This window comes from Pantoea sp. JGM49 (genome assembly GCF_018257655.1).
Lineage (GTDB): Bacteria > Pseudomonadota > Gammaproteobacteria > Enterobacterales > Enterobacteriaceae > Pantoea > Pantoea communis.
In genome coordinates this window covers 585,791-637,418 of the sequence record NZ_JAERJM010000002.1, presented here as the reverse complement: position 1 = coordinate 637,418, position 51,628 = coordinate 585,791, and the positions used below count along the sequence as shown (strand labels likewise).

51 protein-coding genes and 1 pseudogene (1 of these 52 only partly in view) are annotated in these 51,628 nt (G+C 51.4%); 20 read left to right on the top strand and 32 right to left on the bottom strand.

Annotation, left to right across the window (positions count from 1 at the left end; translation table 11 throughout):
* Positions 1-76: 76 nt before the first annotated feature.
* Positions 77-697, top strand: a pseudogene (locus tag JK231_RS06085) (phage portal protein); the annotation flags it as partial.
* 23 nt (positions 698-720) lie between these two features.
* Here JK231_RS06085 and JK231_RS06080 read toward each other — a convergent pair.
* The 15 genes from JK231_RS06080 to JK231_RS06010 form a co-directional block, all read right to left on the bottom strand.
* Complete coding sequence (locus tag JK231_RS06080; RefSeq protein WP_211728194.1) at positions 721-1,590, bottom strand: hypothetical protein; 870 nt, start codon at positions 1,588-1,590, stop codon at positions 721-723.
* Positions 1,591-1,607: 17 nt separating this feature from the next.
* Entirely contained in the window at positions 1,608-2,267 is a 660-nt protein-coding gene (locus tag JK231_RS06075; protein WP_211728193.1) for a hypothetical protein, read from the bottom strand.
* Positions 2,268-2,285: 18 nt separating this feature from the next.
* Positions 2,286-3,068 (bottom strand): TIGR04255 family protein, encoded by a 783-nt coding sequence (locus JK231_RS06070; protein ID WP_211728192.1) that lies wholly within the window; start codon positions 3,066-3,068, stop codon positions 2,286-2,288.
* Positions 3,069-3,706: 638 nt separating this feature from the next.
* Positions 3,707-3,964, bottom strand: a complete 258-nt coding sequence (locus JK231_RS06065) for a hypothetical protein (RefSeq protein ID WP_211728191.1) — start codon at positions 3,962-3,964, stop codon at positions 3,707-3,709.
* 76 nt (positions 3,965-4,040) lie between these two features.
* Positions 4,041-4,274 carry a DinI-like family protein gene (locus JK231_RS06060; protein ID WP_211728190.1) on the bottom strand — a complete coding sequence of 78 codons (234 nt, stop codon included), beginning with the start codon at positions 4,272-4,274 and terminating at the stop codon, positions 4,041-4,043.
* Positions 4,275-4,283: 9 nt separating this feature from the next.
* A complete protein-coding gene (locus JK231_RS06055; RefSeq protein WP_211728189.1) occupies positions 4,284-4,445 on the bottom strand; it encodes a hypothetical protein in 162 nt (53 codons plus the stop codon).
* A gap of 223 nt (positions 4,446-4,668) precedes the next feature.
* On the bottom strand, positions 4,669-6,939 hold the full coding sequence (locus JK231_RS06050) for a replication endonuclease (RefSeq protein WP_349291515.1): 2,271 nt from the start codon (positions 6,937-6,939) through the stop codon (positions 4,669-4,671).
* Positions 6,921-7,181 (bottom strand): DUF3850 domain-containing protein, encoded by a 261-nt coding sequence (locus JK231_RS06045; protein ID WP_211728188.1) that lies wholly within the window; start codon positions 7,179-7,181, stop codon positions 6,921-6,923. The genes JK231_RS06050 and JK231_RS06045 overlap by 19 nt, the downstream gene beginning before the upstream one ends.
* Positions 7,178-7,996 carry a DNA adenine methylase gene (locus tag JK231_RS06040; RefSeq protein ID WP_211728187.1) on the bottom strand — a complete coding sequence of 273 codons (819 nt, stop codon included), beginning with the start codon at positions 7,994-7,996 and terminating at the stop codon, positions 7,178-7,180. The genes JK231_RS06045 and JK231_RS06040 overlap by 4 nt, the downstream gene beginning before the upstream one ends.
* Entirely contained in the window at positions 7,989-8,231 is a 243-nt protein-coding gene (locus JK231_RS06035; RefSeq protein WP_211728186.1) for a TraR/DksA family transcriptional regulator, read from the bottom strand. Before JK231_RS06035 ends, JK231_RS06040 begins: the two co-directional genes overlap by 8 nt.
* Positions 8,231-8,461 carry a DUF2732 family protein gene (locus JK231_RS06030; RefSeq protein ID WP_211728185.1) on the bottom strand — a complete coding sequence of 77 codons (231 nt, stop codon included), beginning with the start codon at positions 8,459-8,461 and terminating at the stop codon, positions 8,231-8,233. The genes JK231_RS06035 and JK231_RS06030 overlap by 1 nt, the downstream gene beginning before the upstream one ends.
* A 69-nt stretch (positions 8,462-8,530) precedes the next feature.
* Positions 8,531-8,869: a DUF5347 family protein gene (locus JK231_RS06025; protein ID WP_211728184.1), complete on the bottom strand. Its 339-nt coding sequence runs from the start codon at positions 8,867-8,869 to the stop codon at positions 8,531-8,533.
* Entirely contained in the window at positions 8,833-9,009 is a 177-nt protein-coding gene (locus JK231_RS06020) for a phage filamentation protein Fil family protein (protein ID WP_211728207.1), read from the bottom strand. The genes JK231_RS06025 and JK231_RS06020 overlap by 37 nt, the downstream gene beginning before the upstream one ends.
* A gap of 10 nt (positions 9,010-9,019) precedes the next feature.
* Positions 9,020-9,529, bottom strand: coding sequence for a phage regulatory CII family protein (locus JK231_RS06015; protein ID WP_211728183.1), 510 nt, complete (start codon positions 9,527-9,529; stop codon positions 9,020-9,022).
* Between the two features lie 33 nt (positions 9,530-9,562).
* Positions 9,563-9,940, bottom strand: a complete 378-nt coding sequence (locus tag JK231_RS06010) for a Cro/Cl family transcriptional regulator (RefSeq protein ID WP_211728182.1) — start codon at positions 9,938-9,940, stop codon at positions 9,563-9,565.
* 115 nt (positions 9,941-10,055) lie between these two features.
* On the opposite strand from JK231_RS06010, the gene JK231_RS06005 reads away from it, so the two are divergent.
* From JK231_RS06005 to yccS, 5 genes are all read left to right on the top strand, one after another.
* Positions 10,056-10,901: a phage repressor protein CI gene (locus tag JK231_RS06005; RefSeq protein ID WP_211728181.1), complete on the top strand. Its 846-nt coding sequence runs from the start codon at positions 10,056-10,058 to the stop codon at positions 10,899-10,901.
* 8 nt (positions 10,902-10,909) lie between these two features.
* Complete coding sequence (locus tag JK231_RS06000; protein ID WP_211728180.1) at positions 10,910-11,251, top strand: DUF2511 domain-containing protein; 342 nt, start codon at positions 10,910-10,912, stop codon at positions 11,249-11,251.
* Between the two features lie 19 nt (positions 11,252-11,270).
* Positions 11,271-12,320: a site-specific integrase gene (locus JK231_RS05995; RefSeq protein ID WP_211728179.1), complete on the top strand. Its 1,050-nt coding sequence runs from the start codon at positions 11,271-11,273 to the stop codon at positions 12,318-12,320.
* Between the two features lie 134 nt (positions 12,321-12,454).
* Positions 12,455-12,898 carry a YccF domain-containing protein gene (locus JK231_RS05990; RefSeq protein ID WP_034820431.1) on the top strand — a complete coding sequence of 148 codons (444 nt, stop codon included), beginning with the start codon at positions 12,455-12,457 and terminating at the stop codon, positions 12,896-12,898.
* A 12-nt stretch (positions 12,899-12,910) separates the two neighbouring features.
* Positions 12,911-15,049, top strand: a complete 2,139-nt coding sequence (yccS, locus tag JK231_RS05985; RefSeq protein ID WP_160832541.1) for a YccS family putative transporter — start codon at positions 12,911-12,913, stop codon at positions 15,047-15,049.
* A 1-nt stretch (position 15,050) separates the two neighbouring features.
* On the opposite strand, the gene JK231_RS05980 is transcribed toward yccS, so the two are convergent.
* Positions 15,051-15,674 carry a TfoX/Sxy family DNA transformation protein gene (locus JK231_RS05980; protein ID WP_097119299.1) on the bottom strand — a complete coding sequence of 208 codons (624 nt, stop codon included), beginning with the start codon at positions 15,672-15,674 and terminating at the stop codon, positions 15,051-15,053.
* Between the two features lie 221 nt (positions 15,675-15,895).
* Here JK231_RS05980 and sulA point away from each other — a divergent pair, with 221 nt between their 5' ends.
* Positions 15,896-16,387, top strand: a complete 492-nt coding sequence (sulA, locus tag JK231_RS05975) for an SOS-induced cell division inhibitor SulA (RefSeq protein WP_097119300.1) — start codon at positions 15,896-15,898, stop codon at positions 16,385-16,387.
* 349 nt (positions 16,388-16,736) lie between these two features.
* On the top strand, positions 16,737-17,810 hold the full coding sequence (gene ompA / locus JK231_RS05970) for a porin OmpA (RefSeq protein ID WP_160832450.1): 1,074 nt from the start codon (positions 16,737-16,739) through the stop codon (positions 17,808-17,810).
* A gap of 91 nt (positions 17,811-17,901) precedes the next feature.
* Here ompA and matP read toward each other — a convergent pair whose 3' ends face one another.
* Positions 17,902-18,369 (bottom strand): macrodomain Ter protein MatP, encoded by a 468-nt coding sequence (matP, locus tag JK231_RS05965; RefSeq protein ID WP_141399037.1) that lies wholly within the window; start codon positions 18,367-18,369, stop codon positions 17,902-17,904.
* A 53-nt stretch (positions 18,370-18,422) separates the two neighbouring features.
* On the opposite strand from matP, the gene JK231_RS05960 reads away from it, so the two are divergent.
* Both JK231_RS05960 and fabA read left to right on the top strand, forming a co-directional pair.
* Positions 18,423-20,285, top strand: a complete 1,863-nt coding sequence (locus JK231_RS05960) for a Lon protease family protein (protein WP_211728178.1) — start codon at positions 18,423-18,425, stop codon at positions 20,283-20,285.
* A 67-nt stretch (positions 20,286-20,352) separates the two neighbouring features.
* Positions 20,353-20,871: a bifunctional 3-hydroxydecanoyl-ACP dehydratase/trans-2-decenoyl-ACP isomerase gene (gene fabA, locus JK231_RS05955; protein ID WP_034820448.1), complete on the top strand. Its 519-nt coding sequence runs from the start codon at positions 20,353-20,355 to the stop codon at positions 20,869-20,871.
* 66 nt (positions 20,872-20,937) lie between these two features.
* Here fabA and rmf read toward each other — a convergent pair whose 3' ends face one another.
* The 6 genes from rmf to rlmKL all read right to left on the bottom strand — a co-directional run bounded on the left by rmf (position 20,938) and on the right by rlmKL (position 28,889).
* Entirely contained in the window at positions 20,938-21,105 is a 168-nt protein-coding gene (gene rmf / locus JK231_RS05950) for a ribosome modulation factor (protein WP_007887362.1), read from the bottom strand.
* Positions 21,106-21,374: 269 nt separating this feature from the next.
* Positions 21,375-21,941, bottom strand: coding sequence for a membrane integrity-associated transporter subunit PqiC (gene pqiC, locus JK231_RS05945; RefSeq protein WP_034820450.1), 567 nt, complete (start codon positions 21,939-21,941; stop codon positions 21,375-21,377).
* The gene (gene pqiB, locus JK231_RS05940) at positions 21,938-23,581 is read right to left on the bottom strand and encodes an intermembrane transport protein PqiB (protein WP_211728177.1); all 1,644 of its coding nucleotides are present in this window, start codon (positions 23,579-23,581) and stop codon (positions 21,938-21,940) included. The genes pqiC and pqiB overlap by 4 nt, the downstream gene beginning before the upstream one ends.
* Positions 23,553-24,836 carry a membrane integrity-associated transporter subunit PqiA gene (gene pqiA / locus JK231_RS05935; protein ID WP_034820456.1) on the bottom strand — a complete coding sequence of 428 codons (1,284 nt, stop codon included), beginning with the start codon at positions 24,834-24,836 and terminating at the stop codon, positions 23,553-23,555. The genes pqiB and pqiA overlap by 29 nt, the downstream gene beginning before the upstream one ends.
* A gap of 16 nt (positions 24,837-24,852) precedes the next feature.
* Positions 24,853-26,766 carry an ABC transporter ATP-binding protein gene (locus JK231_RS05930; protein ID WP_034820460.1) on the bottom strand — a complete coding sequence of 638 codons (1,914 nt, stop codon included), beginning with the start codon at positions 26,764-26,766 and terminating at the stop codon, positions 24,853-24,855.
* A gap of 5 nt (positions 26,767-26,771) precedes the next feature.
* Positions 26,772-28,889 (bottom strand): bifunctional 23S rRNA (guanine(2069)-N(7))-methyltransferase RlmK/23S rRNA (guanine(2445)-N(2))-methyltransferase RlmL, encoded by a 2,118-nt coding sequence (gene rlmKL, locus JK231_RS05925; RefSeq protein WP_211728176.1) that lies wholly within the window; start codon positions 28,887-28,889, stop codon positions 26,772-26,774.
* Positions 28,890-28,986: 97 nt separating this feature from the next.
* Between rlmKL and JK231_RS05920 the strand changes: the two genes are divergently transcribed.
* Entirely contained in the window at positions 28,987-30,096 is a 1,110-nt protein-coding gene (locus JK231_RS05920; protein ID WP_058959667.1) for a YcbX family protein, read from the top strand.
* A gap of 4 nt (positions 30,097-30,100) precedes the next feature.
* On the opposite strand, the gene JK231_RS05915 is transcribed toward JK231_RS05920, so the two are convergent.
* The 5 genes from JK231_RS05915 to JK231_RS05895 all read right to left on the bottom strand — a co-directional run bounded on the left by JK231_RS05915 (position 30,101) and on the right by JK231_RS05895 (position 35,344).
* On the bottom strand, positions 30,101-30,643 hold the full coding sequence (locus tag JK231_RS05915; protein WP_211728175.1) for a cell division protein ZapC: 543 nt from the start codon (positions 30,641-30,643) through the stop codon (positions 30,101-30,103).
* 149 nt (positions 30,644-30,792) lie between these two features.
* The gene (gene pyrD / locus JK231_RS05910; protein ID WP_034820474.1) at positions 30,793-31,803 is read right to left on the bottom strand and encodes a quinone-dependent dihydroorotate dehydrogenase; all 1,011 of its coding nucleotides are present in this window, start codon (positions 31,801-31,803) and stop codon (positions 30,793-30,795) included.
* A gap of 117 nt (positions 31,804-31,920) precedes the next feature.
* Positions 31,921-32,922, bottom strand: coding sequence for a glycosyltransferase (locus JK231_RS05905; protein WP_249221621.1), 1,002 nt, complete (start codon positions 32,920-32,922; stop codon positions 31,921-31,923).
* Between the two features lie 2 nt (positions 32,923-32,924).
* Positions 32,925-34,442 carry an oligosaccharide flippase family protein gene (locus tag JK231_RS05900; protein WP_211728173.1) on the bottom strand — a complete coding sequence of 506 codons (1,518 nt, stop codon included), beginning with the start codon at positions 34,440-34,442 and terminating at the stop codon, positions 32,925-32,927.
* Positions 34,443-34,537: 95 nt separating this feature from the next.
* Positions 34,538-35,344 (bottom strand): hypothetical protein, encoded by an 807-nt coding sequence (locus JK231_RS05895; RefSeq protein ID WP_211728172.1) that lies wholly within the window; start codon positions 35,342-35,344, stop codon positions 34,538-34,540.
* 744 nt (positions 35,345-36,088) lie between these two features.
* On the opposite strand from JK231_RS05895, the gene ssuE reads away from it, so the two are divergent.
* From ssuE to ssuB, 5 genes are read left to right on the top strand one after another with little or no spacing between them, the layout of a single operon-like run.
* On the top strand, positions 36,089-36,640 hold the full coding sequence (gene ssuE / locus JK231_RS05890) for an NADPH-dependent FMN reductase (protein WP_097119308.1): 552 nt from the start codon (positions 36,089-36,091) through the stop codon (positions 36,638-36,640).
* Positions 36,641-36,650: 10 nt separating this feature from the next.
* Complete coding sequence (locus JK231_RS05885) at positions 36,651-37,610, top strand: sulfonate ABC transporter substrate-binding protein (RefSeq protein WP_211728171.1); 960 nt, start codon at positions 36,651-36,653, stop codon at positions 37,608-37,610.
* A gap of 11 nt (positions 37,611-37,621) precedes the next feature.
* Entirely contained in the window at positions 37,622-38,767 is a 1,146-nt protein-coding gene (gene ssuD / locus JK231_RS05880; protein WP_211728170.1) for an FMNH2-dependent alkanesulfonate monooxygenase, read from the top strand.
* A gap of 10 nt (positions 38,768-38,777) precedes the next feature.
* Positions 38,778-39,566 carry an aliphatic sulfonate ABC transporter permease SsuC gene (gene ssuC / locus JK231_RS05875; RefSeq protein WP_034820490.1) on the top strand — a complete coding sequence of 263 codons (789 nt, stop codon included), beginning with the start codon at positions 38,778-38,780 and terminating at the stop codon, positions 39,564-39,566.
* Positions 39,563-40,354: an aliphatic sulfonates ABC transporter ATP-binding protein gene (gene ssuB, locus JK231_RS05870; RefSeq protein WP_058959672.1), complete on the top strand. Its 792-nt coding sequence runs from the start codon at positions 39,563-39,565 to the stop codon at positions 40,352-40,354. The genes ssuC and ssuB overlap by 4 nt, the downstream gene beginning before the upstream one ends.
* A gap of 101 nt (positions 40,355-40,455) precedes the next feature.
* On the opposite strand, the gene pepN is transcribed toward ssuB, so the two are convergent.
* Positions 40,456-43,071 (bottom strand): aminopeptidase N, encoded by a 2,616-nt coding sequence (gene pepN, locus JK231_RS05865; RefSeq protein WP_211728169.1) that lies wholly within the window; start codon positions 43,069-43,071, stop codon positions 40,456-40,458.
* Positions 43,072-43,300: 229 nt separating this feature from the next.
* Here pepN and pncB point away from each other — a divergent pair, with 229 nt between their 5' ends.
* The 4 genes from pncB to JK231_RS05845 all read left to right on the top strand — a co-directional run bounded on the left by pncB (position 43,301) and on the right by JK231_RS05845 (position 48,859).
* Positions 43,301-44,521, top strand: a complete 1,221-nt coding sequence (gene pncB, locus JK231_RS05860; protein ID WP_249221620.1) for a nicotinate phosphoribosyltransferase — start codon at positions 43,301-43,303, stop codon at positions 44,519-44,521.
* 149 nt (positions 44,522-44,670) lie between these two features.
* Positions 44,671-46,071, top strand: coding sequence for an asparagine--tRNA ligase (gene asnS / locus JK231_RS05855; RefSeq protein ID WP_160832437.1), 1,401 nt, complete (start codon positions 44,671-44,673; stop codon positions 46,069-46,071).
* Between the two features lie 300 nt (positions 46,072-46,371).
* On the top strand, positions 46,372-47,469 hold the full coding sequence (gene ompF / locus JK231_RS05850) for a porin OmpF (RefSeq protein ID WP_283094309.1): 1,098 nt from the start codon (positions 46,372-46,374) through the stop codon (positions 47,467-47,469).
* A 199-nt stretch (positions 47,470-47,668) separates the two neighbouring features.
* A complete protein-coding gene (locus JK231_RS05845; protein WP_034820516.1) occupies positions 47,669-48,859 on the top strand; it encodes an amino acid aminotransferase in 1,191 nt (396 codons plus the stop codon).
* Between the two features lie 42 nt (positions 48,860-48,901).
* Here the strand turns inward: JK231_RS05845 and JK231_RS05840 are convergent, their stop codons facing one another.
* The 3 genes from JK231_RS05840 to ldtD form a co-directional block, all read right to left on the bottom strand.
* Positions 48,902-49,531 (bottom strand): MBL fold metallo-hydrolase, encoded by a 630-nt coding sequence (locus JK231_RS05840; protein WP_097119313.1) that lies wholly within the window; start codon positions 49,529-49,531, stop codon positions 48,902-48,904.
* A 36-nt stretch (positions 49,532-49,567) separates the two neighbouring features.
* Entirely contained in the window at positions 49,568-50,119 is a 552-nt protein-coding gene (locus tag JK231_RS05835) for a YcbK family protein (RefSeq protein WP_034820522.1), read from the bottom strand.
* Positions 50,120-50,307: 188 nt separating this feature from the next.
* Positions 50,308-51,628 carry the 3' portion of a L,D-transpeptidase gene (gene ldtD, locus JK231_RS05830; protein WP_058961772.1) on the bottom strand. The gene runs 494 nt beyond the window's last position, so only the last 1,321 of its 1,815 coding nucleotides appear in the window; its start codon lies off the right edge, out of view; its stop codon occupies positions 50,308-50,310.

Genomic DNA, 51,628 nt, shown 5'->3' with positions numbered 1-51,628 from the left:
TTCATGGGGACGTCCTCATGTGACTTATGAAGACATTACTAACATCGCGGTGTATTAATCAACGGGGAGCAGGTCACGTGGCGTGCAGGATGGCGTTTACTGGTTTGTGAATGAATGGAAAGAGGCGCATCAGTTTGAGGCGGATCAGGTGTTCCACCTTATCGAACCGGATATTAATCAGGAGCTTTACGGCCTGCCGGAATATCTGAGCGCGCTTAACTCCGCCTGGCTGAATGAAGCGGCTACGCTGTTCCGCCGCAAGTATTACCAGAACGGTGCGCACGCGGGTTACATCCTGTATATGACCGACGCGGCGCAGAGCAGCAGTGATATCGACCGGATGCGTCAGGCGATGCGCGACACGAAAGGGATCGGCAACTTCCGCAACCTGTTCATGTACGCACCCAACGGCAAGCCGGACGGCATCAAGATTCTGCCGCTCAGCGAAGTGGCGACGAAAGACGATTTCTTCAACATCAAGAAAGCCAGCCGAGACGACTTGTTAAGTGCGCACCGCGTGCCACCTCAGATGATGGGCATCATCCCCGACAACACTAGCGGATTTGGTGATGCGGTAAAGGCGTCTCAGGTATTTGTACGTAATGAATTAACCCCTCTTCAAGAGAGGTTTAAAGAAATAAATAATTGGTTAGAAATTGAAGTAATAAAATTTAAAGAATACAGCCTTAGTGATTAAGTGAAAGAAGTCCATATAAGGCTTTATGCTGTATGTATACTAAATTCAGGTGGAGTTTCCGCTTCATCTGAAGAACTGTAACTAAAATATTCTAAAACCCACCGCTTATACACTCTTTCATCCCGCTTGGTGAAGTCGTTTTCGGAAATCCAATCTATTTCTTTTACGTTTATATTTTCTATATTGGATAATGTTGCGCCCAATCGCTCTCGCAACTCAGGGCCGCCATCTCGCTGAAATTTGCGATACTCTGCAGTGCTCATTTCTGCAGGAAGGCAGAAATACACCCACACATCGTAGGCCTTGTCGGCAGGTAACTCTGCAAATGGTTCGATTCTGATATAAACTCCAGAACACTGTTCAAATGAATCAGTTTTCCAAAGCTTCCTCAGTTGCTTATCCTTAGTACTAACTCTGCTATTCCAATTATCTGGAAAAGTAGGTGTACGGAACCTTTCCGAAACCCAGTTAAGCATTCTGTCTAAACCATAGTCAGGCCAAAGCATATTTTTTATTGGTTCATATGTAAACATCAACTCCCTTTCTAACGTCACAAGGTTTGATGCAATTACTTCAAAAAGCTTATCCTCACCCCCTACTGTAATCGGAAAGTGATATCTCCTAGGATTTTTAGCAAAGAGAAAGTCTTTCTGTTGTGTATCGCTTTGCCAACAAACCATGGCATACACCCATGGTTCCGTTTTAAAGCAACGATTTACTAACGCGCAATCATTTAAAATGGGGAAGAGATAGACATCCTCCCCACTTTTAACTTTGTCTTGGGCTATAGATGGCAACTGCTCAAAAAAACAGGTATTTTCTTCAACTTTGATAAAGGCACCTCGTGCCCAACCATCTTTGAGCCACCCATCTCTGACTTGTTCTGTAACCATTGCTAATAGCCCTTTTCTTATACTGAATGCTTCAGTCTTTTGTATAAGCCATCAATTTCAATATAATGCTCGTCATATAGACCCATTAATGATTCAAATGAAACGTTCGCATCATTAAAAGCATTAAGGAATGCGGAGTCACTGTGCTTTCCAAATGTCAATTTAGAAAGAAACATCGCATGTTCCTTATCCATGCCCTCATAGAACTTTTGAAGCAGCATTAACCTTTCAACGACTTTATTTTGAATCTTAGTTTCAGGGTTTTTTTCCCAGTTATATAAAGTCTTTCTCTCAACTTGTAAAATAGCAGCCCATTGTGCAGTCTTGAACCCAAACTGCTCTTTAAGGAAATTGCTTAATTGAGGAGATGCAGTTTTGTTTTCATTTACTTCACCTTGAGCATTTAAAATAATCGAACGAGCGTTCACGGAAGATTCAGTAACCTTTACGCTAACACTATGTTGATTAGTAGTCAGACCGCCAGTTGAAAACAGCAAAGTTGCAATCAAAGCAATTTTCGCAAATTTCGCCCCAAGCCAAGAAGTGCTCGTGGTATTGCTTGCGGGCATAACGTATCCGCCTGCACTGCTCTGAGCCGTATTCACTCTCCGTGATTCAGTATTTGCATATCCTTGTGGTGTAGCATAACCAGCTTGACCATAAGTTATGTATGACATTTTGACCTCCGTTTCTCTTTACTCTGCCGGCTTAGCATAAACAATCTGAGCATATGCTTCATTAGCCAGCTTCCTCAAAGCACTATATTTATTAGAAATATCTTCCACTGAAAAATCGTTCAACTTATCCGGTTCGCCATAAAAACTGTCAATATCTAAATGAGCCCATACTCCGTCATGAACCTCACCAACTTTCAAACCCAAATCATTAGGTAAATCTGCAAACTCCGCTGGAATCTTAGGGCCTCCAATAGAAACGCCGGAGTTTATCATCACGTTGTTTGATTCACTCACGTAATGAGCTGATAGATTTGAACCTGCTTTGAGTACACCTTCCAAATCCAAATCTGGCTGAACAAACTCTTTTTTTCTAAAAACTTTATTAAAATCATGAGATTCGTCGTGTGGAAATTTATTTATAAACCTAAATCCAACAAACGATGAATGATAAAGTTCAAATTCCTTTTCAACGATATTTAAAATATTACTCATCCTTTCACTGAAGTTTTCAAAGCCTGCATAAGATTTCGTATGCAACATCAGAAAACTATGCGAAATTCTGATACCCCAATCACGGTTAGGTGAGCATATGTTAATAATCTTTTCAGTGGATTGCTGAACTTGCTTATCGCCTGAGTTTACAATATCAAACTGAAAAGTAGTAAACGTGTTATTGGTGTTTACTATAGGATATTCTTTACGCAAAGCTTCTTGGACAGCGTCGGCACGTTCTTTGAACCTGCTTTCGGTGATACGGCCGAACTGTACCTTAGCAAGCACGTAAACCAAATTTTCGTTCATGTTAGCTCCTAAGCGGCAACGTAGTTTGTTCTAGTTATTATGGTAGATGATTTTTACACACTTCTGAGTTCGCCGCATCAAAAATTACACACTTTTATGTATTAGGCATCACTTTTTTTAGGGCGTAAATCTTCCTCCTCATCCCTCAGCGCGCAATGCTATCCCCGCCACGCCTACCCGCTTCGTAGCTCGATTTTAATGCACCTGCAAGATCCTAAAAAAAACGAGGCCAGCACTGGCACCCCGGTTGTTTTTAATCGCATGGGCTGCCCGGGCTATCAGCCCCTGCCTGCTGGTCTTGCCAAAAGGGAAAGCGCTACGCCCTCCCAAACGCCCGTGACTTTGCCCCCTGATTGAACCCCGCCAAACGCTCTCAGATGCGTTTTGCAGGGTTTTCCCGTTTCGATTCCTCGTGTTCACTGTCGTGACGTGTGCCCGCCACCGTCTGGCTGGCGCAGCCTGCGCATACATGTTTGCACCCCTCGCGCGCAATGCTATCCCCGCCACGCCTGCCCGCTTCGTAGGTCGCTTTTAATGCACTTGCACGATCCAAAAAAAACGAGGCCTGCTGCGGCCTCGTCGGATGTTTTTATCTGTGTGTACTGCATGCGAAAACATGCGTCTTATGCATGCATGGCTCATTCCAGCCTGAAATCTTCCACTGTGTCGGGTTTAACCGTTGTCAGTGTTTCCTGTTCACTCATGAATTTCATCCCCTGAACAATTGAAACAGGGTGCGGAATTTCCAGCATGAAAACGAAATCGAATGTCTTGCCTAACCAGTATCCGCCGCCGTTCTCTTTCGCCCGTTGAAAGAAAACCCATTCACCTGGTTTGTAGAAAGTGAGCGTTTCGCCCCTATAGATAATCTGGAATTTGTCTGGTGACTTTGCCATAACCTAACGCCTCGCGGTGCTCGTTGTTCAACCCTGCCGCCGCCAAAATCAAGCTTTTGCCGTCAGCAGCGTTTACTCAGTGCATCCAGCTATCGTCTTCCCAAACGTTTTGCAGCAGATCATTGAGGCGGCGCTTGTCTTCGTCCAGGCTGAAACCCAGCATTTCAATATTGGTATAACTTCCCTGCCTGACCCGCACGATTGTTTCAGGAAACAGCGCGCATACCCGCTTGCTGACTTCCTCATGAAAAGCATTCATAACCGACTGGCTTATTTTTTGATTCTTATCGAGCATGATTTCAATTCGCACGGGTTAACCTCATTCTGCAGCGTAAAAGATATCGTCATCAGAATCCTGATGAGTCTCTGAGTTTGCCAATTCAGCAATAATGGTAAGTGCCAGTTTCAGGTCAGACGGCTTGCAGTTAGCGATCAAAGACACTTCCGCAATGAACTGCATGCACGCCATTTTCTTATGCATCTGGCTTGATTCCTGAGCCGTCATTTTCCCTCCCCAAATGTACTGTGTATTTATACAGTAGCACAGCATTCACAGGTATAGAAAGAAAATTGTCTATGGCAGAAGGGATTTTTATCTGGCTGATACAAAACAACTTTCTTTAAGGTTCTACGCTGTGCTTAACGATACCCATACGTGCAAAGCAGCGTCTATCAATTGCCGCTTATTGGTTTACTTTAGTCCATTATTGAGCACTTTTTGCTCTGATAGACTCAGCTAGACGGTTAAATCGTTCTAATACCCCAACTTTTTTCTTCTCAATTTTTGGTCGGAACAGGTCGCCATAAGCCGAGCTGTAGAACATTCGGCCTGCAATCTCTGTTTGCGTACCACCAATAAGGCGCACAGCCAGCCCGCGACTGATCGTTTCACCGCATAAATCTCTCACCTGGCTAATAACGTTGTCGCAAGCCGCCTCAATTTTGTCTGACCGCCGCAGCTTCTTATGCCGCTTTTTGGGTTGCTCTGCCCTTATACGGGCAAGAAGCTGGCGCCGTTCTTTCTTACTCAAGCCATCAAGCTCTATTTTTTCGAAACTTTCCGGTGGGTTCGAATCCTTAGATCTCAAACCTCCCGTACAGTTATTGACAGAACTCCGAGAGGACGCGGACGCGTCCTGAAGGTCAAAATCAAAATCAACGGCACGCTTCGGAACGATCTTCCACTGTGCCAGACGGGTTAGGATTGGCGTGTCTTCACCGACTTCGGTTGCATACACACCCTTGATGCGCACGGTTTCTTCTCCGTACTCGTTGACGTCATCGCTTACCTGATACCAGGTGCGAACCGCCAGATCATCACGGCGGACGAACGGGCCACCCTGCGCGTTGACATAACCTGCCCAATCGCCAGCATCAGCAGCGTCGTGTGCAGCAGCAAACTCAACGCTAAGACCGTGGGCAGTTTCACTATCAGCCATGCGGCGTAACTCGCGGTAGACCGTAACCGGCGCACCGCCAACAAACTGAAACTGGCGAATGTGCCAGCGTGCAGCCCAAGCAGAAACCGCTGGCGCAGTCTCTTTCAGCTCTTTGCCGCTCTCGTCGTCCAACTCACCATCCAGCGCGTAGCCGTCGATGTTTTTGGAAATGTACTTAGCCACATATCCGGTGGCGCTGCCCTTATCCGGATCGATAGCTTCAGCATGAAAGCGGGCTTTGCGGGCTTTATCCGTGGTCAGCTCGCCGCTGTCTTCCTGATAGGCGTAATCGCGGATTGTCTGGCGCACCTGATCCACATCTTCAGGGCGCATAAACATCAGCATGTGCCAGTGCGGCGTGCCGTCATGGTGCGGCTCCGCAACGCGGATGCCGAAAATACGAATGTCTTCGCGGTGAAGTTTGGCGCGAATTTTCTGCCAGACACTGCAGAGATAGCGCTGTGTATCGGCAGGGCTTGAGCCGTTCCATTTGCGGTTACGGTGGCCTGTTTTGATTGTGGCGTGATAGCGGGCTGGCGCGGTCAGGGTGTAGAACTCACCAAAAAACCCCATATCGTTGCAGATATTCTCAAACCCACGGATGCGGGTCATCAGCTCACAACGACGGATCGCCGGATTAGCTACGCTGCCGTCGTATTTATCGATCAGGCTGATACGGTTGCCCTCTTCGTCTTCCAGCTCCAGCGATTTCAGAAACTCACGTGTCCGGCGCTTTTGCTCACGCCACTCAGCAACGGTCATATTGCTGGCGTAAGGGGTGTGTTTTTTGCTGACGTTCGCCAGCGCAATCTGAAGATGTTCACGCCATGATGCAGCCACGCGGCGCAGTCTGCCCTTCCACCATTTTTCCGTCTGCATACGCATGATTTCCGGGGTAACTTCTTCCGGGTCAAACAGGCGTGATGTGACTTTTTCCCACTTTGGCGGCGTCTGATTCAGCTCGCGCGTGATAGCGGCAGCGGTCATATATACGCGGTGGGTGTATTTGTAATCCGACTCGTCGCTGGCCTGTTGATGCGCCTGCACCAGTTCAGCCAGGATGAAATTTGCAACATCGCCCGCCAGCAAATCCACATCCGCCCTTGCCATATCCGGCAGGCGGTTAAAACGGCGCATTAACTCCCACAGTGCACCTACAGGTCTTGCAGCGCCGATATTTTGCCCGCCGTTGTCGGTGAAGATGTTGATTGTGCCGGCACTCATATCACCGAGGCGATACTGAGCGCTGACGACTTCAACGCGTGGCAATGTGCGCTCAACGAATGTTTTCGTAAAATACGCATTGGCACGGGCTGTACCCTGTGTTTTTTCCAGATCACTAATGCGGCGCTTAACGTCGAGTTGCACCAATGTTGGCTGCTTTTCGAGTAATTCCTGCGCACGCACTAAAGCCGCAATCATCTGATTGCGGCTATGCATTTCCTCATATGTTGGATATGGGCTGGCGATTGCTTCCCGTGGCGCGTTCCACGGGTAAGCATATGGCTCACTGGATATCACTGCCTGCTCCAGCACAAACGCTCGATGCTAAGCATCACATATCCCGGAAGCCATTCACTGACATCAGTAATATGCGTAACTAATACATGTGCTTCTAATCCAGTAAATTTCCGAGTCTTAGGGCGATATTCTTTGAGAATTAATGAATCACCAACGGAATAATTACGGTCGTTTTTTCGCAGTTCCGCCCTCTTCATTCCGCTAATTACATCTTGATAATAATCAGGCCAGATTTTCAAAAAGTGAAAACTTGTCATGCTGCCACCCCATTATTTGAATTATCGGATTTACGAACGGCAATAATTTCTGAGGCGCGCTTTTTATCGCCAGCCTTAACACCAACTGAGCGGGCAACTGTAATTTTAGTAATCTCGAATGCGCGGAAAATGCTGCGGGTGAACATGGTGTCGCTGTTTGAAACAACAACAGGGTTAGTCTCTGAAACGCCCAGCAGGTAACAGGCCAGTGAGTGCTGATCGTCTTCGGTGAAACCGCCGGTGTGATAATCGGTAAACGTGCCGTGATAAGGCGGATCGCAATAAACCACGTCACCGGCCTTAACCATGGCGAGCGTTTCCTGATAGGTGGCGCACACGAACGTTGCACGCTGTGCTTTTTTGGCAAACGCTTCGATTTCAGCCAGGGGGAAATATGGCGCCGCGTAGTGACCGTAAGGAATATTGAAATCCCCGCGACGGTTGTAACGGCAGACGCCGCGATAACCATGGCGATTCAGATACAGGAAATGTGCAGCACGCTCCAGCAGTGGTAACGCCGGGTTGCTGTTAAATTCCTTACGCACCCCGTAATAGCTTTCTTCTGTATTGTTCTGAGTGAAAAGCGTCATCGCCACAACGATAAACGGGCGGATGTGCTCTTTGACCTGACGATAAAGATTGATTAACTCCGGATTGATATCAGCGATCAGATACTCCGGATAATCGGTATTCATCATTACTGCGCAGGAACCAGCGAACGGCTCAACGAGACGATTACCGACTGGCAGGTGAGCCGATAGCTCACCCATAACGCGCACTTTGCTACCCGGAAATTTCAGGATGGTTTTATTCATGTGAGTCACCATGAGTAGCGTTTTTTAAATGTGCGCTTTTCAGCTCATCAATTGATTTACATGTCACGCAAAGTGAAACGCCCGGCAGCGCACGGCGGCGGGCTTCGGGTATTACGTCATCACATGAGAGGCAGAAAAATTCACTCGCGCCAGTTGGGTGCTGTTTTGCGTTTGCTAGATTGCGCGCCAGTTCTTCTTCAACGCGCAGCTGTACGAAGTCCATTGAATCAGCCATTAGTGAACCGCCTCCTGTGCTTCGCTCTCATAACGTTCAGCTTCCTGACGCAGCAACTCAGCAGCTTCTGCACTGCTCATACCTTTTTGCTGAATGCGCATTGCGAGATCAGTCAAACGTCGCGCAACCTGCAGGCCACGCTCTGCACGTTCTTCCATGCGTGCAGATGTGATGATGGTGGAAAGCTGCTCCACGTCGGCGTCGAACTTTCTTGTTTCGATATTTCGCATATCTCTTTCTCCAGAATTTGGGCAAAAGAATGCCCGGCGGGTTAACGCCTTTTATTTGTTTGGGGTTAATTAATTGGACAGGGCCAATCTTTTTGGAAATAAACTCACGACTGCTTTCAATTGATTCATCGCACGAATAAGCGCCGTTTTTTCATCAGTAGTCAGTTCACTAAAATCAACATCGTGTCTGGTGTTACCGATGTTCGCTAAAAAAAGAATCGCGCTTAAAGTCCGTTTGTTTTCCTGATAATTGCTGTCTCGAACGTCGCGCATATCGTTAAAAAAACGTGATAACTCTTTTTCACTATTGCCGCCAAACTGAGAGCGGATTACAGCGAGGTGATTTAAAGCCGAAACGCGCTGGCCTGCTGTCAGCTCGCCCAGCATTGCATTACCTTCGATAGCCATGATTTACCTCTCTGCTTTGCTTCTTTGCCCTGGCTGCACAACACCGGATGCCATGGCTTGCCGTTCTCGCCCATAATCCAGCCGTTGCCGTAGGACATTGACGGGCTTTGTTTCTTCAGGCGTGCTGCTAATGAGATCATCACAGCGCACTCAACTCATGCCGATAGAAGCACCCAATCCGCTAATTGCATCCACGGTCGAGGCTAAAGTAGGGTTGGAATGAATCCGCGTCTGCACTGCCAACGCTGCCAGCATCATGCAGCGGATACCGGTGTTTGCTGCCTCGACGATCCCGCGACGGCAACTAGCTGTAACCTTGTCAGCACCAAACGCACTTGCCGCCAGCACACCCACTTCAGCGGTGGCTTTCATTACGTAAGTCGAATACTTTTCTTTTGCCATTTCATTGACCGGTACACATGGCAGGCATTGCAACTGTGCCAGCATGCCATCAACCAATGTGGCGTCTTCTGTCAGGTCGGTAAGTAACAGCACTTCATCAACGGTCAGCTTATGCACCTGATCAGGATTCAGCTTGTTGCGCAGCGTTTGCACTCTCATATATGCACGCTTCGCCAGCTCGCTCAGGTTATGAGTGGCAGCAAACTTGCGGCAGGCTTCATCAAAATGTGATTGGGTGGAAGTCTTAAAATCAAACATGGCTATTCCCTTGCTCAGCTTAAATAATCAAACTCAGTTATAAGATTGCGAACTGCGGGGATCGATGTAACGACAATCGACAGCCTGTTGTGTGAGCTTGTCTCGCCATGCTTTGACATTGATTAGGGTTTTGCTGCGTTTTTCTGCTTTTTCCTTGTTGGCAAAATCTTTGGTGGGCGCCTTAAGAAGTACGCCTTCATCTAGCCATTGCCAAACAAGACGCTCACTAACACCACGCATCGCGGCGAAATCAGGAACGCTCATAGCGTCAGCCATTGCAGAGCCGATCATCTTCTGAAGGCTTGGCAGCAAGGCAGATACGATTGCATTAATTTGTGAGTCAGTGAACGCGCCAACTTGTTTTTGTGAGTTTTCAATCTCATGCGTTGAAGTTGCTTTTGCATCTTTCATATCGCATTATCTCCTGTTGTGTAAATTATGGTGCAGTGACGTGCATTTTGGTCGATGAGCGTCACTTTAGATCGAATTTTCGATCATGTAAATCGATTTTGAGTGCGAGCCAATCATGAATGATGAAAATTTGAATACTCAGGAGTTGATCGAACGAATCAGCTCGTCATATGGGGTAACTACTCAGCGAGCACTGGCAGAGGTTCTTGGCGTCCCATCAAACAGCGTGAGTACGTGGGTGCAACGCAATAGCTTCCCCGGGAAAGCTATTATTCAGTGCTCCCTCGAAACCGGCGCAGATTTGAATTGGCTGATGACGGGGAAACCTGCAAATTCGAATTTGCGAGATACACCATCGTTGAAGGGTAAGCGGCTCTATGACGAGATTATGACTAGCGGTGGAAAACCAGTCCTACGTCGAATCTTAGATGCCTACGGGTTTTCAATGCAGAAGGAACTGGGAGATCTATTAGATATTTCTTCAGGGACAATAAGCACCTGGATTCGTCGCGACTACTTTCCCGGTGACGTAGTTGTCGCATGCGCGCTAGATACTGGCGTGTCCTTGCGCTGGTTATCTACCGGCAAAGGCGAAATGTTCGAGTCAGTCGCAAGCGACAAACACGAAGAAGCTATGAGCATTTCAAAGCACAGGCTTGAATCGGGCAAACTAATTCAATCCGGCAATTGGACTCTTGACTCATCACTCAGTACTACCGCCCCAGATTCGTTGATATTCATCGAAGGTATTTCGCATTCATGGATTGCTAACACCGGCGCAAACAATATTAGTAATGGTCGTTGGGTTATTGATATTGATGAGTCGTTAGACGTTTTTGATGTAGTTCGCCTACCCGGCGGAAAACTAAGGCTTTCCAACAGCGCTGCCAGTTTTGAGTGTGCAATTGCTGATGTAAAACCATTCGCTGCAGTAATTTTCACCTTAGAAAAAAACCTGTAAGGCTTTTTATGAAACGCTTCTCATTGGCAGTATTAATTTTGAGTTTTTCCACTTTGGCTTCTGCCGCAGAAAAGAGTAAAGAGCTAGACGGCTCCTCATATGGAGATGCCTGGCCTTTGACGTTTACCTCTGCGAAAGTTTCATGTGTTAACCGCCTGTATGTTTTTGTATATAACACGGCAACAGATGAACGCTATCCCGTCAACGGCACAGCCAAAAATGCCGTCAGGTCTGGGAAATTGGAAGGCAGTGATATTGATGAGGTGTGGAGGAAGTCCAATCAAGGCAATGGTCAGCGAGTAAACATTGGCCCCATTCTTGATGAAGGCTTCGCACTTTGTGATCGCTAATTAACTTCTCGGTTTATCTATGACTGTTACTAAGCAAAAGAATGGCAAATGGCTAGCGCAGATATTCCCCAACGGCAGGGACGGAAAGCGCATCCGTAAGCAGTTCAACACTAAAGGTGAGGCCGAGGCTTATGAAGACTATGAAAGAAAGAAAACCGAGGATAAACCTTGGCTCGGTGAAAAAGAGGATCGCCGTAAGCTTAGCGAGTTAATCCAGCTTTGGCACAACCTTCACGGACAGTCACTAACAGCAAGCAAACTTCGCCTGGCAAAGTTGAAAATTGTTTGCAGGGGGATGGGTGATCCGATTGCTTCGAGGATAACAACTAAAGATTGGGCGCATTATCGAGATCAGCGGTTGAGTGGGAAAATTGATAATGGTTATCATGCGAACCCGCAGAAGTGGATAGCGCAGCCCATAACGGTGAACCGTGAACAGTACTACCTCGAAGCTGTTTTTAACGAGTTGCGCCGACTCGGAGAGTGGAAGCTGCCTAACCCACTTGACGGAATTCGGCCTTTCAAAGAAAAAGAAAAAGAGATGTCCTGGCTCACAGATGGACAAATCAAAACGTTGCTTGATGCCTGCGATTCATTTGGCAACATCCACCTCACACGAATCGTCAAAATTTGCCTTGCTACAGGTGCCAGATGGCGCGAAGCCGAGAACCTAACCCGTTCTCAGTTGTCACCCTATAAGATCACATTCATTAAAACTAAAGGTGGGAGAAACCGAACTGTACCTATCCCACTCTGGCTTTATGATGAACTTTCGCCACTCAAAGATAAAATGTTTCAGCCTTGCTATAAGGCTTTCAGTGAAATGCTGAACATTGCCAATATCCAGTTAGCTGATGGTCAAAACACTCATGTGCTTCGGCATACATTCGCGAGTCATTTTATGATGAACGGCGGCAACATTTTGGTACTGCAGCGGATACTTGGACATGCAAATATTCGTGAAACTATGAGGTATGCACACTTTGCCCCTGATCATCTTGAAGAGGCTGCACAACTCAACCCAATTGCGGGTTACAGTGGCAGCAACGTGGCAGCAGAGGATTCATAACACTGCATTTCCCTGCGCTTAAAATTAACTTAACTAACTGTTTTTACTGCCAAGTAGCTGTTGTTAAATGATGTTTTTTAAAACAGGCTAAACTGGGCGACACATATTGCGGATTGCAAAAGGAAAATCGTGTTATGCGCACCGTATTGAATATTCTTAACTTCGTTTTGGGTGGCGTGTTCACCACGCTAAGCTGGCTGTTTGCCACGCTTGTCAGCATCGTGCTTATCTTTACCCTGCCTTTAACGCGATCCTGCTGGGAAATCACTAAACTTTCACTTCTGCCCTTTGGTAATGAAGCGGTGCATGTCGATGTGCTGCGACCTGACAGTAAAAGCCATGTGCTGAATGCTGGCGGAACCTTCCTCAACATTTTCTGGCTGGTGTTTTTCGGCTGGTGGCTGTGTCTGATGCATATTTCTGCCGGCATCATCCAATGCCTGACCATCATCGGTATCCCCGTCGGTATCGCTAACTTTAAAATTGCCGCTATTGCACTCTGGCCAGTGGGTCGCCGTGTGGTTTCGGTGGAAGAGGCTCAGGCCGCGCGTGAAGCGAATGCGCGCCGTCGTTACTAAGGCGGACGATTGATGCTTCTTAACGCGATGCCGGGATGGCGACGTTATCTGTTTAATAGCAGTCTGCGTTATTTACTGCGCATCTTCTTCGCGCTGGCAGGCTGCGCCGCCGTTCCGTGGTGGTTGCAGCAGATAGAATGGACAATACCTTTAACGCTCGGCGTGGTGGCGGCTGCGCTGGCCGACCTGGATGACCGATGGACCGGGCGCTTGCGCAATCTGATGATTACGCTGGTCTGCTTTTGCATCGCTTCGGTATCGGTTGAATTGTTATTTCCCTACCCATGGGCATTTGCCATCGGTTTAGCGCTCTCCAGCTGGGGCTTCATTCTGCTTGGCGCTCTGGGACAGCGTTATGCCACCATCGCGTTTGGTGCGCTGCTGATTGCGGTTTATACCATGTTGGGGATTGGCCTGTTCCCTGAGTGGTGGATGCAACCCGCCCTGCTGCTGATTGGTGCTCTGTGGTACAACCTGCTGACATTTATCGGGCATTTGATCTTCCCGGTGCGACCGGTGCAGGAGCAACTGGCAGCCAGTTTTTCTCAGCTGGCAAGTTATCTGGAGGCCAAGGCGAATCTGTTCGATCCGGATGCCGGTCAACAGGATGATGCCAGTACCATTGCCACGGCGATGGTGAACAGCCAGTTGGTGGCGCAACTTAATCAGACGAAAACCACCATTCAGAGTCGCTTGCGCGGCGACCGTGGATCGCGCAGCACACGTCGGAGTTTGCACTACTATTTCGTTGCGCAGGATATTCATGAACGCGCCAGCTCATCCCATCTGCAATATCACCTGCTGCGCGATAACTGGCGCTATAACGAAGTGCTGTTCCGCTTCCAGCGCCTGTTGAATATGCAAGCTCAGGCCTGTCGCAAGCTGGCTGAGAGCATCTTGTTAAGACAGCCGTGGCATCATGACAGCAGCTTTGAACGCACTTTTTCCCGGCTGGAAACGGCTTTGGAGAGATTGCAGCAGAATGACCCGCAGGACCCTCACAATCGCGCGCTGTTTTGGCTGCTACGCAATTTGCGTGCGATTGATGCGCAACTAGCCTCGATTGAGTCTGAACAAGCGCTGGCCGAACCGACTTCCTCCGCAGATAACCATCTTTCTCGTGAAGGGCTGAGTGGATGGGCGGACATTCGGCTACGGCTGAGCCGTCATCTGAGCCCCGGATCGGCGCTGTTCCGTCATGCTGTGCGTATGTCTTTGGTGCTTTGTGTCGGATACGCTTTTATTCAAATTACCGGTCTTCATCGCGGCTACTGGATTTTGCTCACCAGTCTGTTTGTCTGCCAGCCTAATTACAACGCCACGCGCCGCCGACTCGCCTTACGTATTGGCGGGACGCTGGCCGGTATCGCCATCGGCTTGCCAGTGCTGTGGTTGGTGCCCTCCATCGAAGGGCAGCTGATTTTAATCGTGCTAAGCGGCGTACTGTTTTTTGCCTTTCGCCAGATTCAGTATGCGCAAGCCACACTGTTTATCACCTTACTGGTACTGCTCTGCTTTAACCTGCTGGGCGAAGGCTTTGAGGTGGCGCTGCCGCGTATTGTTGATACGTTGCTAGGGTGCGGTCTGGCCTGGCTGGCCGTGGCATTTGTCTGGCCCGACTGGCAATTCCGCAAGATTAGCGCCGTTGCGGATCGCACGCTGAATGCCAATTGTCGCTATCTCGATGCCATTCTGGAGCAATATCATCAGGGCAAAGATAATCGTCTGCCCTATCGCGTGGCACGCCGCGATGCTCACAATGCCGATGCTGAATTAGCATCTGTGGTCTCGAATATGAGCAGCGAACTCAAGCTTCAGCAACCGTTGCGTGAAAACGCGTTTCGGTTGCTGTGCCTGAATCACTCCTTCCTGAGCTACATCTCGGCGCTGGGCGCTCATCGCGAACGCCTCTCTGACCCTGCACTGCTCAAAGTTTTAGATGATGCAGTCTGTTTTGTTGAGGATGTGCTGCAGATTGAACGCGTTGACGACCAGCAGGCATTAGCCATGCAGCAGCAGGTAATGCAACAATTAAGTGAAGTTAAAAACAGTTCGGACGTGCAGGCGCCGCTGGTGATGCAGCAGCTAGGATTACTGATTGCCCTGCTGCCGGAAATTGCCCGCCTGCGCCGCACACTATCCAGTCATTAAGTTAACTCGGCTCCACCATGTTTTTTTGGTGGAGCGTTTTGACATACCACGCATGCAGTTCTTCTCTGATCGCCGCAGGCAATGCAGCCTGGTGATGTCCGGAAATCGCCCCTTCCAATGCCATTAACGTTTTCAGCCCGATATGTTTGTTAACGGCACGCAATTTGAGCCAGCTCTGGCGCGATCCCATTTCATGCAGCACTTTCACCGAACTGATGCCAACTTTATGCAGCATCATCTCCATGCGCAGGCTAAGGTTAGGCAGATCCTTCAACCGTAGGGTCACTGTCCGGTTTGCTAACTCATGCTGTGCTGCGTGCAGTGCACTGGCCGACAACCGCAAGAGTTGCTCAGTATCCTGCCAAAGCTTCGCATCCACCTTGAAGTAATTCAGTTGCACTGGGATGCCGCGTTTGCGATAAACCAGCGGTTCAAGAGCACGTTGGGTGTGGTAAGTCTGCAATGCCTCACTGGCACGCAGGTAAAGCGCGTCTTCATTGATATACGCAAAAATGACCTTTTCTACTGTCAGAGCATAGCCACCAAATTGCGTTCGGGATTCGATCTTTCCCAGCGGTGCCAGCTGTGTTTTGGATTGTTTAACGAGTGGATTGTTGGTTTTCATTACAGCTCCTTTCCGTGAATTCTCATTCGAGAAAATTCCTTAAAATCCTGGGTTTTCATCTGGTTAGAAGATAGAAAAAACCCATTAGCTGTTCAATGAATAAAAGCATTTGCTGTGTGCGATGTGCACAATTTGCGAGGTGTTTTCAGAAATTGAGGTTGATCTTTATCCAGGAAGACATTACTGTACATCCATACAGTTCATTACTGAGTGATTAAAACATGCGTACTCAATTCTCTGGCCTTGCTGATCGTTCTCAACGTTTTGCTTCTACAAGCCTGACGCAGCCTTCTCTGGGTGGAATTACTGAACTACGTTACAGCGAACAACCTGGCATGATGCAGTTACTGCTGTTGCCGGTGTTAAAGCAACTCAGCGAACAGTCCCGCTGGCAGCTGTGGTTAACACCTGCGCATAAGCTGAATCGCAACTGGATGCAGCAGTCAGGATTACCGCTTGAGAAAAGTATGCATATCACCGAATCTGAACGACTCACGACAGTGGAAAGTATGGTGAAGGCTCTGCGCACGGGAAATTATAGTGTGGTTTTGGCCTGGATACCGTACGAATTGAATGATGAAGAGCGGTTTGAACTCGAAATGGCAGCGGCAGAAGGTGAAGCACTAGGTTTAATTATGCGTCCGCAAGGTCACGATCGCGTCTTGTCCAGACAACCAAATACGCCAAAAATTCCGTCGGATTTGTTTCATTAAGTAAAACCAGGAATTTTCTCACGCTTTTTTTTCTTAAGGATGCTGCTAAGCCACTGATTCTTTTCCCGCCAGCTTTGACAATGGTTTAGCAGCATTTTCTCAATTCGCTGGCGAAGATTTTGCCATGTGATTTGTTAAAATGTGTGTATAAATCCCTGTTTTTTTGCTGGCTGGCCTCACATCATACTTGTAACTTTCCAATCTCGTTGTAGACTTTATCTCGCCAGGGTGCTCAATAACCTCCGTTTTTTCGGTAGAGTCAAAAGCGAGCGTTTAGACCCGGCGAAGGATTAACACAAAGAGCAACCTTTTTGCTCATTGCCTATTTGGATGATAACGAGGCGCAAAAATGAAAAAGACAGCTATCGCAATTGCAGTGGCACTGGCTGGCTTCGCTACCGTAGCGCAGGCCGCTCCTAAAGATAACACCTGGTACACCGGTGCTAAACTGGGCTGGTCTCAGTATCACGATACTGGTTACTACGGTAACGGTTACGCGAACAACGACGGTCCAACTCACGAATCTCAGCTTGGTGCTGGTGCATTCCTGGGCTACCAGGCTAACCCATACCTGGGCTTCGAGCTGGGCTACGACTGGTTAGGCCGCATGCCTAACAAAGGCGACCAAGTTAACGGCGCATTCAAAGCACAAGGCGTTCAGCTGGCAGCTAAACTGAGCTACCCAATCACTGACGATCTGGACGTGTACACCCGTCTGGGCGGCATGGTATGGCGTGCAGACTCTAAACAAGTTGATCTGCGTGATGGTAATCGCATCAGCAACCACGACACCGGCGTTTCTCCGCTGGCTGCAGTTGGTGTTGAATACGCACTGACCAAAAACTGGGCGACTCGCCTGGACTATCAGTGGGTTAACAACATCGGTGACGCAGGTACCGTTGGTGCGCGTCCAGACAACAGCATGCTGAGCGTCGGCGTGTCTTACCGTTTCGGTCAGGATGAAGAAGCAGCACCAGTTGTTGCTCCAGCACCAGCTCCAGCGCCAGTTGTAGAAACCAAGCGTTTCACTCTGAAGTCTGACGTGCTGTTCAACTTCAACAAAGCGACTCTGAAACCAGAAGGCCAGCAGGCTCTGGATCAGCTGTACAGCCAGCTGAGCTCAATGGATCCTAAAGACGGTTCTGTTGTTGTTCTGGGCTTCACTGACCGTATCGGTTCAGAGCAGTACAACCAGAAACTGTCTGAGAAGCGTGCTCAGTCTGTAGTTGATTACCTGGTCTCTAAAGGTATCCCTTCTAACAAGATCTCTGCACGCGGTATGGGCAAATCTAACCCAGTGACTGGCAACACCTGTGACAGCGTGAAAGGCCGTAATGCCCTGATCGACTGCCTGGCGCCAGACCGTCGCGTTGAAATCGACGTGAAAGGTATCAAAGACGTTGTAACTCAGCCACAGGCTTAAGTTATCACGCAATAAAAAACCCCGCTCTTGCGGGGTTTTTTTTATCTCTTTTCAACTGGCTAACAACACCATCATAGTGCACACATCAGCGCTATTCGTTCTCTGATCCGCCTTTACCCAGAATCGCCTGCAGATCCTGCTTAAGCGTTGACATCTGGCTGGCATACTTCTCTTTGCGCTCGGCATCTTCAATCAACTGCACAATGGTTTCTGATAGCGTGTTGCTGCGACGCTGTGCCAATCCTGCCAAACGCTGCCACACCAGATATTCCAGATCGATCGACTTCTTACGCGTATGCTGATGTTCCGCATTAAAATGCCGCTTACGGCGCGCACGAATAGTCTGCTTCAGCCGATTCTCGAGATCGGGATGAATGTGCTGAGCTATCCATTCCGCTACCTCTACTGGACTATTTTCCATCGCCAGTAAGGCATCCACCGCAGCCTGCGCGGCGCTGAGCTCAAGATGACGGGTGATCAATTCACCCTCCCGATGCTTTTTCACCAGGTATTTCCACTTCCATCCACTTTCAAGATTTTCGAGTTGCTGGTATTTCATCGGAATCTCATCGTGATCACGTAACAAACTAAGAATAACAGCTTTTTTCCCGGATGCAGCAAGGAAAAACATGTAGCGGTCATCACATTTTGGGCTGGAACTCCGCAGTGCTTAACAAGGTTGATTCCTGTATAATCTCGCTTTTCCTAAATCTGACTAATGCGAATATTTTGACCAGCACTCAAATTACGTGGCAAGCCCTGCAGCCGGATAGCATCCGCTACCAATCCATTTTCTCAAACGTCTCACTGGAAGATAGCGATAGTCTTGCCGCGGTTCAGCCGCGTCTGCTGAATGCGCTGGCGCATTTGCATCATCAAACCTTAGGTTTTCCTCTGTTGCTATTACGCAGTCAGGAAAACAGCGATTATCTCGCGTGCATCGCCGAAGCCGCACAGCGCTTCCAGCCCGAAGAGATTGCGCTGTATGGCGGTGACTATCATGTCATGGGCGACACGGTCAGCCTGATGCCGCCCAGCGATGCTAAGCGGCCATTCACCAGTCAGGGCGGTGTTCACTTTGCCGACTGGATTGAAGCAGAACAGCTGTTTGGTTGTGTGCGTCAGTACAAAGATCGTATTCAGCCCGAGCCGGGATTGATTCATCAAGCCAATGGCGGCACTTTAATCCTGTCCGTGAATACGCTACTGGCTCAACCACTGCTATGGCTGCGTCTGCGTAAGTGCATCGAGCAAGGCCGCTTTGACTGGTATTCGCAGGACGAACGCCAACCGTTGCCAGTGGCCATCCCTTCCCTGCCGCTGCAACTGCGCCTGGTACTTTGTGGCGATCGTGATGCGCTAGCCAGCTTCCAGGAATTGGATGCAGAAGTGCATGAAATGGCACTCTACAGCGAGTTCGAAGAGAACCTGCAGATCACTGATGAAGAGGACATGACCTTCTGGTGCCAGTGGACGCTCACACAAGCTGAACAAGCTGGTCTGGACCAGCCTGCAGCCGATTTCTGGCCGCTCTTGATCAATGAGGCGGTTCGCTTCACGGGCGATCAAGAAACCCTGCCGCTCTGCCCGCGCTGGTTACGCCGTCAGCTGCAGGAAACCGCGCTGCACGGTGACGTCATGAATGCTGAAGCATTGAAAGAAGCACTGGAAGCGCGCGAATGGCGTGAAAGCTACCTGGCCGACCGCATGCGTGACGAAATTCTGCTCAATCAGATTATGATTGAAACTGAAGGTGAAGTGGTGGGACAGATTAACGGTCTGTCTGTAGTGGAGTTTCCTGGTCATCCGCGTCCGTGGGGCGAGCCGTCACGTATCACCTGTGTTGTTCATCCGGGGGATGGCGAATTCACTGACGTTGAGCGTAAAGCCGAGCTGGGCGGTAATATTCATGCGAAAGGCATGATGATTATGCAAGCTTATCTGATCGCTGAACTTGAACTCGAGCAACAGCTGCCCTTCTCAGCCTCGTTAGTGTTTGAACAATCCTATTCCGAAGTGGATGGTGATAGCGCCTCACTGGCCGAACTCTGCGCGCTGATTAGTGCACTGGCCAATCAGCCACTAAGCCAGCATATTGCGGTGACCGGTTCCGTGGACCAATTTGGTAATGTGCAGCCTGTTGGCGGCCTGAATGAAAAAATCGAAGGCTTCTTCAGCATTTGCCAGTCACGCGAGCTGACCGGTAAACAAGGCGTTATTCTGCCAGCCAGTAATGTGCGCCATTTGAGCCTCAGCGAAGCTGTGGTTGATGCGGTGAAGCAAGAGCAATTCCACATCTGGGCAATTGAAAGCGTGGATGAAGCGTTACCCTTATTAACCGGCATCGCATGGCAAAGTGAGAGCGGCGAGTCACTGCTCAATACCATTCAGGAACGTATTGCACAGCTGAACCAGCAGGAAATTCGTCATCGTCCGTGGCCATTGCGCTGGCTCAACTGGTTTAACCACAGCTGATTGATTTGCCCAGCGTACAACTGTTCGCTAATATTCGGGCTTCACTAAAAGAAGGCATATTGAGAACATGGTAGATAAACGCGAATCCTATAGCAAAGAAGACCTGGTTGCCTCAGGTCGCGGCGAACTGTTTGGCGAAAATGGACCGCCGCTTCCCTCTGATAACATGTTGATGATGGACCGCGTGGTCATGATGACCGAAGACGGCGGTAAATTTGACAAAGGTTTTGTGGAAGCCGAACTGGATATCCGCCCTGACCTGTGGTTCTTCGATTGCCACTTTAAAGGCGATCCGGTCATGCCAGGCTGCCTCGGTCTTGACGCCATGTGGCAGTTGGTTGGCTTCTACCTCGGCTGGTTAGGCGCTGAAGGTAAAGGCCGCGCACTGGGTGTGGGCGAAGTGAAATTCACCGGTCAGGTACTGCCAACCGCGAAGAAAGTCACTTATAAAATTCACTTCAAGCGCGTGATCAACCGCAAGCTGGTGATGGGCGTGGCTGATGGTGAAGTCTTCGTTGACGGTAACCTGATTTACACCGCGACAGATTTGAAAGTGGGTCTGTTTAAAGACACCTCTGCTTTCTAATTCCCCAAACGAAAACCTCCGCATTCAGCGGAGGTTTCTTCCTTCAATTATGGACATCCGACAGTGCTAGGCCACCGCCGACCTGTCCTCCATGGCTTGACGCCAACCTCCCAACCAGTAAGACCGCGCATCGATCATTTGATAGGGGCATATCTCTTTTGAGCGGCCAGTAATACCCGCTTGATAGCCTCGTGAGTGTGCACGTTCCAGGCGGTCTCTTTTCTGTCTCTTCATGCCTCGATTCCCTCATTTCAGGTCTGGTGGATTCTGGGTGGAAAGAAAGAGTGGCGATATAATGTTCAACCACAGTAATGTTCTAACTCCTGGCAGAAGAAAGATCAATGCGCAAAATTCACGCCAATGTCATCATTTTGACGTTTAAACGACATCTATAATTGTCAATTCCGTGTATATCTGGCTGATTAGACGATAAAAAAAGCCCCTGATTTGATGTCCGTCACACAACGGCAAATCAGGGACTTAGCATAAGCATCGAACAAATCTTAATTTAGCGAAATGACACTTTTTGCGATTTGTTGTGCTGTTTGCTGCCAGCCGATAGCCAGAGTACGCACCAGCGCATCATAGCCATCTTCATTTTGCGGCAGAGTCAGATTAAAGCCATGTTTGATTAAGCGCCCTTGATGTTGCAGGAGCCATTCTCCGCTCACCACAACCTGGCCATCATAGCGACCCTGGAAACCGGTCACATTTACCGTCAAAGTATCGTGGCTCTCACCTAACGGAGCACTGGCAACAATTCGGCCCGGCAGTGCTTTGCTGAGGTTGCTGATCAATGTCTGTTGTAGTTGTTGATCCAGCGGACTGGCCCACAAGTTATTGGCAGCAATCACATACTTTACATCGCTGGTTTGATACACCAAACCATTCCCTGCCATATAATCCGGAACCGATACCTGCTCGACCCAAATCATTGGCTGGTTGCCGCTGGATGCGCTGTCTACACGCGCGACATTGCTGCCCGCAGGCAGTTGATAATAGGTGTTTTCGATGGTGCTGCTACAACCTGCCAGGAGCAGCATCGCACCAATAATCAGCCCTTTTTTCACTGTTTCGCCCTCTTTGGCTGGGGATCCTGGCCCGGTTTGGCTTCAAACACCAATGCATTGCTCTTGGTATTGAGCGTTTTCAGCACCGGCTGCAATTCGCGCAGCACCTGGTCAAGTCGCTGCATGTCTCCCACCAGTTTGTTATAAGCCGGTGAACCCGGCTGCAAGCCTTTCATGCTGCGATTCAACTCGCGCAGCGTCTGCTGCATATCTTCTGGCAGCGTTTTCATCGCCGGGCTGGCAGTGATGTGATTGAGGTTATCCAGGGTTTTCTGCAATTGCTGCATCGTACGCTGGCTCTCTTTCAGGGTGCCTGTCGCTTCGGTGATCATCGGGTTCAATGGCAGACCGTTGATCTTATCCAGCGCTGCTGTGAGCTTCTGCTGAATCTGACTTAATCCACCACTGACCGTTGGAATCACCTCCAGGCCCGCAATCTCATTTGGACCTTTATACGCCGGTGCGTTGTCATAGAAGTCCAGATCGATATACAGCGCACCCGATAAGAGGTTACCGGTTTTCAGCGTAGCGCGCAGACCCCGCTTCTTGCCATCCTGCAGATGCTGCTCAAGATTGAAATCTCCGCCCAGACGGCTGATAAAGCGATCCGGTTCGATACGAATCAATATCGGAACACGATAATCGTTATTCAACGCCTGATTGACACCTGGAATGGTGTAAGGCACTTGCGAGACGGTACCCAGACGAATGCCGCGGAACTCAACCGGTGCGCCTACCTGCAAGCCACGAATCGAATCGGTAAAGAACAGCAGGAAATCGGTGTGGGTGGTATATAACGAATCCTGGATGCTGCGCTGATCGTCAAACAGATGGTATTCCGCTTTATTTTCGGCGATCTGCCCCAGCTCCGCGCCATCTGGCACATCAAAACTAACGCCACCGCTAAACAGCGTCGTCAGTGAACCCATTTCCACCCGCATGCCCGAGGCAGACATATCGACGGCGATACCGCTGTCTTTCCAGAAACGGACATTGGTCGTGATCAGACGATCGTACGGAGCGGCGATGAACAGTTGATAGGTCATCATGCGTTTATCGGTATCAAAGGTGCTGGATTCCACCGTACCCACGCGATAGCCACGGAACAGCACCGGATCGCCCGCATTAAGCTGTCCGGCTTTTTTACTGTCGAGTGTGATGCGAATGCCTTTGGCATCCGGCGGTGCCAGAGGTGGCGCATCCAGCAGTTGATAGCGCTCCGGTTGATCGCCCTTCGTACCTGGCTGCAATTCAATATAGGCACCCGAGAGTAATGTGCCGAGACCGGTAATCCCTTCGCGCCCGATTTGCGGTTTCACCACCCAGAATACGCTGTCGCCATGCAACAGTTTTTCCATCCCAGAATTGAGGCGTGCTTTGATCTCAACATGGTGCAGATCGTCAGTTAATACTGCACTTTCCACTACGCCAACATTGACACTGCGGCTCTTAATGGTGGTTTTTCCGGCTTCTATACCCTCAGCGCTTTCGGTGATCAACGTCACCTCCGGACCCTGATGGCTGAAATGATAAAATAAGATCCAGCCACCAATGAATAGCGTGACGATGGGTACGATCCAGACCGGTGACCAGCGTTTAATCTGGTCGACCTTAGCAGTCCCGTGATGGTTGTCCGTCAAGACGCGGCTCCTTTCGTTCAGTTTCCCGTAATCGATCCCAAATCAGGCGCGGATCAAACGTCATCGCTGCAAACATGGTAAGAATCACTACCATGGCAAACAATAGCGCGCCTGGCGCAGGGTAAACACTCATTAGCTGCCCCATCCGCACCAACGCGGATAACACAGCGATGACAAACACATCAATCATTGACCAACGGCCAACAAACTCCACCACCTCATACACCACGTGCATCTTCTCATCATCACGTCGACCGCGACCACTGGCGTGCCAGCAAAGCCAGGCAATCGCCAGCATCTTGAGTGAAGGCACCATGATACTGGCGATAAAGATCACCAGCGCCACTGGCCAGGAACCATCGCTCCACAGCAGAATCACCCCGGCCATAATGTTCGAGGGATACTGCGAGCCAAGCGTTTCGGTGACCATAATCGGCATGATGTTTGAGGGAATGTAGAGCATCACCGAGGTGATCAAAAGTGCCAGCGTCCATTGCAAGCTGTGCTTACGTCGCGGTGCAGCGACCACGCCACAGCGAGGACACTCAGCCTGCCCGACAGATAAGATAGCGGTACAGCAAGGGCAACTGCGCAATCCCTGCTTCAACCCACTGATTCCGGCTTGCGGCACCATCGGCAATGCCGGGAGTGGACCCATGCTCTGCCACACCCATCGCCGATCCACACACTGAAATGCGCGCAGCTGTAATACACAGAATAGACACCACGGCCAGAAACTGCTTCCAAGGCCAATTTCGCCGTAGGCCATCAGCTTCACAAAGCTCACCAGCACGCCTGCCATAAAGATCTCGGCCATGCCCCAACTGCGCAGCTGGAATAAAATACGCGCCAGCCCAAGGCGCAGACTGTGCGGCATACGCACGCGATTCACCAACAGCAGAATGGTGATCATGCAGAATGCGGGAATCCCCTGTACAAACAGCAGAAACAGTGTCGCCAGGCTGCGGTAATCTTCACGATCCATCACCGCGGGAATTTCGAGCAGCGAGATTTGGCTGCTCAGCCCGGCCACATGCATATTGATAAAGGGAAATAGATTCGCCAGCACCAGCATAAACAGTGCCGCGAAAGCGTACCCGGTAGGACGTTTTCGCGGCTCATGCCAGTTAGCGGTCAGCGTGGTATGACAACGTGGGCAGCGCGCGCGACTGCCCACCGGCACGGCAGGCAATTTTACGGTTAAATCACACTGTGGACAGAGCATCCACTGGTGCGCCTGATCCGTTGCACACATACTGACTTCCTCTGTGTTACGCGCCGTTTTTCAGCGCTTCCAACTCTTCCCAGCGCTCAAACGCCACTTCCAGCTCTTTTTCCGTCTGCGCTAACGCATCCAGAACCGGTTGAGTTTTGTCGTGCGGCTGGCTGAAAAAGTCCGGATGGCTCATTTTCGCCTGCAGTTCGCCGATACGTGTTTCCAGTTGCTCCAGTTTTTGCGGCAGCTGTTCCAGTTCACGCGTCAGGTTATAGCTGAGTTTGTTCGCGCTACGTTTTGGCTCCTGATTTTTCTCTGCCGCTTTGGGCGCAGCGGATGCGGTTTTCACCGTAGCGGACTTGGTTTGCTTATAGGCGCTACGCTGCAACTGCGCATCGTGATAGCCGCCGACAAAGGCACCAATCTCACCGTTGCCTTCAAAGATCCAGCATTCGGTCACGGTGTTATCGACGAATTGACGATCGTGGCTCACCAGCATCACGGTGCCCTGATAACCATCCACCAGCTCTTCCAGCAGCTCCAGCGTTTCCACGTCAAGGTCGTTGGTCGGTTCATCGAGAATCAACAGGTTGCTAGGTTTCAGGAACAAACGCGCTAACAGCAGGCGGTTACGCTCACCACCGGATAACGCACGCACTGGCGTCATCGCACGCTTCGGATGGAACAGGAAGTCCTGCAGATAGCCCAGCACATGGCGCGGCTTACCGTTGACCATCACTTCCTGTTTACCTTCCGCGAGGTTATCCATCACGGTACGATCCGGATCCAGTTCAGCACGGTGCTGATCGAAGTACGCGATCTCCAGCTTAGTCCCGCAGTGCACGCGACCACTGTCCGCTTTTAACTCATCCAGCATCAGACGCAGTAAGGTGGTTTTACCACAGCCGTTCGGGCCAATCAGGGCGATCTTATCGCCGCGCTGCACCTGAGTGGAGAAATCGCGCACCAGCGTTTTGCCATCCACGCTGTAATTGACGTTTTCCATCTCAAATACAATCTTACCTGAGCGAGCGGCTTCGCCGACCTGCATGTTGGCTTTGCCCATCACATCACGGCGTTCTGAACGTTCACGACGCAGCGCTTTTAATGCGCGCACGCGGCCTTCATTACGGGTACGGCGCGCTTTGATGCCCTGGCGAATCCAGACTTCTTCCTGCGCCAGCTTGCGGTCAAACTCCGCGTTCTGCATCTCTTCGACGCGCAGTGCTTCTTCTTTACCCAGCAGGAATTGATCGTAATCGCCCGGCCAGGAAACCAGTTTACCGCGGTCGAGATCGACAATACGCGTCGCCATATTGCGGATAAACGAACGGTCGTGCGAGATAAACACGATGCTGCCGGTAAAGGTCTTGAGGAAGGTTTCCAGCCAGTTGATAGTTTCAATATCGAGGTGGTTAGTCGGTTCATCAAGCATCAGCACGCGTGGATTGCTCACCAGCGCACGGCCCAGCGCGGCTTTACGCAGCCAGCCACCGGAGAGTGAGGAAAGCTCAGTGTCAGCTTCCAGACCAATCTGCTGCAATACGTCATTGATACGGCTATCGAGCTGCCACAAATTCTGATGATCCAGAATGGTTTGCAGACGACCCATTTCGTTGAGGTTTTTCTCGCTCGGATCTTCCATCACCAGATGAGAAATCGCGTGATAAGCTTTCAGATGCTCAGCCTGCTCCGCAACGCCCTCCGCCACAAAATCGTAGACTGAACCGGTAATGTTCCGAGGTGGGTCCTGTTGCAGGCGCGCCACCACTAAATCTTGTTCGTAAATAATGCGGCCATCATCCAGCGGTTGTTCGCCATTGATGATTTTCATTAATGTGGATTTACCGGCACCGTTACGGCCCACCAGACAGACGCGTTCGCCCTCTTCGATGTGCAGTTCGGTGTTATCCAACAGCGGCGCATCGCTGAATGAGAGGTAAGCGCCATGGATACTGATCAGTGACATAAAACTTATTCCTTACCGGCGTGGCTAACCAGCCAGCAGTTGTGAATTTGACGGTTGCGTGCGAAATCTTGCGACAACGTTTTTTGGGTAATTTCCTGCGCCTGTAAGCCCAGAGCGGCTAAACCGTCCAGGTCCATTTTGAAACCGCGCTTGTTATTCGAGAACATAATGGTGCCACCGCGACGCAGCAGACGTTTCAGATTCTGCATCAGCATCATGTGGTCACGCTGCACGTCAAAATCGTCTTCCATTCGTTTGGAATTCGAGAAAGTCGGCGGATCGATGAAGATCAAATCAAATTGTTCGTCACTTTCACGCAGCCAGCTCAGACAATCGGCGTGCATCAGTCGATGCTGACGTCCGGTCAGACCGTTAAGACGCAGGTTGCGCTCGGCCCACTCCAGATAAGTGCGAGACATATCCACGGTGGTGGTGGTTTTCGCACCGCCTAACCCGGCGTGCACGCTGGCGGTGCCGGTGTAGGCAAACAGGTTAAGGAAGTCTTTACCCGCGCTCATTTTGCCCAGCATTTGGCGGGCCAGACGGTGATCCAGGAACAAACCGGTGTCAAGATAATCGGTCAGATTCACCAGCAGACGCGCGTCAAACTCCTGTACTTCGAAGAAGTCGCCCTTTTCTCCCAGCTTCTGATACTGATTTTTACCCTTCTGACGCTCACGGGTTTTCATCACCAGTCGATTGGCCGGAATCTCCAGCACGCTCAGCGTCGCGCTGATCACATCAAACAGACGCTGACGTGCTTTATTGGCATCCACGGTTTTCGGTGGTGCATATTCCTGAATCACCACCCAGTCGCCGTAGCGGTCTACCGCGACGTTGTATTCCGGCAAGTCGGCATCGTACAAGCGATAGCATTCAATGTTGGACTGCTTCGCCCACTTTTCCAGCTTCTTGATGTTCTTACGCAGACGGTTGGCAAAGTCTTCGGCAATTTGCGCGCTACCTTCACCGCTGGTTGCGGCCAGCTGATAGTTTTTCTGCACACATTCCAGTGGGCCATTTTTGGCTTTGAACTGGCGGTCGGCGCGCAGTTGCAGGCAGCTCAGCAATTCCGGCGACGCACTAAACAGAGACAGATTCCAGCCGCCGAACTGCTGTTTCATAATGCGTCCCAGCAGGCTGTGCAACGCAATCAACGCGGGTTCGCTTTCCAGACGTTCACCGTAAGGCGGGTTGCTCAGCACGGTGCCGGTGATCTCCTGGCCCGCCAGCGGGTTCTTCAGCTTAATCACATCCTGCTGGGCAAAAGTGAACAGCTCGAACACGCCAGCACGACGCGCATTGGCTCGCGCGGATTCCAGCACGCGGCTGTCATTGTCGTAACCGAAGAAGCGCGCGGTCGTGGCCGCCGTCCCCACACGGGCACGCTCTTTCGCCTCAGCCAGTACTTCCTGCCAGACCGCCTGATTATGGTTTTTCCAGCGGTTGAAACCCCAATGAGTACGCAGCAAGCCCGGCGCGCGATCGGTAGCGATCAGCGCCGCTTCCAGCAGTAAAGTACCAGAACCGCACATCGGATCGATCAATGGCGTGGTGCTCTGCCAACCAGAACGCATCACAATCGCGGCCGCCAGCGTCTCTTTCAGCGGTGCCTGGCCGGTTTGCTGACGATAGCCACGCTGATGCAGCGCATCGCCACTCAGATCCAGTGCGATGCTGACACGATCTTTATTCAGCCACGCATTAATGCGAATGCCAGGCTGTTCACGGTCCACGCTCGGACGCTCCAGATTCTGACGCGTAAAGCTGTCAACGATCGCATCTTTAATACGCAACGCGCCGAACTGGCTGTTACGGATCACCTCATTGGTGCCGCTAAAGTGAATCGCAAAGCTGGTGCTGCTGTCGAACATCTCGGTCCAGGGAATGCTCTGCGCGCCCACATACAGGTCGAGATCGCTCCAGACGCCAAATTCTCCCAGCGGCAGCAAAATACGCGAAGCCAGTCGGCTCCACAGCAGGCTTTGGTACATCACACGGTCATCGGCACGGAAGTGGACGCCGCCCTGCACCACCTGCAAATCCTGCGCACCCAGCGCGTCCAGCTCAGTTTTTAACAGCTCTTCGAGCCCACGCGCCGTACTGGCAAACAGAGAATTCATATCGTCACTTTTTACTCTTGCTAAAATTGTTGCGCATTATAGCGAATCAGCGTCCTATGTCATAAAGTTAGCTTCTTTTTGTCCTGTTGGAGTTTCGATGATTACGCTTTCTCGCCTCTATATTCATCCGGTCAAATCGATGCGCGGTTTGCAACTGTCTCATGCACAGGTGCTGGAGAGTGGTCTGGCGTTTGATCGCATCTTCATGGTGACCGAACTGGACGGCACTTTTATTACTGCGCGACAGTATCCGGACATGGTGCGTTTTACTCCTGCGCTGTTACCCGATGGCTTATTTTTAAATGCCCCGGATGGCAGCCAGGCGTTAATTCGCTTCAGCGATTTCACGGCACAATTGTCACCCACTGAAGTTTGGGGGAATCATTTCACCTCGCATATTGCGCCCGCCGAAATCAATGATTGGCTGAGTGAATTCTTTCCGCGTCCGGTGCAATTGCGCTGGACCGGTGTGGCTCCCACGCGACGGGTGAAAAAATTTGATGAGGTATCGCTGAGTTTCGCGGATGGTTTTCCCTTCCTGCTGGTGAATATGTCGTCACTGCAGGATCTGCAGCAGCGTTGCCCGGCCAGCGTTCGCGTTGAGCAATTCCGCCCTAACCTGGTGGTCAGCGGCGCAGCCGCATGGGATGAAGACAGCTGGAAGCAAGTTAAAATCGGCGAGATTGTTTTTGATATGCCCAAGCCCTGCAGCCGCTGTGTATTCACCACCGTGGGTACCGAAAGCGGGCGCAAACATCCCGAAGGTGAACCCCTGGCCACGTTACAACGTTTCCGCAGCGGTCAGGACGGCAGCGGAGATATCGATTTCGGTCTGAATCTGATCGCCCGCAACAGCGGCGTGATCCGCGTCGGCGATGAGCTCACGGTTTTGGCTCGTCAGACACCGCGAGCTTACGGAGCGGGCGCGGTGGTGGAAACCCTCAAACCGGCTGCCAGCCAACAGGCAGAAGTGATCATTGGCTATCAGGGCAGTGAATTTACCGGCGACAACCAGCAAGTGCTACTCGAACAACTGGAGATGCAGGGCTTTCGCATTCCCTACTCGTGTCGTGCCGGGATATGTGGTAGCTGCAAGGTGACGCTGGTATCGGGCGAAGTGAAAGCGCTGAAACAGAGCGCAGTGCGCGCAGACGGAACGATTCTCAGTTGTAGCTGTATTCCCGCAGGCGATATTGTTCTGGCTTAAACGCTTAAACCGCCCGCGCAAAGTGGGCGTTTTGTTCCAGCTGATGCGGTCGTAAACGATCGTTCATGATCTTGATCGCATCACCTAACTGCATGCCTTTACCCGCTACTGAAAGTGCATTTTGCGCCAGTAAACATAACGCCGCATTTTCACCGCTCTCAACCACCAGCAATTGCGCCTGTTCGCCGCTATCGGCCAGCGTCACGGCTACCATATCGCCTGATGCGGGTTGCCAGCTCTGGGCATGGCTGGTGAAATGCCAGCTTTTTGGCATCAGCGGTTTTAAAAAACGACTCGCGACTAATGCGTTTAAGACTAATTCAGCGCGCTGATCGCCTTTTAATCCACTCTGTCGGCAGCGCTCTTCAAACGTAAAATACAGGGCAGCGTCATCGACACAAAAACCACTGACATTAAAGGCATCCGGTGTCAGCATTTTACGCGAGAAGCGCGAACGAAATAGCATGCCATCGGCTAAATCCAGCATCATACGATCGTGCTCTGCGTCAAAATACCAACGCCAGTTATCATCAGGTTTGATTTTCATGATGTGCCCTGTGGTTAATCGCTGCGCTAAATGGCGCTCAATGAAAAAATAAAGCTCTAAGGAAAAGCTGAAAAAAACATCAGCAGGACAAAATATAAACGAGCCGAAGGGATAAATAAACCCCCCGGCGCGGGAAAGTGGGAAATGTCTTAGAGGTGGGTCACGATATCTTTAATTAAACCTGGGCCTTTATAAATAAAGCCAGAGTATATCTGCACCAATGTGGCCCCTGCGGCCATTTTTTCACGAGCGGAAACCAGTGAATCAATACCACCGACGCCAATAATAGGTAAGCGACCTTGCAGCTCTTGCGACAAGCGGCGAATCACTTCAGTGCTGCGTGACTGTACCGGACGGCCACTTAATCCACCCATCTCATCGGCATATTTAAGTCCAGCAACTAAAGCACGATCGAGCGTGGTATTCGTGGCAATGACACCGTCAATTTCATGGCGCACCAAACTGTCGGCAACCTGGATCAATTCTTCTTCAGAAAGATCCGGCGCGATCTTCACCGCGACCGGCACATATTTAAGGTGCCGTTCCTGCAGCTCTTTTTGTTTTAATTTGATCGCCGAAAGCAGATCGTCCAGCGCTTCGCCATATTGCAGCGTGCGTAATCCAGGTGTGTTTGGCGATGAAATATTGATGGCGATATAACCGGCATGGGCATACACCTTTTCCATGCAGATCAGATAATCGTCTTTGCCTTGCTCCACTGGCGTATCTTTATTTTTGCCAATATTGATACCGAGGACACCTTTGAAACGCGCTTTTTTAACGTTCTCGACTAAGTGATCGACGCCGTGATTATTAAAGCCCATGCGATTAATAATCCCTTCCGCTTCCACCAGACGGAACATGCGCGGCTTATCATTGCCAGGCTGTGGACGTGGCGTCACCGTCCCGACTTCCACGAAGCCGAAACCCATCGCACCAAAGGCATCAATGCACTCTGCGTTTTTATCGAGGCCTGCAGCAAGCCCCAGCGCGTTAGGGAAAGTCAATCCCATGCAGGTCACCGGGCGTGACGGCAGCGACTGGCGAATCAGTCCTTCCAGCGGCGTTCCGCTGATAAAACGTAATTGTTGAAAGGTGAGTTCGTGCGCACGCTCTGGATCGAGCTTAAACAGCGCCGGCCGGACGATAGGATATAACATGCACTCTCCTGAATGGCGGAAGCGAAGAAGTCGGGTGCACGGAAATTTGTGCGCCAGAATGGTAAAGGCCTCTGGCGCAAAAGTAAATTTAATCAGCAGCGGGAGAATTGATCACGGTCAGCGACGTGCAGAATAGCGCCCGACTTGTTCACGAACATTTTGCAATCCGAGGTAAATCGACGGGCAATACCACAGCAGCTTCAGGCGCGCATCCTGTTGCAGCATCTTACTTACCACTTGATTCACCGGAGCCTGCCATTCATTGGGCACGGTCATGTGATTTTTACGGATTTGCGCGAGACAGCCCTTCATCACCGTCTGGTAGTAATCATCCAACAACAACTCATCAACGGGTTGCTGCTGGTCGCGTAAAAACTGCTCGCTGCTTTGTCGCGCAATGAAGTAATTTTTTACCCACGAAAAGTCACGCGTGCTCTGTGACAATGAACTGAGCATGAAGCGCTTGTAGTAGTAGCTTTGGCTGGTGCAGTAGATTTGACGCGCGGCCATATAGAGCGCAAACATCCAGGGCGCATCTTCATGGTTCTGAATGGGAAGGAACTGCAACGCCAGCTGATCGATTAAACGTCGCGACATGATCGAGCTCCACACCACGCGATGTGCCGACTGGTGTTGCAGCAAAATGTGCAGACTTGCCCTGCCCCCGGGCAATAAACCACTGACATGACGTTGATGAATACGTTGATACTGGCGCTGCGCCACAGGCAGATCAAGAAACATCTTCGCGCCAAAACAGAACAGATCAATCTCCTGATGCCTGGCCTGTACCCGTCGAAAATCAGCAAACAGTTCAGTCGAAACGAAATCATCCGCATCCATGAAATAGACAAAATCACCGGTGGCTGCGGCGAGTCCTTTCATACGCGCGGCGCTGACGCCGCCGCGTTCACCGCTCAGCAGAGTGACCTGCGGATGCGCAGCAGCGAAAGCGGTGAGCCAGGCCACACTGCTATCACTTGAACCGTCATCAATGATAATGATCTCATCGGGCGGTGATGATTGACGTAACAACGAACCCATCGCCTCTGGCAGCCACGGGGCACAGTTCCAGTTTGGCACGATGACAGAAACGGTCGGCACGCGGCGAGATGTCAACATTCTCATCCTCTCTCCTCAACATTGAATAACGGCAAGCGCAGGCGCTTTAGCACCAGGCTATGCAGCAAACAGCACACACCAAGATTGATTGCGCCAATCAGGCCTAACCACAGCAGGTTGATCCAACGGTTTTGATTCCAGTCGATAGGCAAGAAGGTGCTTAACCAGACCATCAGCGCGGATGCCGCCCAAATCAACATCACATCACGCGTGAGCCAGGTGAAATGCAGACCGGGCGCGAAACGGCGGTGTACCAGCCATGCCCAACCCACTAAATAGAAGATGTTTTGCCCCAGCCACAACCATCCGGTACCCAGCGCGCCAAAATGCATCGCGCACCAGATGTTGAGCGGTACCAAAATCAATGCGAACACGCTGAAGCCTTGCATATGCAATTTGAGATTGCCGTTGATGTATTGCAGGTGATACAGCAGGCCACAGATGGCCTGAATGCCGCTGCCCAGCGCGTAAAGACTGAGCACAAATGACATCTCATCAACAATCTGGGTTTTCTGGGTCCAGGCCCAAAGCAGCGGTCCGGCATAGCAGGCAATGGTGATACTGAGCGGCGCCATAAATATCGCGACGGCCTGAGTAGTATAGCGATAGAGTTTGAGCGCTTCCGCATCGCCTTCATTACGGGTTTTCATGCCGGTCATGCGCGGCACAATCGCCTGCATGATCGGGCTGCTGAGCAGCAGGATGCCGGTAGCCGCGGTCGCCACCACGGTAAACGAACCGTATTGGCTCAGCGGCAGGGTTTTGGACAGGACCAGTCGGTCAATCTGTGAAATAAAGGTCCAGACCGCACTGGAGTAGGCCGCGCTGAGCGCAAAACGAATAAAGGGCCGCAATACTCCTTTCAGGTCATCACGCTTCTCTTTGCGCGCGGAACGTGGAACCAGTTGGCAGGATTTGTAGATACAGCATGCCGCTTCGGCAATCGATACCAGCAATTGCCAGATAAAGAAGGTCAGCACAGGGTTAGGGAAAAACTGAATCACCACCACGGCACCAAAAGTACGCAAAGTGGTGATGATCAGGTTAACGCCATTTAGCCAGACCTGATGTTCAAATCCGACAATCACGCTACGATACGGGCTGGTACGCCAGCGTATGGCCGCGGTAATGACCATAATGCCAACCGCAATCACTACATCCCTGGCTGGCAGATGTTGCGCATTTAGCCAATGAGCGGCAATCCACGGCGTGGCAATCCAACCCAGTACCACAAGGATTAGCGTTGAAATCAGAAAGAATCGCGTCAAGGTGGCAAACAGCGCCGGGAACCAGACAAATTCGGCTTGATTGGCACGATAGCGCGCAGCTTCACGCATCAAGGTAGTAGAAACCCCGGCATCCAGCAGTTGTAACCACGTCAATAAAATAGAAAAGAAGCCGACCAGACCGTAGGCTTCCATTCCTAAATGTTGAATATAAAGTGGTACCACCAAAATACCTGACAGCGTCAGATAGATTTGGCCAACATAGTTGGCAATCGCGTTACGTTTAATCGACATAAGTGTTTTGGTGTCAGTTTTTTCTCAAGGAGAATTAGCGTGGCATAAAAAAAGCTCGGCGCACACGGGACTAATTCTTAAAACCAACGTTGGTCTCATACAACAGAGGTTTTTCTGACTTTCATCAGATTGAAATAGATGTCCGGTTGTTTCAACATGAGTTTTTCCATGACACCCTGTGCAGGAAACTGCTCTGAGAAATAGTGAATGGCGTGCCGCACATTATCAGAGAGTTTGTCTGTATGATTTAAGTCCTGCTGAATCAGGTTCAATAATCCGCCCCTTAAATAACTTTGCCGATAAGCATTCCTTTCAGGCAGATAATGCGTCATTCGGGTCAATTTTTCATACTCTTGCATAAACTGTTGATAGCTTAACGTGGCACACTCTTTCTCGTCACTGGCGCTATTTAAGGTATCCAGTACCCAGACGGACTCCGTATTAATCAACCCAGCAAGCATCACATCCCGCATGCGATTCAAAGGTGTTGCGGCGTAAACAAGCGCAACACGCAGGATGACGAGGTAATGTTGGCACCAATGCAGCCCGGTCTGTAACTGCTGAAAGAGTTGTAATGAAGACTGCAATCCCGTTTTAAGGGTGTGCTGAGGGGACAGAGGTTGGATAAAACAGTTTAGCTCAGGACGCTGATCGTTGCATTTAGCGACCTCCAGCAACAGTGCGTCTGCAGGCGTAAAGCCAGCGGGTGCAAACAGTAAGAAGTCATCCTCATTCAAACCTGCAATCCTGTCAGGGTCTGTATTGACCAAATTAAAGCGTTGAGAGGTGATAACCGATTGGAGCTCATAGCAGCGAAGGGTTGAATCTGATAGCAGTCGATCTTCTTGCCCTGCGTTCATCGCTGGGCCAGACACATCGTGATCCGGAGAAAAGCGTTCCATATTTTATATCCCCAATAAAAGATGAAAACCTGAACCTTTCCCAATGAAATGCTCAAGTAAAAAAATAACAGACAAGCTGATGAAGATTTTTAGCGCAATTAATCTCAACAGATTATAAACAGGCTAAGGGCAGAGAATTCATTTTTTATCGGCCTTCCAGACGTCACCCTAATCATAATTGTTAAAACTTTCTGAACCAGGGCTAAAGCATCGAGAATAAAGATAACAATTTTTAGCCAGAACAGAAGTAAGGCATGCCTTGTTTTTAATGTTTGCACGCTTTTGGAAACACTTAATCACGAATCAATCCATTATTTACCAGAGTGCCCCCCCCCTCCTGAAATGACTTGCCGCTCAAAAAAAACACTTCGGTGTGTTCGCTCCCCCACTACCCTTTCATTCGTAAAAGAAAAATATTCTTTTATCGTTTGAAAGGTTGATTCATCCTTCATTTTCTCTCTCAAACACTCTATTAATAAGAAACTTCATCCAAATTAATCATTCCCCTGAGTGATACTCACGCCCGTGCTTAAGTGAGAAGCATTCACCTCACTGAGTTTTCAGAATATCCTTAGCCCAGAACACGGCATGCCATTCTCATAAATATCTCTCTCCCGCCTATCCCATATTTCGGCTTAAGTTTGCCAGATAAATCATTTATACCCGTGAGCGCGCTCTGCCAGTATTGAACATATCAGTTCTCAATTTCAGATAATCAATAACTTTCAGTTATAAGGAGTGACCATGCGGGTTATTACGCTGGCGGGCAGCCCTCGCTTCCCATCGCGCTCTACTGCACTGCTCAGCCTGTGCCAACACGCGTTAGAAGCACGCGGTGTTGAAGTCATTCCCTGGAATATTCACAACTTCCAGGCGGACGATCTGCTCTATGCGCGCTTTGACTCTCCAGCCCTCAACGCATTGAAAGCCGACCTGGCGCTGGCGGACGGACTGATTGTTGCCACCCCTATTTATAAAGCTTCATTTTCGGGTGCGCTGAAAACCCTGCTTGATTTACTGCCAGAACGTGCCCTGGAACACAAAGTGGTGTTGCCATTGGCCAGCGGCGGTAGTGCATCCCATTTACTGGCCGTGGATTACGCGCTCAAGCCGGTATTGAATGCGCTGAAAGCCCAGGAAGTGCTGCATGGGGTGTTTGCCACCGATACGCAAATAGTAAATTACGACCGCCAGCCAGAGCTGGATCAACAACTGGCCGATCGCATTGATGATGCGCTCGACACCTTCTGGCATGCACTGCATCGTCGCCATCAACCTTACGCTCAAGCGGTATAAAGGAAGAATCATGAAAAGGATGTTTACGGGTTTACTGCTGCCAGCCTTTGCTGCGCTATTTGCCCTGAGTGCCAACGCCGTTGCCGCTGATGCCCCGGCGCAATTGCGTGTGGGGTATCAAAAAGGTTCGGTGAGCATGGTGTTAGCAAAATCTCACCAGATGCTGGAACAACTTTTCCCCCATACCCAGATCAAATGGATTGAATTTCCCGCGGGCCCGCAGATGCTGGAGGCGCTGAATGTCGATAGCATTGATTTAGGCAGCACCGGTGATATTCCACCGCTGTTTGCACAGGCAGCAGGCGCGGATCTGCTGTATGTCGGTTCCGAACCACCGAAACCTCAGGCTGAGGTGATTCTGGTGCCCAAAGACAGCCCGATTAAGCGTGTTGCCGATTTGAAAGGTCATAAAGTGGCCTTTCAGAAGGGCTCCAGTTCACACAACTTATTGTTGCGTGCGCTGGAGCAGGCTGGCCTGAGCTTTAAAGATATCCAGCCCACCTATCTGACCCCCGCCGATGCGCGAGCCGCTTTCCAGCAGGGCGATGTCGATGCCTGGGCTATTTGGGATCCCTACTACTCTGCCGCCTTACTGCAAGGCAACGTGCGCGTACTGGCTGATGGCAGCAAGCTCAACCAGACCGGTTCCTTCTATTTAGCCACACGCAAATATGCCGAAGCCAACGGTCCATTTATCCAGCAAGTGCTGCAAACCTTCAGCGATGCTGACGCGCTCACCCGCAGCCAACGCGAGCAAAGTATTGATCTGCTGGCACAAGCGATGGGCTTACCCAAGCCGGTGATTGCCAGCTATCTCGACCATCGTCCACCCACCACGATTACGCCGGTCAGCGCACATACTGCGCAGGCCCAACAGCAAACGGCCGACCTGTTTTATGCCAATCATTTGATGCCGGTAAAAGTGAACATCACTGACCGCATCTGGCATCCACAGTCCGCCCAGCCATAAGGAATTGAATCATGAGCATATCCGTATTTTGGTTTCTTCCCACCCACGGTGATGGGCACTATCTTGGCACCGCCGAAGGTTCGCGTCCTGTCGATCACGGTTATCTGCAGCAGATTGCTCAGGCCGCCGATCGCCTTGGCTTTGGCGGCGTGCTGATCCCCACCGGCCGCTCCTGCGAAGATGCCTGGCTGGTAGCCGCGTCACTGATTCCGGTGACGCAACGTTTGCGCTTTCTGGTGGCGCTGCGTCCGGGCGTGATTTCACCGACGCAGGCAGCGCGTCAGGCCGCGACGCTTGATCGTCTGTCCAACGGGCGCGCGCTGTTTAACCTGGTCACAGGCGGCGATCCTGAAGAGCTGGCGGGGGACGGCGTGTTCCTCGATCATCGGGAGCGTTATGAAGAATCAGCGGAGTTCACCCGCGTATGGCGTCGCGTTTCAGAAGGTGAAACCGTGGATTACGAGGGTAAACACGTCAAAGTGCGCGGTGCACGCCTGATGTTTAAACCGGTACAACAGCCACGTCCACCGCTGTGGTTTGGCGGTTCATCCGATGCCGCGCAGGATCTCGCCGCTGAGCAGGTCGATGTTTATCTCACCTGGGGCGAGCCTCCGGCATTAGTCAAAGAGAAAATTGATCAAGTGCGTGCCAAAGCGGCGGCACAGGGCCGTAAAGTGCGCTTTGGCATTCGTCTGCACGTCATCGTGCGTGAAACCAATGAAGAAGCCTGGCAGGCAGCGGATCGCCTGATTGCTCATCTTGACGATGCCACTATTGCCAAAGCGCAGGCGGCCTTTGCCCGTACCGATTCTGTCGGACAACAGCGCATGGCTGCGCTGCATGGTGGCCGCCGTGACAAGCTGGAGATCAGCCCGAACCTGTGGGCAGGCGTGGGTTTGGTGCGTGGCGGTGCCGGTACTGCGCTGGTGGGCGATGGCCCAACCGTGGCTGCACGTATGCAGGAGTACAGCGACCTCGGCATCGAGACCTTTATTCTCTCAGGTTATCCGCATCTTGAAGAAGCCTATCGTGTCGGTGAGCTACTGTTCCCACACCTTGATTTGGCCATCCCAGAAGTGCCGAAACCTCGTGTGGTGCAAGCGAACGGTGAAGCGGTAGCCAATGATTTCACCCCGCAGAAAGTGTCTCAGAGCTAAGGAGTTCAGGATGGCAAAGTTTCAAAAACAGCTGAGTAATGCCCTACTGCCCTGGGCTTTACCGGTGCTGCTGGTTGCGGTGTGGCAGCTTGCCTCTCAGGTGGGCTGGCTCTCAACACGCATTCTGCCATCACCGGAAAACATCATTATTACGTTCTGGAAGCTGACGGTGAGTGGTGAACTGTGGCAAAACCTCGCCATCAGTGGCTGGCGCGCAGCGATTGGTTTTGCCATTGGCGGCTCGATCGGTTTGGTGCTCGGCTTGATCACCGGCACCTCACGCGTGGGTGAGCGCTTGCTGGATACTTCGGTGCAGATGCTGCGCAACGTGCCGCATCTGGCACTGATCCCGCTGGTGATTCTGTGGTTCGGCATTGATGAGTCGGCCAAGATTTTCCTGGTAGCACTCGGCACCTTATTCCCGATTTACCTCAACACTTATCACGGTATCCGTAATATCGATCGTGGTCTGGTGGAGATGGCGCGCAGCTATGGCTTGTCTGGCTGGAGTCTGTTTATTCAGGTGATTCTGCCAGGTGCGCTGCCTTCGATCATGGTCGGCGTACGCTTTGCCCTCGGCCTGATGTGGCTGACGCTGATTGTGGCTGAAACTATCTCGGCCAACTCTGGCATTGGCTATCTGGCGATGAATGCACGTGAGTTTCTGCAAACCGATGTGGTGGTGGTCGCCATCATTCTCTATGCGCTGCTCGGCAAACTGGCCGATGTCGCCGCTCAACTGCTGGAGCGCGTATGGCTGCGCTGGCATCCGGCTTATCAATTGAAGGAGAACGCATGAGCAACGCAACTTTGAGCCCGTCGCGTCTGAACAGCGGCACCCCCGTTGGCGTTAACGGCGTCAGTAAGCAGTATGGCGACCGCACCATCCTCAACAATATCAATCTGCATATCCCTGCCGGGCAGTTTGTTGCCGTGGTGGGCCGCAGCGGATGCGGAAAAAGTACCCTGCTGCGCCTGCTGGCAGGACTGGAATCTACCTCGCGCGGTGAGCTGCTGGCAGGCACTGCGCCGTTAGCGCAAGCACGCGAAGACACGCGTCTCATGTTCCAGGATGCACGTCTGCTGCCGTGGAAAAAAGTTATCGATAATGTGGGCCTGGGTTTAAAGGGGCGTGAATGGCGGGCTGCCGCACTGGAAGCTCTGGAGGCGGTGGGTTTAGCCGATCGCGCTAACGAGTGGCCAGCGGCACTATCGGGTGGGCAAAAGCAGCGTGTGGCGCTGGCTCGCGCGTTGATTCATCGACCCGGTTTGTTGCTGCTGGATGAACCCCTCGGAGCGCTGGATGCACTGACGCGTATTGAGATGCAGGGATTAATCGAATCATTATGGCAACAGCATAACTTTACCGTGCTGCTGGTCACCCACGATGTCAGTGAAGCGGTGGCGATGGCCGATCGTGTATTGCTGATTGAAGAGGGACAGATTGGGCTGGATTTAACCGTGGATCTCGCGCGACCACGTCGCCGCGGATCGGCGCGTCTGGCGGAGCTGGAAGCAGAAGTGCTGGATCGCGTGATGAAGCGCAGTCCGGCAGATCAGCCGCTGAAATTCGCTCAGCAGCGTTAGTCGAAGTCGAGCGGGATATTGCCACTGTTACTCCACGCAACCAGAGGAAGTGGCGGTGAATTCAGTAAAAGCCGCATCATCGTGATGCGGCTTACACCTTATCAGGCGTTCAACGCTTTGGTGATCTTCTCGTACAGATCGCCCGACAGCTTATCCAGACCTTTTAACGTTTCCAGCGCCTTACGCATCAATGCCTGACGACCGGCATCATAACGTTTCAGACGAATCAATGGCTCGATCATACGCGCCGCCACTTGTGGATTACGCGTGTTGAGATCGGTCAACATCTCCACCAGGAACTGATAACCACTGCCGTCTTTGGCGTGGAACGCTGCTGGGTTGCCGGCCGCAAAAGCCCCAATCAGGGAACGAATGCGGTTCGGGTTACCCATGGTGAAAGAACGGTGATTGAGCAGTTCACGCACCTTGCTCAGCACGTTGTCCGCCGGGCTGGTGGCTTGCAGCACAAACCATTTGTCCATCACCAGACCATCCTGATGCCAGCGCTCGTCGTAGGCGGCCAGCAAGGCTTCACGGCACGGCAACTGCGCTGACACCGCTGCCGAGAGCGCGGCCAGCGCATCCGTCATGTTGTTGGCTTGATAATACTGCGCCTGTACCAGTTTATCTGCTTGCTCCACATCGGCGAACGCCAAATAGCTCAGGCAGACATTTTTCAGTGCGCGCTTGCCAATCTCTGCATGCTCCACCTTGTATTCCTGGCTCTGGTTAGCCAGATACACAGCATACAATTCATCGCTCAGTTCGGTTGCCAGCGCATGCACCAGCGCCGCACGCACCGCAGAAATCGCCAGCGGATCGATCACTTCAAATAGCTCGGCGATTTCATTCTCGCCAGGCAGTGACAAAATCAACGCGGTTAACGCCGGATCGCCCTGCTCTTCCAGTAACACCGCGCGGAAGGCATCCGCCACGTGCAACGGCAGCGACAGCGGTTGTCCCTGCTGATGGCGCGCGACATTCAGACGGATATAAGTCGCCAGCAAACTTTGCGCCGCATCCCAGCGGGAGAAATCGTTGCGGGCGTGGCGCATCAGGAAGGTGAGCTGCGCATCGCTCCATTTATAATCGAGCTTCACGGGCGCCGAGAATTCACGCAGCAGCGAAGGCACTGGCTGGAAGTGCACGTTATCGAAAATAAAGGTCTGGAACTCCTCGGTGACATTCAGCACATGATGCACCGGATGGCCGTTATGCTGCAGCGGAATCACCTTGCCTTCGTTGTCGTACAGTTCGATATCCAGCGGGATATGCAGCGGCAACTTCTCTTTCTGCTCGGCTGTTGGTGGCGTGTGTTGTGTCACGTGCAGCGTGTACTGCTCCAGCTCAGGATTGTAGTCATCACGCACCGTCAGCACCGGTGTACCCGCCTGGCTGTACCAGCGACGGAACTGTGACAAATCAACATTGGAGGCATCTTCCATCGCCTGAACAAAATCGTCGCAGGTGGCCGCACTACCATCGTGACGCTCAAAATAGAGCTGCATGCCTTTCTGGAAATTGGCTTCGCCGAGCAGAGTATGCATCATGCGAATCACTTCAGAGCCTTTTTCGTACACCGTCAGGGTATAGAAGTTGTTCATCTCGATCACCTGATCCGGGCGGATCGGGTGCGCCATTGGGCTGGCATCTTCGGCAAACTGTGCGCCGCGCATCACGCGTACGTTGTCGATGCGGTTAACCGCACGCGAGCCCAGGTCAGAGCTAAACTCCTGGTCGCGGAACACGGTTAGGCCCTCTTTCAGGCTGAGCTGGAACCAGTCACGGCAGGTGACGCGGTTACCGGTCCAGTTATGAAAGTATTCGTGTCCAATCACCGCCTCAATACCGAGATAATCTTTATCAGTGGCGGTCTCGGCTTTCGCCAGCACATATTTGGAGTTGAAGACGTTGAGGCCTTTGTTCTCCATTGCGCCCATATTGAAAAAATCCACCGCGACAATCATAAATATGTCGAGGTCATATTCGAGGTTAAAGCGCTCCTCATCCCATTTCATGCTGGCTTTCAAAGAGGTCATCGCCCAGTCGGCACGATCGAGATTGCCACGATCGACGAAGATCTCCAGCGCCACATCACGGCCGGAACGCGTGGTAAAGCTGTCGCGCAGCACGTCGAAATCGCCCGCCACCAGCGCAAACAGATAGCACGGTTTCGGGAACGGATCCTGCCACTTCACCCAGTGGCGACCATCTTCATGACGACCGCTCTCTAACTTATTGCCGTTGGAGAGCAGGAACGGATATTTTGCCGCATCGGCAATGATGGTGGTGGTAAAGCGCGCCAGCACGTCCGGGCGATCCAGATACCAGGTGATATGGCGGAAGCCTTCAGCTTCACACTGGGTACAGAGTGCATCACCCGACTTGTACAACCCTTCCAACGCGGTGTTGGTATCCGGATGGATGTCATTAATTATGGTCAGGATAAAGTTGTCGGGCAGTTGGCTGATGACCAGCGCGCCCTCTTCTTCACGATAGTGTGACCAGGGATGGCCATCCACCGCCAGCGACACCAGCGTGAGGTCTTCGCCATCCAGACGCAGTTCGGCATCCGCAGCACCGAGACGCTTCACCTGGCTCACCGCCGTCACGCGCGTGCTGGCGGCATCGAGGTCAAAAGTCAGGTCGATATCGGTGATGGTGTAATCCGGCGCACGGTAGTCGTGGCGATATTTGATTTGCGGCTGTTGCGTCATAAGTCCTTCTCGCATCGTTAATATGTTGACCCGTCAAAGTCTAAGCGGGTTGTGCCTTCGTTGCCACGCACAATGCGTGCCTTCGTGCAAAAGGCTACAATTCATTAACAATGGCACAAATGACCCTCGACCTGCCACCCGCAATTATGGTGTGATCGTGGTCATTACTGTTTTATACTCCTGCGTCTTTATGACTTTGTTGACACCGGGCTCTGCTCCGCGGAAGAGGATGCTGAAACGCACCATGACTGGACATGCTTCCCCGATTTTGACCACGCTGCTTGATACCGATGCGTATAAGCTTCATATGCAGCAGGCCGTTTATCATCGTTACTACGATGTCCCGGTAACGGCAGAATTTCGTTGTCGCGGCGATGAATTGCTCGGCCAGTATGCCGATGAAATTCGCGCGCAACTCGATACGCTGCCTTCTCTTGCCCTGAGCGACAACGAATATCACTATCTCAGCGGCTTACCTTTCTTTGAATCCGATTACCTCAACTGGCTGCGTCAATTCCGCTTTGATCCCTCTCAGGTCAGGGTGCGCAATGAGAATGGCCGTTTGTCTATTCAGATCAGCGGGCCATGGCGCGAAGTTATTCTTTGGGAAGTGCCGCTGCTGGCGCTGATCAGTGAAGTGGTGCATCGCCATCGCACACCGGAGATCGGTGTGGAACAAGCGGTCACTCAGTTACAGCAGAAGTTGGTCGATTTCCGTCAGCAGGTGGGCGATCTCGATATGTCCCGCTTCCAGCTGATGGATTTTGGTACCCGTCGCCGCTACTCCAAAGCGGTTCAGGAAGCGATCGTCAGTACGTTAAAAGCGGAGTTCCCGTGGTTAGTGGGCACCAGCAATTACGATCTCGCCCGGCGCTTACAGCTCAATCCGGTGGGCACTCAGGCCCACGAGTGGTTCCAGGCACATCAACAGATCAGCCCGGTGCTGGCGAATAGCCAACGCGCGGCGCTGCAATCCTGGCTGGATGAGTATGATGACCAACTCGGTATCGCGTTGACAGACTGCATCACCATGGATGCCTTCCTGCGTGATTTCGGCCCGGGCTTTGCCCATCTCTATCAGGGTTTGCGCCATGACTCGGGGGATCCCGTGGAGTGGGGTGAAAAAGCCATTGCGCACTATCAGCGTCTGGATATCGATCCGAAGAGTAAAACGTTGGTGTTCTCAGATAACCTCAATCTGGATAAAGCGTTGGCGTTATATCGTCACTTTGGTCAACGCGCCAACGTGGTATTTGGCATTGGTACGCGCCTGACCTGCGATATTACTGGCGTCACACCACTGAACATCGTGATTAAACTGGTGAGCTGCAATGGCAAACCGGTGGCGAAACTCTCTAACAGCCCAGGCAAAACTATCTGCCAGGACAAAGCCTTCGTGCGCGCCCTGCGTAAAGCATTCGACCTCCCGCTGGTGAAAAGAGCCAGCTAATCATGGATGCAGGGTGCCCGCACCCTGCTCTTTCACAACAAATCTCCCTTTTTCCCCTGCAAAATTGCTTGTTTCCTGATGGCTCGCAAGTAACATAGCAAAACCCCGAAATGGGGCTTTTATCCACTTCTATATATAGAGAGATATTTATGAGCGTAGTGCCTGTAGCGGATGTACTGCACGGCCGTGTCGCGGTTGACAGTGAGGTCACCGTACGTGGTTGGGTGCGTACCCGAAGAGATTCCAAAGCCGGTCTTTCCTTTATCGCCGTTTATGACGGTTCCTGCTTTAATCCCGTTCAGGCCGTCGTCAATAATTCTCTGAATAATTATCAGGATGAAGTGCTGCGTCTGACCACGGGCTGTTCTGTGATTGTCACCGGTAAAGTGGTGGAATCACCGGGCGAAGGCCAGGCCTTTGAACTGCAGGCGACCAACGTAGAAGTCACCGGCTGGGTAGACGATCCGGATACCTATCCCATGGCGGCAAAACGCCACAGTATCGAATACCTGCGTGAAGTCGCACACTTGCGTCCGCGCACCAATCTGGTCGGTGCCGTAGCGCGTACACGTCATACTCTGGCGCAGGCGCTGCATCGCTTCTTCCACGAAAATGGCTATTTCTGGGTTTCTACCCCGCTGATCACCGCATCGGATACAGAAGGTGCGGGCGAGATGTTCCGCGTCTCTACGCTGGACATGGAAAACCTGCCGCGCGATCCGCAGGGCAAAGTTGACTACGACAAAGATTTCTTTGGTAAAGAAGCCTTCCTGACCGTTTCTGGCCAGCTGAATGCTGAGACTTATGCCTGTGCATTGTCAAAAGTCTATACCTTTGGCCCGACCTTCCGCGCAGAAAACTCCAACACCAGCCGTCACTTAGCGGAATTCTGGATGCTGGAACCGGAAGTCGCTTTCGCTAACCTTGACGACGCTGCTGCACTGGCTGAGGCCATGCTGAAGTATGTGTTCAAGGCGGTGCTTGAAGAGCGTGCTGACGACATGGCGTTCTTTGCTGAACGCGTAGACAAAGATGCGATTGCGCGCTTAGAACGTTTTGTCACAACCGATTTCGCCCAGGTAGACTACACCGATGCCGTCGACATTCTGCTGAAAAGCGGTCAGACGTTTGAGAACTCAGTGTCATGGGGTGTGGATCTCTCCTCCGAGCACGAACGTTATCTGGCGGAGAAACACTTCAAAGCGCCGGTGGTGGTGAAGAACTATCCGAAAGACATCAAAGCGTTCTACATGCGCATGAATGAAGATGGCAAAACCGTTGCAGCGATGGATGTCCTGGCGCCGGGCATTGGCGAGATCATCGGTGGTTCACAGCGTGAAGAGCGTCTGGATGTATTGGATGCGCGTCTGGCTGAAATGGGTCTGAATAAAGAAGATTATTGGTGGTATCGTGACCTTCGTCGTTACGGCACCGTGCCACATGCTGGCTTTGGATTGGGTTTTGAACGATTAATTGCCTATGTCACCGGCGTACAAAATGTAAGGGATGTTATCCCCTTCCCACGTACTCCACGTAACGCTAATTTCTAAAATTCGCGATTAAATATAAGTAATTCATATATATAACGAGGTCGGCCTAGCCGGCCTTTTTTTATTTTTGTAAATTTTGAGTTCTCTCACAAAGTTCCCGATATTTTACAAATTGTAATACAAAATTTCTTTTTGATACGTAATTGCGAGATTTGAATCATTTTCGGGCTAGAAATAGCAACCCTGTGATGGAAAGATGCGTGCAGACACAGGAGACATCAAACTTCTTTCAAGGTTCCCGTAAAGGTTTCTTGACGGCAGTGGCAGATGTCCAAATAACTCCAATGAGGGTAATAAAAAATGATGAAGCGCAACATTCTTGCAGTGGTTATCCCTGCTCTGTTAGCTGCAGGCGCAGCAAACGCAGCAGAAATCTATAACAAAGACGGCAACAAACTGGATCTGTACGGTAAAGCTGTTGGTCTGCACTACTTCTCTGATGATTCTGGTAGCGATGGCGACCAGTCTTATGTTCGCTTCGGCTTCAAGGGTGAAACCCAGATTAACGACCAGCTTACCGGTTACGGCCAGTGGGAATACAACATCCAGGCTAACAACTCAGAAGGCGGCACCGACGCGCAGTCTGGCAACAAAACCCGTCTGGGCTTTGCTGGTCTGAAATTCGGCGATGCGGGTTCATTCGACTACGGTCGTAACTACGGCGTAGTGTATGACGCAATCGGCTGGACTGACGTACTGCCAGAGTTCGGTGGCGATACCGGTTACTCTGATAACTTCCTGGTTGGCCGTTCTACCGGTCTGGCGACCTACCGTAACACCAACTTCTTCGGTCTGGTTGATGGCCTGAACTTTGCTCTGCAGTATCAGGGCAAAAACGACCGTACCACTGACGCACGTCGTTCTAACGGCGACGGCTGGGGCACCTCTGTTTCTTACACCTCACCAATCGGTGTAGGTATCGTAGGTGCTTATGGTTCAAGCGACCGTACCAACACCCAGAACAGCCAGTTCTACGGTAAAGGCGACAAAGCTCAGCAGTGGGCAACCGGTCTGAAATATGATGCAAACAACGTGTACCTGGCTGCCATGTACAACGAAACACGCAACTCTACCTACATCTCTAACAGCAACGCCGGCAGCATCGACAACGGTCAGGTTGGTTTTGCTAACAAAACTCAAGGTTTTGAAGTTGTAGCTCAGTACCAGTTCGACTTCGGTCTGCGTCCATCCATCGCTTATGTCCAGTCTAAGGGCAAAGACATCGAAGGTATCGGCGATGCTGACCTGGTTAAATACATCGATGTGGGCGCAACCTACTACTTCAACAAAAACATGGCTACCTACGTTGATTACAAAATCAACCAGTTGGATGACAACAACCCTCTGGGTCTGGCTACCGACGACGTAGTTGCTGTAGGCCTGGTATACCAGTTCTAATCTCTCGATTAGATATGTGTATCGCCTAAAAACGGAGCCTTCGGGCTCCGTTTTGCTTTTCAGTGATCAGCTTCTCAATTAGCGCCACTACTTTATACACGCGGCTTATTTCTTTTTTATGTCAGCGGTTGGCAAGCGTATCATCTGACGCTAACCTGATAGCTCATTTCGCTAAAGTTCACCCAAACGGAACTGACTCATGTTTGAATCGATCTCTGCCGCACCCGCCGATCCTATTCTGGGACTGGCTGACCTGTTTCGCGCCGACGACCGCCCGAATAAAATCAACCTTGGCATTGGTGTCTATAAAGATGAAACCGGTAAAACACCGGTACTCACCAGTGTTAAAAAAGCTGAGCAGTATCTGCTGGAAAATGAAACCACCAAAAATTATCTGAGCATTGATGGTCTGGCCGACTTTGCTCGCTGCACTCAGGAATTGCTGTTCGGCAAAGAGAGCGCGCTGATTTCAGCGGGCCGCGCGTGCACAGCACAAACTCCAGGCGGCACCGGTGCATTGCGCGTCGCGGCGGATTTCCTCGCGACCCAGACCAATGTGAAGCGTGTGTGGGTAAGCAACCCTAGCTGGCCGAACCACAAAAACGTATTCAACGCGGCGGGTCTGGAAGTTTGTGATTACCAGTATTACGACGCGGCCAACCATAGCCTCGATTTCGCAGGCATGGTCGCTTCGTTGCAGGAAGCCAAAGCCGGCGACGTGGTTCTTTTCCACGGCTGCTGCCACAACCCGACTGGCGTCGATCCTTCCGCGGACCAGTGGCAACAGCTGGCGAAGCTATCGCAGGAAAAAGGCTGGCTACCACTGTTCGACTTCGCTTACCAGGGCTTTGCACGTGGCCTGGATGAGGATGCAGAAGGTCTGCGTATTTTCGCCGCGTCTCATCAGGAGCTGATTGTTGCCAGCTCTTACTCCAAGAACTTTGGCCTGTACAACGAGCGTGTCGGTGCACTGACGCTGGTTGCCGCCAACAGCGATGTCGCGAAAACCGCCTTTAGCCAGGTGAAATACAGCATCCGTGCTAACTACTCTAACCCACCTTCACACGGTGCCGCTGTGGTCGCCACCATCCTCGGTAACGACGCGTTGCGTACCATCTGGGTGCAGGAGCTGACAGACATGCGTCAGCGCATCCAGCGCATGCGTCAGCTGTTCGTGAATACCCTGGCAGAGAAAGGCGCGAAACAGGACTTCAGCTTTATCATTAAGCAGAATGGCATGTTTTCGTTTAGCGGCCTGACCAAAGATCAGGTTGTGCGCCTGCGTGACGAGTTCGGCGTGTATGCCGTTAACTCTGGTCGTGTGAACGTGGCCGGGATGACGCCAGACAATATGTCTGCGCTCTGTGAAGCGATTGTCGCTGTACTTTAAACAAGTCAGTAGAATGAGAAATGGGCCTTAATGGCCCATTTTTTATTGCAGGAACGGATTACTGATACGCTCCCGACCCAAGGTGGAAATCGGACCGTGGCCCGGCACAAAGGTCACATCATCACCCAGCGGTAACAGCTTAGTGTTAATCGCATTGATTAAATCGCTGTGGCTGCCCTGCGGGAAATCGGTACGTCCGACACCGCCATTGAAAATCACATCACCCGATATCAATAAGCGCCCAGCCCGGTCAAAGAAAACAATGTGTCCCGGCGTATGACCCGGGCACAGCAGCACTTCCAGCGTGACATTGCCAACCTGAACCGTTTCGCCCTCTTCCAGCCAGCGATCCGGCGCCAGTGGCGCACATTCCGGCAGGCCAAACATACGGCTTTGCGTCGGCAAATTATCCAGCCAGAACGCATCCAGCTTGTGAGGGCCAACAATAGGAATTTGATAGTGTGCGGCGAGTTCAGCGGCGGCCCCCACATGATCAAGATGACCATGCGTCAGCAGAATTTGCGCGGGGGTTAATCCCCGCTCAGCTAATACGGCAATAATCGTCTCGGCATCGCCGCCGGGATCCACCAGCGCCGCCTGCTGAGTTTCGTCATCCCAGATGACCGAGCAGTTTTGAGAAAAGGCCGTAACCGGAATAATGTGGTAATTCATAGCGCTCCATGACCGACACACGCAGCGCTGCCGGTATCAGGACCAGTGCCTTGCAGGCCCGGTATCTATGTGTACGAAGTTGCTGCGCGGGTAATATCCTACACCACCGGCGCGCATAGATAACGCCGCTTTGCGAACATTGCTCAATGAAATTCCCTCGATATGGAAATCCATCGCCTGCCCTTTGGTGTGATAACTGTGTTTGGCCACGCCAGGACCCGATTCACGCAGCATATTGTTAGTGGCCAGCGTACGGTAGCCTGAGATAAGCTGCACCGGTTTGCGGGTGTTGAGCACCATCTGTAAGCGATAGAGCTGATCAAACAGATGCGGATCGATGTGTTTCACTTGATTGGCGCGGTAATCACGGAAGAAGTGATTTAAGCGGGCTAACTCATCCTTGTCATAACTCTTGCCGTTAAAAAACTCCGTTTTAAGGGTTTCACCGGTGTGAAGGTTATTAAGCGTCAATACTCGGGGGCGCGAGGTGGAAAGCGAAGCCAGCGCTGAACCAGGAAGCAGAGACAAACCTGCCGCTGCGCCTCCAATCAGGAGCAATCGACGACGTTGAGAATCAAAATTAGCCATGTAGCGGGGTTACCTAATCTAAAGCGATAAAAAAATGTGTAAAAAGTACACAAGGCCGAACAGTAACCGCAGCCTGGAGGTCAGTCAACCCGCAATGTGTCACAGAATGACCAAAACCCGCGCAAAACCGAAATTTTGCGACGGGCCCTGATCTTTTCGAAGAGAGGTGAAATCCGGCAAATCAATGACTAGAGGAGAAGTTTTCCTGCTTTTGACAGAACCTGGCTACCGGAGCGCGCAGGGTTATCATAATTGTAAATATCTGTACGATATTGCGGCTGTCCATCCGCCGCGACCCATGCGGTTAAATAATAGAGATTAACCGGGATGCGGTGGCGAATCGGCACATAACGCGTGTCGCCCTGTTTCAGCGTGTCGGTGATGCGGCTGTCATTCCAACCCACATCCTGCAGCAGCAGGTCGGCCAGTTCAGAGGCCTTATTCACGCGCACACAACCAGAGCTCAGTGCGCGAATATCGCGCTGGAACAAGCCATGGTTAGGCGTGTCGTGCAAATAGATGGCATCGGAACTCGGCATATTAAACTTATATCGACCCAGCGAGTTCATCGCGCCCGGCGCCTGACGAATGCGATACGGGAAACTGGCTGCAGAAACCATATGCCAGTCAATCATCGACGGATCGATCACTTCGGCATCCGCACTCCAGCCCGACAGTAAGGTATAGCCGTGCTTGTAGAGGTATCCGGGATCCTGTTTGACCTTCGGCACGATATCCTGACGCACCAAAGTGGTAGGTACATTCCACGGTGGATTGAGCACCACATTGTTCAACGCACTGCGCATCAGTGGCGTTTTACGATCGGGACGACCGACAATCACCCGCGATGACAAAATCGTGGCTCCGTTGTTGTAATAGGTGAGTGAATAGTTGGGAATGTTCACCATAATGCCGTTATGCATATCATCCGGCAGCAGACGTAGGCGCTGGATATTCAGTGCCAGTAACGATGCGCGCATCTGCGGTGACACATTCAGCCACTCACGCGTGCGAGGGCCTATCGCCCCATCATCCGCCAGACCTTGCCAGTGCTGGAAGCGTTTTACACCTTCCACTAGCGCGGCGTCATACACATTGTCACCAGCAGGCGTTGTATTCGCCACCACGTTGCCGGTTGCAGCAGGTGCCTGTGCAGACAAATCATTGACGCTGGCCGCCGATGGACTCACCGCGATCGGCTGATTGCTCTGGCTGACCGGCACAGGTGCTGTCGGCACGGCATCATCAGCTGGCGTCGGTGTGCTGCTGTGCGTTGCGGCAGTCAGCATGCCGGTCCGCTGCAAAATCTCTCTGAGCGCAGGCACATCGTTGCTAATTTGGCCGGGGCGGAGCGTGCCGCTGTCGCGCAGTTGTGGCCATGGACGGTTATCGGTCAGCAGCGCTTTGAGCGCACTGTGCATCGGCGCATATTGAGGATGTTGCGGTGCCAGCGAGATGATAAACGCGCGACTGCCACCACCGTTTACCGCATTTTGCCACTGGTTAATG

Excerpts from the sequence above, each read along its gene's own strand:
- JK231_RS05905 (WP_249221621.1), bottom strand. The coding sequence starts at position 32,922 with ATGTTGACATCTCGCCGCGTGCCGACCGTTTCTGTCATCGTGCCAAAC.
- ssuD (WP_211728170.1), top strand. The coding sequence starts at position 37,622 with ATGAGCATATCCGTATTTTGGTTTCTTCCCACCCACGGTGATGGGCAC.
- JK231_RS05990 (WP_034820431.1), top strand. The coding sequence starts at position 12,455 with ATGCGCACCGTATTGAATATTCTTAACTTCGTTTTGGGTGGCGTGTTC.
- JK231_RS06035 (WP_211728186.1), bottom strand. The coding sequence starts at position 8,231 with ATGGCTGATTCAATGGACTTCGTACAGCTGCGCGTTGAAGAAGAACTG.
- JK231_RS05840 (WP_097119313.1), bottom strand. The coding sequence starts at position 49,531 with ATGAATTACCACATTATTCCGGTTACGGCCTTTTCTCAAAACTGCTCG.
- matP (WP_141399037.1), bottom strand. The coding sequence starts at position 18,369 with ATGAAATACCAGCAACTCGAAAATCTTGAAAGTGGATGGAAGTGGAAA.
- pncB (WP_249221620.1), top strand. The coding sequence starts at position 43,301 with ATGCTGAAACGCACCATGACTGGACATGCTTCCCCGATTTTGACCACG.
- JK231_RS05835 (WP_034820522.1), bottom strand. The coding sequence starts at position 50,119 with ATGGCTAATTTTGATTCTCAACGTCGTCGATTGCTCCTGATTGGAGGC.
- ompA (WP_160832450.1), top strand. The coding sequence starts at position 16,737 with ATGAAAAAGACAGCTATCGCAATTGCAGTGGCACTGGCTGGCTTCGCT.
- ssuC (WP_034820490.1), top strand. The coding sequence starts at position 38,778 with ATGGCAAAGTTTCAAAAACAGCTGAGTAATGCCCTACTGCCCTGGGCT.
- asnS (WP_160832437.1), top strand. The coding sequence starts at position 44,671 with ATGAGCGTAGTGCCTGTAGCGGATGTACTGCACGGCCGTGTCGCGGTT.
- pqiA (WP_034820456.1), bottom strand. The coding sequence starts at position 24,836 with ATGTGTGCAACGGATCAGGCGCACCAGTGGATGCTCTGTCCACAGTGT.
- JK231_RS06070 (WP_211728192.1), bottom strand. The coding sequence starts at position 3,068 with ATGAACGAAAATTTGGTTTACGTGCTTGCTAAGGTACAGTTCGGCCGT.
- JK231_RS05960 (WP_211728178.1), top strand. The coding sequence starts at position 18,423 with ATGCAGCAAGGAAAAACATGTAGCGGTCATCACATTTTGGGCTGGAAC.
- JK231_RS05895 (WP_211728172.1), bottom strand. The coding sequence starts at position 35,344 with ATGGAACGCTTTTCTCCGGATCACGATGTGTCTGGCCCAGCGATGAAC.
- JK231_RS05980 (WP_097119299.1), bottom strand. The coding sequence starts at position 15,674 with ATGAAAACCAACAATCCACTCGTTAAACAATCCAAAACACAGCTGGCA.
- ssuB (WP_058959672.1), top strand. The coding sequence starts at position 39,563 with ATGAGCAACGCAACTTTGAGCCCGTCGCGTCTGAACAGCGGCACCCCC.
- JK231_RS06025 (WP_211728184.1), bottom strand. The coding sequence starts at position 8,869 with ATGGCTATCGAAGGTAATGCAATGCTGGGCGAGCTGACAGCAGGCCAG.
- JK231_RS05920 (WP_058959667.1), top strand. The coding sequence starts at position 28,987 with ATGATTACGCTTTCTCGCCTCTATATTCATCCGGTCAAATCGATGCGC.
- JK231_RS05885 (WP_211728171.1), top strand. The coding sequence starts at position 36,651 with ATGAAAAGGATGTTTACGGGTTTACTGCTGCCAGCCTTTGCTGCGCTA.
- rmf (WP_007887362.1), bottom strand. The coding sequence starts at position 21,105 with ATGAAGAGACAGAAAAGAGACCGCCTGGAACGTGCACACTCACGAGGC.
- JK231_RS05845 (WP_034820516.1), top strand. The coding sequence starts at position 47,669 with ATGTTTGAATCGATCTCTGCCGCACCCGCCGATCCTATTCTGGGACTG.
- JK231_RS06065 (WP_211728191.1), bottom strand. The coding sequence starts at position 3,964 with ATGGCAAAGTCACCAGACAAATTCCAGATTATCTATAGGGGCGAAACG.
- yccS (WP_160832541.1), top strand. The coding sequence starts at position 12,911 with ATGCTTCTTAACGCGATGCCGGGATGGCGACGTTATCTGTTTAATAGC.
- pyrD (WP_034820474.1), bottom strand. The coding sequence starts at position 31,803 with ATGTTATATCCTATCGTCCGGCCGGCGCTGTTTAAGCTCGATCCAGAG.
- JK231_RS06005 (WP_211728181.1), top strand. The coding sequence starts at position 10,056 with ATGAATGATGAAAATTTGAATACTCAGGAGTTGATCGAACGAATCAGC.
- ompF (WP_283094309.1), top strand. The coding sequence starts at position 46,372 with ATGATGAAGCGCAACATTCTTGCAGTGGTTATCCCTGCTCTGTTAGCT.
- JK231_RS06000 (WP_211728180.1), top strand. The coding sequence starts at position 10,910 with ATGAAACGCTTCTCATTGGCAGTATTAATTTTGAGTTTTTCCACTTTG.
- JK231_RS06010 (WP_211728182.1), bottom strand. The coding sequence starts at position 9,940 with ATGAAAGATGCAAAAGCAACTTCAACGCATGAGATTGAAAACTCACAA.
- JK231_RS06080 (WP_211728194.1), bottom strand. The coding sequence starts at position 1,590 with ATGGTTACAGAACAAGTCAGAGATGGGTGGCTCAAAGATGGTTGGGCA.
- JK231_RS06055 (WP_211728189.1), bottom strand. The coding sequence starts at position 4,445 with ATGCATAAGAAAATGGCGTGCATGCAGTTCATTGCGGAAGTGTCTTTG.
- JK231_RS05995 (WP_211728179.1), top strand. The coding sequence starts at position 11,271 with ATGACTGTTACTAAGCAAAAGAATGGCAAATGGCTAGCGCAGATATTC.
- JK231_RS05930 (WP_034820460.1), bottom strand. The coding sequence starts at position 26,766 with ATGTCACTGATCAGTATCCATGGCGCTTACCTCTCATTCAGCGATGCG.
- JK231_RS06015 (WP_211728183.1), bottom strand. The coding sequence starts at position 9,529 with ATGTTTGATTTTAAGACTTCCACCCAATCACATTTTGATGAAGCCTGC.
- sulA (WP_097119300.1), top strand. The coding sequence starts at position 15,896 with ATGCGTACTCAATTCTCTGGCCTTGCTGATCGTTCTCAACGTTTTGCT.
- ssuE (WP_097119308.1), top strand. The coding sequence starts at position 36,089 with ATGCGGGTTATTACGCTGGCGGGCAGCCCTCGCTTCCCATCGCGCTCT.
- JK231_RS05915 (WP_211728175.1), bottom strand. The coding sequence starts at position 30,643 with ATGAAAATCAAACCTGATGATAACTGGCGTTGGTATTTTGACGCAGAG.
- JK231_RS06030 (WP_211728185.1), bottom strand. The coding sequence starts at position 8,461 with ATGCGAAATATCGAAACAAGAAAGTTCGACGCCGACGTGGAGCAGCTT.
- JK231_RS06045 (WP_211728188.1), bottom strand. The coding sequence starts at position 7,181 with ATGACAAGTTTTCACTTTTTGAAAATCTGGCCTGATTATTATCAAGAT.
- fabA (WP_034820448.1), top strand. The coding sequence starts at position 20,353 with ATGGTAGATAAACGCGAATCCTATAGCAAAGAAGACCTGGTTGCCTCA.
- rlmKL (WP_211728176.1), bottom strand. The coding sequence starts at position 28,889 with ATGAATTCTCTGTTTGCCAGTACGGCGCGTGGGCTCGAAGAGCTGTTA.
- JK231_RS06040 (WP_211728187.1), bottom strand. The coding sequence starts at position 7,996 with ATGAATAAAACCATCCTGAAATTTCCGGGTAGCAAAGTGCGCGTTATG.
- JK231_RS05900 (WP_211728173.1), bottom strand. The coding sequence starts at position 34,442 with ATGTCGATTAAACGTAACGCGATTGCCAACTATGTTGGCCAAATCTAT.
- JK231_RS06075 (WP_211728193.1), bottom strand. The coding sequence starts at position 2,267 with ATGTCATACATAACTTATGGTCAAGCTGGTTATGCTACACCACAAGGA.
- JK231_RS06020 (WP_211728207.1), bottom strand. The coding sequence starts at position 9,009 with ATGATCTCATTAGCAGCACGCCTGAAGAAACAAAGCCCGTCAATGTCC.
- pepN (WP_211728169.1), bottom strand. The coding sequence starts at position 43,071 with ATGACGCAACAGCCGCAAATCAAATATCGCCACGACTACCGTGCGCCG.